This is a genomic window from Rheinheimera sp. SA_1, assembly GCF_001669775.1.
Lineage (GTDB): Bacteria > Pseudomonadota > Gammaproteobacteria > Enterobacterales > Alteromonadaceae > Pararheinheimera.
This window is the reverse complement of sequence record NZ_LXWK01000021.1, coordinates 57,672-115,342: the sequence shown is the minus strand read 5'-3', so window position 1 is coordinate 115,342 and position 57,671 is coordinate 57,672. Positions and strand designations below refer to the sequence as shown.

General features: G+C 50.1%; 56 protein-coding genes (1 of these 56 only partly in view). 23 read left to right on the top strand and 33 right to left on the bottom strand.

Features of this window, described 5'->3' with window-relative positions:
* The first annotated feature begins 144 nt into the window (after positions 1–144).
* A complete protein-coding gene (gene trmA, locus A5320_RS21100; protein ID WP_068069903.1) occupies positions 145–1,239 on the top strand; it encodes a tRNA (uridine(54)-C5)-methyltransferase TrmA in 1,095 nt (364 codons plus the stop codon).
* Here the strand turns inward: trmA and fabR are convergent.
* On the bottom strand, positions 1,229–1,837 hold the full coding sequence (gene fabR, locus A5320_RS21095; RefSeq protein ID WP_068069901.1) for an HTH-type transcriptional repressor FabR: 609 nt from the start codon (positions 1,835–1,837) through the stop codon (positions 1,229–1,231). The genes trmA and fabR overlap by 11 nt on opposite strands.
* 97 nt (positions 1,838–1,934) lie before the next feature.
* On the opposite strand from fabR, the gene A5320_RS21090 reads away from it, so the two are divergent.
* The 3 genes from A5320_RS21090 (at position 1,935) to A5320_RS21080 (ending at position 6,082) form a co-directional block, all read left to right on the top strand.
* Positions 1,935–3,053, top strand: coding sequence for an acyl-CoA desaturase (locus A5320_RS21090; RefSeq protein WP_068069899.1), 1,119 nt, complete (start codon positions 1,935–1,937; stop codon positions 3,051–3,053).
* 122 nt (positions 3,054–3,175) lie between these two features.
* Positions 3,176–4,597, top strand: coding sequence for a Si-specific NAD(P)(+) transhydrogenase (sthA, locus tag A5320_RS21085; RefSeq protein WP_068069897.1), 1,422 nt, complete (start codon positions 3,176–3,178; stop codon positions 4,595–4,597).
* 123 nt (positions 4,598–4,720) lie between these two features.
* Positions 4,721–6,082 (top strand): TonB family protein, encoded by a 1,362-nt coding sequence (locus tag A5320_RS21080; RefSeq protein WP_068069894.1) that lies wholly within the window; start codon positions 4,721–4,723, stop codon positions 6,080–6,082.
* Positions 6,083–6,171: 89 nt separating this feature from the next.
* Here A5320_RS21080 and hemE read toward each other — a convergent pair whose 3' ends face one another.
* Both hemE and nudC read right to left on the bottom strand, forming a co-directional pair.
* Positions 6,172–7,245 carry a uroporphyrinogen decarboxylase gene (hemE, locus tag A5320_RS21075; RefSeq protein ID WP_068069892.1) on the bottom strand — a complete coding sequence of 358 codons (1,074 nt, stop codon included), beginning with the start codon at positions 7,243–7,245 and terminating at the stop codon, positions 6,172–6,174.
* A 264-nt stretch (positions 7,246–7,509) separates the two neighbouring features.
* Positions 7,510–8,316 (bottom strand): NAD(+) diphosphatase, encoded by an 807-nt coding sequence (gene nudC, locus A5320_RS21070; RefSeq protein ID WP_068069890.1) that lies wholly within the window; start codon positions 8,314–8,316, stop codon positions 7,510–7,512.
* 146 nt (positions 8,317–8,462) lie between these two features.
* Here nudC and A5320_RS21065 point away from each other — a divergent pair, with 146 nt between their 5' ends.
* The gene (locus A5320_RS21065) at positions 8,463–8,948 is read left to right on the top strand and encodes an Rsd/AlgQ family anti-sigma factor (protein WP_068069888.1); all 486 of its coding nucleotides are present in this window, start codon (positions 8,463–8,465) and stop codon (positions 8,946–8,948) included.
* Positions 8,949–9,049: 101 nt separating this feature from the next.
* Here A5320_RS21065 and A5320_RS21060 read toward each other — a convergent pair whose 3' ends face one another.
* On the bottom strand, positions 9,050–9,820 hold the full coding sequence (locus tag A5320_RS21060) for an FKBP-type peptidyl-prolyl cis-trans isomerase (RefSeq protein WP_068069887.1): 771 nt from the start codon (positions 9,818–9,820) through the stop codon (positions 9,050–9,052).
* A 98-nt stretch (positions 9,821–9,918) separates the two neighbouring features.
* Here A5320_RS21060 and A5320_RS21055 point away from each other — a divergent pair, with 98 nt between their 5' ends.
* On the top strand, positions 9,919–10,905 hold the full coding sequence (locus A5320_RS21055) for a WD40 repeat domain-containing protein (protein ID WP_197490239.1): 987 nt from the start codon (positions 9,919–9,921) through the stop codon (positions 10,903–10,905).
* Complete coding sequence (locus tag A5320_RS21050) at positions 10,898–11,131, top strand: SlyX family protein (protein WP_068069883.1); 234 nt, start codon at positions 10,898–10,900, stop codon at positions 11,129–11,131. The genes A5320_RS21055 and A5320_RS21050 overlap by 8 nt, the downstream gene beginning before the upstream one ends.
* Positions 11,132–11,239: 108 nt before the next feature.
* On the opposite strand, the gene A5320_RS21045 is transcribed toward A5320_RS21050, so the two are convergent.
* Positions 11,240–11,446 (bottom strand): YheV family putative zinc ribbon protein, encoded by a 207-nt coding sequence (locus A5320_RS21045; RefSeq protein ID WP_068069881.1) that lies wholly within the window; start codon positions 11,444–11,446, stop codon positions 11,240–11,242.
* A 103-nt stretch (positions 11,447–11,549) separates the two neighbouring features.
* Here A5320_RS21045 and A5320_RS21040 point away from each other — a divergent pair, with 103 nt between their 5' ends.
* The 3 genes from A5320_RS21040 (at position 11,550) to A5320_RS21840 (ending at position 14,190) form a co-directional block, all read left to right on the top strand.
* The gene (locus A5320_RS21040; protein WP_068069880.1) at positions 11,550–13,451 is read left to right on the top strand and encodes an ATP-binding cassette domain-containing protein; all 1,902 of its coding nucleotides are present in this window, start codon (positions 11,550–11,552) and stop codon (positions 13,449–13,451) included.
* A complete protein-coding gene (locus tag A5320_RS21035) occupies positions 13,444–13,953 on the top strand; it encodes a TIGR02444 family protein (RefSeq protein WP_068069878.1) in 510 nt (169 codons plus the stop codon). The genes A5320_RS21040 and A5320_RS21035 overlap by 8 nt, the downstream gene beginning before the upstream one ends.
* Positions 13,954–14,055: 102 nt before the next feature.
* Complete coding sequence (locus A5320_RS21840) at positions 14,056–14,190, top strand: DUF3149 domain-containing protein (protein ID WP_082971959.1); 135 nt, start codon at positions 14,056–14,058, stop codon at positions 14,188–14,190.
* 99 nt (positions 14,191–14,289) lie between these two features.
* Here the strand turns inward: A5320_RS21840 and A5320_RS21030 are convergent, their stop codons facing one another.
* A complete protein-coding gene (locus A5320_RS21030; protein WP_068069876.1) occupies positions 14,290–15,930 on the bottom strand; it encodes a GMC family oxidoreductase in 1,641 nt (546 codons plus the stop codon).
* Positions 15,923–16,432, bottom strand: coding sequence for a hypothetical protein (locus tag A5320_RS21025; protein WP_068069874.1), 510 nt, complete (start codon positions 16,430–16,432; stop codon positions 15,923–15,925). The genes A5320_RS21030 and A5320_RS21025 overlap by 8 nt, the downstream gene beginning before the upstream one ends.
* Before the next feature lie 106 nt (positions 16,433–16,538).
* Here A5320_RS21025 and A5320_RS21020 point away from each other — a divergent pair, with 106 nt between their 5' ends.
* The 3 genes from A5320_RS21020 to A5320_RS21010 all read left to right on the top strand — a co-directional run bounded on the left by A5320_RS21020 (position 16,539) and on the right by A5320_RS21010 (position 20,168).
* A complete protein-coding gene (locus A5320_RS21020) occupies positions 16,539–17,600 on the top strand; it encodes a hydrolase (protein WP_068069872.1) in 1,062 nt (353 codons plus the stop codon).
* Complete coding sequence (locus tag A5320_RS21015; RefSeq protein ID WP_068069871.1) at positions 17,548–17,784, top strand: YheU family protein; 237 nt, start codon at positions 17,548–17,550, stop codon at positions 17,782–17,784. Before A5320_RS21020 ends, A5320_RS21015 begins: the two co-directional genes overlap by 53 nt.
* Before the next feature lie 98 nt (positions 17,785–17,882).
* Positions 17,883–20,168: a GGDEF domain-containing phosphodiesterase gene (locus tag A5320_RS21010; protein ID WP_068069869.1), complete on the top strand. Its 2,286-nt coding sequence runs from the start codon at positions 17,883–17,885 to the stop codon at positions 20,166–20,168.
* Positions 20,169–20,177: 9 nt separating this feature from the next.
* On the opposite strand, the gene cysQ is transcribed toward A5320_RS21010, so the two are convergent.
* Positions 20,178–20,999, bottom strand: coding sequence for a 3'(2'),5'-bisphosphate nucleotidase CysQ (cysQ, locus tag A5320_RS21005; RefSeq protein ID WP_068069867.1), 822 nt, complete (start codon positions 20,997–20,999; stop codon positions 20,178–20,180).
* A complete protein-coding gene (gene nudE / locus A5320_RS21000) occupies positions 20,986–21,564 on the bottom strand; it encodes an ADP compounds hydrolase NudE (protein ID WP_068069865.1) in 579 nt (192 codons plus the stop codon). Before nudE ends, cysQ begins: the two co-directional genes overlap by 14 nt.
* Positions 21,565–21,628: 64 nt before the next feature.
* Here nudE and yrfG point away from each other — a divergent pair, with 64 nt between their 5' ends.
* Positions 21,629–22,312 carry a GMP/IMP nucleotidase gene (yrfG, locus tag A5320_RS20995; protein WP_068069863.1) on the top strand — a complete coding sequence of 228 codons (684 nt, stop codon included), beginning with the start codon at positions 21,629–21,631 and terminating at the stop codon, positions 22,310–22,312.
* A 182-nt stretch (positions 22,313–22,494) separates the two neighbouring features.
* On the opposite strand, the gene A5320_RS20990 is transcribed toward yrfG, so the two are convergent.
* From A5320_RS20990 to gspC, 12 genes are all read right to left on the bottom strand, one after another.
* A complete protein-coding gene (locus tag A5320_RS20990; RefSeq protein WP_068069925.1) occupies positions 22,495–23,256 on the bottom strand; it encodes a type II secretion system protein N in 762 nt (253 codons plus the stop codon).
* 137 nt (positions 23,257–23,393) lie between these two features.
* A complete protein-coding gene (gene gspM / locus A5320_RS20985; RefSeq protein WP_068069861.1) occupies positions 23,394–23,858 on the bottom strand; it encodes a type II secretion system protein GspM in 465 nt (154 codons plus the stop codon).
* A complete protein-coding gene (gspL, locus tag A5320_RS20980; RefSeq protein WP_068069859.1) occupies positions 23,855–25,048 on the bottom strand; it encodes a type II secretion system protein GspL in 1,194 nt (397 codons plus the stop codon). Before gspL ends, gspM begins: the two co-directional genes overlap by 4 nt.
* Positions 25,045–26,151, bottom strand: coding sequence for a type II secretion system minor pseudopilin GspK (gene gspK, locus A5320_RS20975; protein ID WP_068069858.1), 1,107 nt, complete (start codon positions 26,149–26,151; stop codon positions 25,045–25,047). The genes gspL and gspK overlap by 4 nt, the downstream gene beginning before the upstream one ends.
* The gene (gspJ, locus tag A5320_RS20970) at positions 26,148–26,753 is read right to left on the bottom strand and encodes a type II secretion system minor pseudopilin GspJ (RefSeq protein WP_068069857.1); all 606 of its coding nucleotides are present in this window, start codon (positions 26,751–26,753) and stop codon (positions 26,148–26,150) included. The genes gspK and gspJ overlap by 4 nt, the downstream gene beginning before the upstream one ends.
* Entirely contained in the window at positions 26,746–27,129 is a 384-nt protein-coding gene (gene gspI, locus A5320_RS20965) for a type II secretion system minor pseudopilin GspI (RefSeq protein ID WP_231916807.1), read from the bottom strand. The genes gspJ and gspI overlap by 8 nt, the downstream gene beginning before the upstream one ends.
* The gene (locus tag A5320_RS20960; RefSeq protein WP_068069853.1) at positions 27,119–27,796 is read right to left on the bottom strand and encodes a pilus assembly FimT family protein; all 678 of its coding nucleotides are present in this window, start codon (positions 27,794–27,796) and stop codon (positions 27,119–27,121) included. Before A5320_RS20960 ends, gspI begins: the two co-directional genes overlap by 11 nt.
* Positions 27,796–28,230 carry a type II secretion system major pseudopilin GspG gene (gene gspG / locus A5320_RS20955; RefSeq protein WP_068069851.1) on the bottom strand — a complete coding sequence of 145 codons (435 nt, stop codon included), beginning with the start codon at positions 28,228–28,230 and terminating at the stop codon, positions 27,796–27,798. The genes A5320_RS20960 and gspG overlap by 1 nt, the downstream gene beginning before the upstream one ends.
* Before the next feature lie 4 nt (positions 28,231–28,234).
* Complete coding sequence (gspF, locus tag A5320_RS20950; protein ID WP_068069849.1) at positions 28,235–29,458, bottom strand: type II secretion system inner membrane protein GspF; 1,224 nt, start codon at positions 29,456–29,458, stop codon at positions 28,235–28,237.
* Positions 29,458–30,930 (bottom strand): type II secretion system ATPase GspE, encoded by a 1,473-nt coding sequence (gspE, locus tag A5320_RS20945; protein ID WP_068069922.1) that lies wholly within the window; start codon positions 30,928–30,930, stop codon positions 29,458–29,460. Before gspE ends, gspF begins: the two co-directional genes overlap by 1 nt.
* An 84-nt stretch (positions 30,931–31,014) precedes the next feature.
* Positions 31,015–33,096, bottom strand: a complete 2,082-nt coding sequence (gene gspD, locus A5320_RS20940; protein WP_068069847.1) for a type II secretion system secretin GspD — start codon at positions 33,094–33,096, stop codon at positions 31,015–31,017.
* 27 nt (positions 33,097–33,123) lie between these two features.
* Complete coding sequence (gene gspC, locus A5320_RS20935; protein WP_068069845.1) at positions 33,124–34,059, bottom strand: type II secretion system protein GspC; 936 nt, start codon at positions 34,057–34,059, stop codon at positions 33,124–33,126.
* Between the two features lie 255 nt (positions 34,060–34,314).
* Here gspC and hslR point away from each other — a divergent pair, with 255 nt between their 5' ends.
* Both hslR and hslO read left to right on the top strand, forming a co-directional pair.
* On the top strand, positions 34,315–34,728 hold the full coding sequence (gene hslR / locus A5320_RS20930; RefSeq protein ID WP_068069921.1) for a ribosome-associated heat shock protein Hsp15: 414 nt from the start codon (positions 34,315–34,317) through the stop codon (positions 34,726–34,728).
* A gap of 17 nt (positions 34,729–34,745) precedes the next feature.
* Positions 34,746–35,597: an Hsp33 family molecular chaperone HslO gene (gene hslO / locus A5320_RS20925; RefSeq protein ID WP_068069843.1), complete on the top strand. Its 852-nt coding sequence runs from the start codon at positions 34,746–34,748 to the stop codon at positions 35,595–35,597.
* Positions 35,598–35,727: 130 nt separating this feature from the next.
* Here the strand turns inward: hslO and A5320_RS20920 are convergent, their stop codons facing one another.
* On the bottom strand, positions 35,728–39,429 hold the full coding sequence (locus tag A5320_RS20920) for a S8 family serine peptidase (protein ID WP_068069841.1): 3,702 nt from the start codon (positions 39,427–39,429) through the stop codon (positions 35,728–35,730).
* A gap of 407 nt (positions 39,430–39,836) precedes the next feature.
* Between A5320_RS20920 and A5320_RS20915 the strand changes: the two genes are divergently transcribed.
* Both A5320_RS20915 and A5320_RS22080 read left to right on the top strand, forming a co-directional pair.
* Entirely contained in the window at positions 39,837–41,375 is a 1,539-nt protein-coding gene (locus A5320_RS20915; RefSeq protein ID WP_068069839.1) for a phosphoenolpyruvate carboxykinase, read from the top strand.
* Between the two features lie 284 nt (positions 41,376–41,659).
* Complete coding sequence (locus A5320_RS22080) at positions 41,660–42,109, top strand: hypothetical protein (RefSeq protein ID WP_157606179.1); 450 nt, start codon at positions 41,660–41,662, stop codon at positions 42,107–42,109.
* A gap of 65 nt (positions 42,110–42,174) precedes the next feature.
* Here A5320_RS22080 and envZ read toward each other — a convergent pair whose 3' ends face one another.
* The 4 genes from envZ to greB form a co-directional block, all read right to left on the bottom strand.
* Positions 42,175–43,497 (bottom strand): two-component system sensor histidine kinase EnvZ, encoded by a 1,323-nt coding sequence (gene envZ / locus A5320_RS20910; RefSeq protein WP_068069837.1) that lies wholly within the window; start codon positions 43,495–43,497, stop codon positions 42,175–42,177.
* Complete coding sequence (ompR, locus tag A5320_RS20905) at positions 43,498–44,223, bottom strand: osmolarity response regulator transcription factor OmpR (protein WP_068069835.1); 726 nt, start codon at positions 44,221–44,223, stop codon at positions 43,498–43,500.
* A 140-nt stretch (positions 44,224–44,363) separates the two neighbouring features.
* Positions 44,364–44,669: a VF_A0006 family four-cysteine protein gene (locus A5320_RS20900; protein WP_068069833.1), complete on the bottom strand. Its 306-nt coding sequence runs from the start codon at positions 44,667–44,669 to the stop codon at positions 44,364–44,366.
* Between the two features lie 101 nt (positions 44,670–44,770).
* The gene (gene greB / locus A5320_RS20895) at positions 44,771–45,280 is read right to left on the bottom strand and encodes a transcription elongation factor GreB (protein ID WP_231916806.1); all 510 of its coding nucleotides are present in this window, start codon (positions 45,278–45,280) and stop codon (positions 44,771–44,773) included.
* 211 nt (positions 45,281–45,491) lie between these two features.
* Between greB and A5320_RS20890 the strand changes: the two genes are divergently transcribed.
* Positions 45,492–47,822, top strand: coding sequence for a Tex family protein (locus A5320_RS20890; RefSeq protein WP_068069831.1), 2,331 nt, complete (start codon positions 45,492–45,494; stop codon positions 47,820–47,822).
* A gap of 167 nt (positions 47,823–47,989) precedes the next feature.
* On the opposite strand, the gene A5320_RS20885 is transcribed toward A5320_RS20890, so the two are convergent.
* The 3 genes from A5320_RS20885 to bioH all read right to left on the bottom strand — a co-directional run bounded on the left by A5320_RS20885 (position 47,990) and on the right by bioH (position 50,215).
* Positions 47,990–48,955: a putative metalloprotease CJM1_0395 family protein gene (locus tag A5320_RS20885; RefSeq protein WP_068069830.1), complete on the bottom strand. Its 966-nt coding sequence runs from the start codon at positions 48,953–48,955 to the stop codon at positions 47,990–47,992.
* Between the two features lie 10 nt (positions 48,956–48,965).
* Positions 48,966–49,274, bottom strand: coding sequence for an excinuclease ATPase subunit (locus A5320_RS20880; RefSeq protein WP_068069828.1), 309 nt, complete (start codon positions 49,272–49,274; stop codon positions 48,966–48,968).
* A 167-nt stretch (positions 49,275–49,441) separates the two neighbouring features.
* Positions 49,442–50,215: a pimeloyl-ACP methyl ester esterase BioH gene (gene bioH, locus A5320_RS20875; protein WP_068069826.1), complete on the bottom strand. Its 774-nt coding sequence runs from the start codon at positions 50,213–50,215 to the stop codon at positions 49,442–49,444.
* 36 nt (positions 50,216–50,251) lie between these two features.
* Between bioH and A5320_RS20870 the strand changes: the two genes are divergently transcribed.
* Entirely contained in the window at positions 50,252–50,998 is a 747-nt protein-coding gene (locus tag A5320_RS20870) for a ComF family protein (RefSeq protein WP_157606176.1), read from the top strand.
* 24 nt (positions 50,999–51,022) lie between these two features.
* Here A5320_RS20870 and A5320_RS20865 read toward each other — a convergent pair whose 3' ends face one another.
* Positions 51,023–53,554 carry a M14 family zinc carboxypeptidase gene (locus A5320_RS20865; protein ID WP_068069822.1) on the bottom strand — a complete coding sequence of 844 codons (2,532 nt, stop codon included), beginning with the start codon at positions 53,552–53,554 and terminating at the stop codon, positions 51,023–51,025.
* Between the two features lie 127 nt (positions 53,555–53,681).
* Between A5320_RS20865 and nfuA the strand changes: the two genes are divergently transcribed.
* The 3 genes from nfuA to A5320_RS20850 are packed head-to-tail and all read left to right on the top strand — an operon-like array spanning position 53,682 to position 55,562.
* Positions 53,682–54,260, top strand: coding sequence for a Fe-S biogenesis protein NfuA (gene nfuA, locus A5320_RS20860; RefSeq protein ID WP_068069820.1), 579 nt, complete (start codon positions 53,682–53,684; stop codon positions 54,258–54,260).
* A gap of 20 nt (positions 54,261–54,280) precedes the next feature.
* Positions 54,281–54,517, top strand: coding sequence for a hypothetical protein (locus A5320_RS20855; protein ID WP_068069818.1), 237 nt, complete (start codon positions 54,281–54,283; stop codon positions 54,515–54,517).
* Position 54,518: 1 nt separating this feature from the next.
* Positions 54,519–55,562: a polysaccharide deacetylase family protein gene (locus A5320_RS20850; protein WP_231916805.1), complete on the top strand. Its 1,044-nt coding sequence runs from the start codon at positions 54,519–54,521 to the stop codon at positions 55,560–55,562.
* 6 nt (positions 55,563–55,568) lie between these two features.
* Here the strand turns inward: A5320_RS20850 and A5320_RS20845 are convergent, their stop codons facing one another.
* The 3 genes from A5320_RS20845 to A5320_RS20835 form a co-directional block, all read right to left on the bottom strand.
* The gene (locus tag A5320_RS20845) at positions 55,569–56,210 is read right to left on the bottom strand and encodes an SCO family protein (protein WP_068069813.1); all 642 of its coding nucleotides are present in this window, start codon (positions 56,208–56,210) and stop codon (positions 55,569–55,571) included.
* Between the two features lie 101 nt (positions 56,211–56,311).
* A complete protein-coding gene (cyoE, locus tag A5320_RS20840; RefSeq protein WP_068069811.1) occupies positions 56,312–57,220 on the bottom strand; it encodes a heme o synthase in 909 nt (302 codons plus the stop codon).
* Positions 57,220–57,671, bottom strand: partial view of a COX15/CtaA family protein gene (locus A5320_RS20835; protein ID WP_068069806.1) — the 3' portion only. Its footprint extends 559 nt past the window's final position; only the last 452 of its 1,011 coding nucleotides appear in the window; its start codon lies beyond the right edge, outside the window; it ends in the stop codon at positions 57,220–57,222. Before A5320_RS20835 ends, cyoE begins: the two co-directional genes overlap by 1 nt.

Sequence of the window (57,671 nt, the reverse complement as noted above, 5' to 3'; positions counted from 1 at the left end):
CTATTGTGCCAGAACCGAAAGCTGCATACAGCAATTCAATGCAGGAACTTCGCTTAGCGCTATCTCTGCTTATATAAAGCAGCGAATTTGGATCTTTGCTGAAAAACTCATAGAATAGCCGCCCTTTTAGAATGAGACTTCAAGATGCAATTAGGTCAGGTTTTTCCCGCACAATATCAGGCGTTACTCGACAGCAAAGTCAGCGAAATGCAGCAGCTGTTTCGCCCCTTTGGTATTGACCAGACCGAAGTGTATCCTTCAAGCCCCGAACATTACCGGCTGCGTGCGGAGTTTCGGATTTGGCACGAAGGAGACGACATGTTTCATATCATGTTTGATCCAGTCACTAAGTCAAAACAGCGCATCGACTATTTCCCAATTGCCTGTAAAACCATCGCCGACTTTATGCCGGTACTGCTTGAAGCTCTGAAAAAGCGGCCTTTGTTACGAAATCGTCTGTATCAAATCGATTATTTAGCCAGTTTAACTGGCGAATTGTTGGTGAGCCTGATCTATAAGAAGCCCATCCCAGCAGAATGGCAAGCTGAAGCCGCCGCGTTAAAAGCGGAACTGTCGTCAATTCAGAACATCGATTTTATTGGCCGGGCGCGTAAACAAAAAATTCTGGTTGATCGCGACCACTTGATAGAGACATTACAGGTCCAAAACCGGCAATTGCAGTATCAGCAAATTGAAAACAGTTTTACCCAGCCAAATGGCGAAGTGAATCAACAGATGTTGAGTTGGGCCTGCGATATCGCGAAGCAACTGCAAGGTGATTTATTGGAGCTGTATTGTGGCAATGGTAATTTTTCATTAGCACTGGCACCTTATTTTAACCAGGTGGTCGCCACTGAGATTGCCCGTTCTTCGATTCGTTGTGCTGAATACAACATCACGCTGAACAACATCAATAATGTGCAAGTTGTACAGATGTCGGCCGAGGATGTCAGTGCGGCACTAGCGCAAGGTCAGACATTAAAAAATATCAATTTAGCCGAGCTGACTTTAAACACCATTCTGGTCGACCCGCCGCGCGCAGGTCTTGACCCTGCGACCGAACAACTGGTCAGCCGTTTTGACGATATTATTTACATTTCCTGCAACCCACAAACACTGGCACTGAATCTGGAAACTTTGTGTAAAACTCATCAGGTGCAACAGTTTGCGTTATTTGACCAGTTCCCGTACACCCATCACATTGAATGCGGTGTCTGGCTCAAAAAAATCACTCTTTAGGACGACGGCCATAACCAGCCGCCCCATGCGCCAGCCATCGCAGCTGTGTAATGGTGCGGTGGGTGATTTGCAGTCGTAACTCCGGACTTGCATCCAACGCGTCAGCGCCGGCATGAAACACTAAGGTCACCATCGCTTCAGCCTGCACCTGGGCGAACTCATCCGGGCAAGCGGTTTCTTTTCGCAGATAATCGGCAAGTTCAGCACAAAAATGTTGGATTTCCCTGGCCACCGCACGCCGGAACGGGGCAGAAGTACCGGAACGTTCCCGCAACAACAATCTGAACACATTGCTGTTTCCCACGACGAACTCCATAAAGGTTTCAATCGAGGTGCGGATCACGCTGCCGTTTTTTTCAATCCGATGCCGGGCTTGGCGTAATAACTGCCTTAGCATCAAACCGGCTTCATCGACCAAAGTTAAACCCAGTTCATCCATATCGGCAAAATGACGGTAAAACGAGGTTGGCGCTATACCTGCTTCGCGCGCGACTTCGCGTAAACTCAGGCTGGAAAAGCCTTTATCCGGACTTAACTGGGCAAAAGCAGCATCGATAATGGCGCGGCGGGTGCGCTCTTTTTGTTGGGCTCTGGTCACGTGAACTTCCTGTGCTGAAGGAATAACATTTTATACCTTGACCTGATGAAATTGCGAAGTAAAATTAGCTTACATCTGTAAGCCAACTGTTCCTAAAATGCCTAAACCACCGATTATCTGGACTAACGTCCTCATCTTTAGCATTACATTTTTGATCGCCGCGATTGCTGTGCCTTATTACGCCATCACCGTTGGCTTTAGCTGGCTGGAAATCATCGCCACTATTATATGCCTTGGCTATTGTGGAATGTCGATCACAGCAGGTTACCACCGGCTATGGGCGCACAAAACTTACGAAGCGCACCCGGTATTGCAGTGGTTTTTTGCCATTGGAGGAGCATTTGCACTACAAAACAGTGCTTTACATTGGTCGTCCGATCATCGGGTTCATCACAAGTTTGTCGACCAGAACGATAAAGATCCATACTCAGCCCAACGTGGGTTTTGGTATAGCCATATTGGTTGGATGTTACGGGAATATCAAAGTCAACGTTATAGCGACTATAGCAATGTTCGCGATTTGCAAAACAACCCCATCGTGATGTGGCAACACAAACATTATCTGGCGCTGACCATTGCCACCAATTTTGGTATTCCGTTATTTCTTGGTTTTTTAACCGACAGCTATATCGGTATGTTACTCAGTGTTGGGGTGCTCAGATTAGTGTTGAGTCACCATTTTACTTTTTTCATCAATTCACTGGCCCACATTTGGGGTAGCCAGCCCTACACCGACCAAAACAGTGCGCGCGATAACGGTGTACTGGCATTTTTAACTTATGGTGAGGGTTACCATAATTTCCATCATATCTTTGAATATGACTACCGCAACGGTATTCGCTGGTGGCAATTTGACCCAACCAAATGGCTGATTAAAAGTTGTTCCTGGTTAGGTCTAACCCGTAATTTGAAAATTTGCCCGGAAGACCGAATCATCAAAGCCAAAGCCTTAATGCAACTAAAACGCGCTCAGGCCAAAGCCATGTTGCTGCCAGACGCTGAGCAATTGTTGCAGCGGATGGAGCACGAATATGCGTTGTTGCTGGAACGGATGCATGCTTATTACGAAGTGCAAAAACAGCTGATGCAGCAGCGAAAAGCGCAGTTGTTACAACAATATAATGATTTTGATATCCGTAAAAATTACGCCGAAATGAAACACAACTGGCAACAGCAACAACAGCAGTGGCAGAATTTCATTCAGCAATACGCCTAACAGCTTCACGCTATTGATTCTTCGACGAAAAGGCAACGCAAGTTGCCTTTTCTGCTTTAGCTTGCAGAAATTATACTGCTATTATCAGTAACTGAACAACACCTCCGGAATAGGGAACTGCTGTGCCTGCAAAATCTACCTCTGCCAAACCACAATACCAATATGATGCCATTATCATTGGCACCGGCCCAGGCGGTGAAGGGGCAGCGATGAACCTTGCGAAAAGTGGCAAGTCCGTTGCTGTGGTTGAGCGTCATGACCAGGTTGGCGGCGGTTGTACCCATTGGGGCACTATCCCTTCCAAAGCACTACGCCATTCGGTCAGCCGTTTTATCGAATACAACGAAAACCCGTTGTTTCAAATGGAAAATCAGTCATCTAATCTGACCTTTCCACAAATACTGAAACATGCCGCCGGGGTGATCCGCAAACAAGTCCGGTTACGCAGCAGCTTTTACGACCGTAACCGGGTTGAAGTGTTTGCCGGTGAAGCGTCATTTGTTGATGCTCATACCATCAAAATCACTCCACCGACGGGGCCAGAGCGCTTAATCACAGCCGAGACCATCGTACTTGCCACAGGTTCGCGGCCTTATCGTCCGAATAGTGTTGATTTTAATCATCCGCATATTTTCGACAGCGATACCATTTTGTCCCTGCAGGACGACCCACGGCATATCATCATATTTGGCGCCGGTGTGATCGGCTGCGAATACGCTTCGATATTCCGTGGCCTTGGAGTCAGAGTGGATTTGGTGAACACCCGGGATCGACTGCTGTCTTTCATGGATGCCGAAATTTCTGACGCCTTGAGCTACCACTTCTGGAATTCTGGCGTCACCATCCGTCACGGCGAAGAATTTGAATCGATTGAAGGTTTGCCTGACGGCGTCATTCTGCATCTGCAATCTGGCAAAAAAATGAAGGCTGACTGTATTTTGTTTGCCAACGGCCGCACCGGCAATACCGATACCTTAAACCTGGCAGCTATTGGGCTCAAAGCTGACAGCCGCGGGCAACTAAAAGTAAACGCTAAATATCAGACGGAAGTCGCAAACATTTACGCCGTCGGCGATGTGATTGGTTATCCAAGTCTGGCCAGCGCCGCTTATGACCAAGGCCGTATCGCCGGACATGCCATTATTCACGGCGATTGCCCCACTCAATTAATCGACGATATTCCGGTGGGCATTTACACCATTCCGGAAATGAGCTCAGTGGGGAAAACCGAACAACAACTGACTGCCGCCAGAATTCCCTATGAAGTCGGTCGCGCGCAATTTAAACATCTGGCCAGAGCGCAAATCGCCAATACCAGTGTTGGTAGTCTGAAATTGTTATTTCATCGGGAAACCAAAGAAATACTGGGTATTCATTGTTTTGGCGAGCGCGCCGCGGAGATTGTCCACATCGGCCAGGCGATTATGATGCAAAAGAATGGTGGCAATAACGTCGAATACTTTGTACATACTACCTTTAACTACCCCACCATGGCGGAGGCCTATCGGGTTGCTGCGATGAACGGACTGAACAGATTGTTTTAGTAAAGTAGCTATCGTTAATCAATTCATTAAAACGGCGCAAAAATGCGCCGTTTTTGTTTTGTTTTGTCGAATAAACCGTTGTACACTCGAAAAAAACACCAAAATAATCACAGGAGTGCAGGCATGTTTCTGAAACGTTGTTGCTGCTTTTTGCTTGCGATAGGTTTAAGCGCTGGCGCTCAAGCAGATTTCGCCGCTGCTTTTAAACATTATCAGAATGAAGATTATCAACAAGCCTTGCCCCAGTTAACAAATTTGGCTCGTCTTGGCCACCCACACGCCCAATTATTGCTGGCTGAAAGCTACCAGTATGGTAAAGGTGTCGACGTTGATATTAATCAGGCATACGCCTGGGCTTTGACCGCCAGAGAGTTTCAACAGCCCGGGGCTGCAGAGAAATATATCGAGCTGCGTAACTTACTGCCATCACGCCGGATTGGCAAACAAGCTTATGTCGAGGTTAGTCAGAACTACGGCGCTCTGGCTTTAAAAGGTAACTTGTACCCCATCGTTCACAATCTGTATCAGCGCCCACAGCAAATTAAACCATTGCGGCAGCCAAAACCCGACTATGAGCAACGTAATGGCACTGTTGCATGGGCTGTGGTCATGTTTGATATCAATGAAAATGGTCAGGTAGAAAATAGTAAAGTAGCCTTATCCTACCCTCCTGCAGTGATCGATGAAGAAGTTATTGCGGCGATTAACAAGTGGACTTACGAGCCACCACGTAATGCTTATGGTGACGCCATCCGGCTTGATCACCAAACACACGTCTTCTCCACCAAAAAATTATCATCGGCAAAACGTAAGGTACAGCTGGAACATCAGACCTATATTGATGCAGTCAAACAAGCGGCCGATGCCGGATTCGCCGAATATCAGTACAAATATGGCCTTATTGTCCAGGCCGGTTTAGTGAAAGGTGAAAAAGTCCTCGATTGGTACCTGAAAGCCGCAATCAATGGCAATCAGCTGGCGCAGTTTAATATCGCACAATGCGTATTAAATGGCAGCCAATGTGATAAAGACGGCAACAAAGCTATTAACTGGCTGACCTTCGCTGCAAAAGACGGTAACAATCCTCAGGCCAGCTATTTATTAGCGCAGCAATTGCTGGACAGTGACAATATCCAGTTTGATCCGGAACGCGCCGCACAGTATCTGGCACAAGCGGCTGAGCAAAATTATGGACCAGCGATAGTCGAATATGCTTCGTTGCTGGCGATGTCGGACAATCCCAAACTGCGCAGCGCCGAAAAAGCAATTCAATTGGCAGAAACTGGGTTAAAGCAAGATTCGGATAACCCTAAATTGTTATCCACTATTGGTATTGCCTTGATCGAACAAGGCATGCAACAACGGGGTGAAGCGATGCTGCAACAAGCGATTGAAGCGGCAGAAGATAGAAACTGGGCCACTGACAACTACCGCGAATTATTAACTGAATACGCTGGCCAGCTACAAACCTCAGAACAACCCTAAGTTTCATGGCCGATTTACCCTTGCACACAAATAAATGAAGGCGCAGTAAGCGCCTTCATTTTATCTGGATAAACAACGAGATAAATCGTTTATAGATCCGTATTGATATGATAAGTACGGCTGAACGATTGCACAGCTTCAATAAAGACGCGGGCACGTTCCGGATCAACATCAGGCGTAATGCCATGCCCCAGATTAAACACATGACCTGAACCCTGGCCATAGCCATCCAGAATGGCCTGCACTTCCAAACGGATCCGCTCTGGTGACCCCAACAGAATCGCCGGATCCATATTGCCTTGCAGCGCAACTTTATCGCCAACTCTGGCCCGGGCCAAACGAATATCCATAGTCCAGTCGATACCAATCGCATCACAACCGGTTTTTGCAATATCTTCTAGCCACAAGCCACCATTTTTGGTGAACAGGGTGACCGGCACCGGACGGCCGTCAGCGTGACGGGTTAGTCCTTCAACAATCTGTTGCATGTAGCTTAATGAATACTCGCGATAAGCGTTTGGTGTTAACACACCACCCCAGGTGTCAAAAATCATTACCGATTGCACGCCAGCAGCAATTTGCGCATTCAGATACAAAATGACACTTTGTGCCAGCTTGTCGAGCAGGATATGCACCACTTCCGGCTCGCTGTACATGAGCTTTTTAATTTTTGAGAAGGTTTTGCTACTGCCACCTTCCAACATATAGGTTGCCAGCGTCCACGGGCTGCCAGAAAAGCCGATTAGAGGCACATCGCCATTTAATTCACGGCGGATGGTGCGCACTGCATCCATCACGTATTTGAGTTCAACTTCAGGATCCGGGATTGGCAGCTGTACCACATCCATAAAATCGGTCAGTTGTTTGGTAAATTTCGGGCCTTCACCTTCACCAAAATAAAGACCCATACCCATGGCATCCGGGATGGTCAGAATATCGCTGAACAAAATAGCGGCATCCAGCGGATAACGACGTAATGGCTGCAAGGTCACTTCACAGGCAAGTTCCGGGTTTTTGCATAACGTCATAAAATCGCCGGCTTTGGCTCTGATCTCACGATACTCAGGTAAATACCGACCCGCCTGACGCATCATCCAGATTGGCGTACGGTCAACCGGTTGTTTTAACAGGGCGCGCAAGTAACGATCGTTTTTTAATTCCATCTTGGCTCTACCATTAGGCTATGTTGAGTTATTTTAACAGCATAGCTGCTATGACACTATGTTTGCTGCTTAATGAATTTTTATCGCTTTTTGTGCGAACTTTGTCTTGCAGCCCGTCAACCCATCTGATATAAAACTGACGCGCTAGTGAAGAAAATCAACAACAAGAGTTCGAAGATACGAACCCGGCAACACCTACTTAAGCCACTTTTGTGGCTTTTTTATTTGCTGCAACATTCTGCAACTCCAAGCCACATCAATTCGTTATCCAGGATACTTTTCCGCAACCAATAACCGCACTTGCTCAATCATAGTCCCGGATAAAGTTTGCACGGGCGGCACCGCTGGCAGCAGCGAAAATTCAAACCAACCAGCTTCTTCAATTTCATCGGGCTGACAAACAATATCACCACTTTGATAGTCGGCGATAAAACCAGCCATCAACGAATGCGGAAAAGGCCAGGGCTGACTGCCGACATACCGCAGATTGGTAATATCAATGCCAACTTCTTCTTTAACCTCGCGAACTGCTGCTTGTTCTAACGTTTCACCAGACTCGACGAAACCTGCCAATATCGAATAAAAACCCGTTTTATGCCGTTTGGAACGCGCCAGCAGAATTTGCTGCTGCCTGACAATCGCTACCAGTACACAAGGTGAAATCCGCGGATAACAGCGAAAACCGCATTTATGACATAACATCGCCAGCTCCCAGTGCACCAGATGCATCCGGCTACCGCACTGACCACAATAGCGGTGAGTTTGTAAAAACAATGCCAGTTGGCAGGCACGCGCCGCTAATTCGAACCAAATGGATTCAGGGTGCGTCAGTAATTCACGGGCTGAAAACCACAACGCTGGGTCGGCCTGGTCATTACAGACCACCAGATAACAGTTTTGTTGTTGCCACTGTCCAATCTGGCAAACCATTTCGGGCTCTTTGATCTGTAACTCTTGCCATCTACCCTGTGGCACCTGTATGGTTTCACCTGTGAGTAACAATTTGCCTTGGTTGACAATAAACCAATAGCCGGTGTCATCAGGTTTTAAGGTTAAGTTGTGCGTCTTCATCAGCAATAAATCTATACAAGGCTGGGCGGATGATTGTTATCATAAAGGCATTCACTGACCCGACCAATGAAAAATTAGTTGATCTTTGTGACAGAATTCATTTAATTAGGCATAACGCTCGTATTTAATCTATCAAGGAAACGGTTATGTATACCCGTCTGCAATCCGCACGGCAACAATGGGGCGGCTCTTCAACCGCAATTGACAACTGGTTAGAAGATCGGCAACAACTAATCGTTTCTTACTGCAAACTGGCGGCATTGCCACCATTTGACAAGCAAAACCAGGACAACCAACTACCGGCACAGGAAGATATCCTTTGCTTTTGTCAGCTGCTGATGGACTACTTGTCAGCTGGCCATTTTGAAGTTTATGACCAAATCGTTTCGCAGTGCGAAATTAATGGCAATGACAGCAAATCACTGGCTGAAGCTTTGTATCCGAAAATTTCTGCCTCCACTGATATTGCGTTGGAATTTAATGATAACTACGCTGAGCCTTCCGCTGAAAACAGTTTTAGCACTTTTGACCATGATTTATCCGCGCTGGGACAGGCCTTAGAAGATAGATTCGGCCTGGAAGATGAATTGATCCAAACCTTGTTTGCTAATCACGTGACCGTGTCGGCCTAATAGCTGCTTAATCTTGGTGTGATCAAGGTATAAAATCGAATTCGTAAAAAAACCGCCAGCAGGCGGTTTTTTTTATTGGGTCTTATAAGGCGTAGCAATAATTACTTTTTTGCAGCGTCGCCAGCAGGTGCAGCGGCTTCTTCACCAACGATACCCATCAGTTCAACTTCAAACAGCAATGTGCTGTTGGCCGGGATTGGACCTACGTCACGATCACCGTAACCCAGTGCTGAAGGGATAGTGAACTTGAACTTAGAACCAACACCCATCAGCTGTACGCCTTCAGTCCAGCCTTTGATTACTTGATTCAGCATAAACTCAACCGGCTCGCCGCCATTTGATTTTTCAGTGCTGTCAAATTCAGTACCGTCAATGAAAGTACCTTTGTACTTCACGCGGACTTTTTCTTCCGCTTTTGGCTTAGGACCATCAGCAGCAGTGATCACTTCATACTGCAGACCAGATGCAGTCACAGTTACGCCAGGTTTTTTAGCGTTTTCTTCTAAGTAGGTTTTGCCTTTGGCAATCGCTTCTTCCGCTTTCACTTTGGCAGCTTCAGCTTGTTTAGCACGGAACTGTTCGTCCAGCGCGGTCATGATTTTTTGCACTTCTTCGTCGGTCAGTGCTGGTTTACCGGCTAAAGTATCCTGCACACCACGCACCATCGTTTCAGAAGCCAATGGCAGACCTAATTTTTTGTGTTCTTCTACAGCGCTGTTCAGGTATTTACCAACGGTAATACCCATAGCATAAGATTGTTTTGCTGCGTCTGTATCCAGTACAGGTGCTACCGGAGCAGCGGCTTCTTTTTGGCAGGCAGACAATGAAATCACGGCGGCTGCAATCAGCGACACCTTGGTCAATACGCGCATTTGTTTCTCCAATAAACTGCAGACTTCGCTGCAAAAGTGTGTTGTTATAGTAATAAAGGACTAACCTTTAACCATGCCTATACTACAGATTTGTGCTGATGACGTTAACACATAGAATGAAATATCTCGGCATTTTTCTCAGCCTTTGGCTGGCTGGCTGCTCAGAAGTTCAAAAATCTCCACTGCAGCACACCGAACACTCTGCCATTGGCACCGTCGCAGCAGCCATCGCCACCGAACCGAAGCTGGCCGCGGTGTCCAGCCTGACCTCAGGTGTGGTGGTCTGGGATTTAACCAATCACAGCGCAAAATTCCGCATCAGCCAGCAACAACCCACCGATAATTTCATCAGTCATCTGGCATTTAGCTACCAAGGTGATTTTTTACTCAGTGCCGACAGTAAGAGCTTTTCGCTGTGGCGGATGAGCGACGGTCAGAATGTCGGATTTTGGTCGTTGCCGGAATCAACAGTACGGGATATTGCCGTGTCGCAAAATGGCAGTCATCTGCTGATTGGTCAGAATGACGGTAAAGTATTACATGTCACCTTAAAGTCGGGCCGGCGGCTGGAGTTCCTTGGACATACCGAAAAAGTCAATTCAGTGGCGATCTCGCCCAACGGACGTTACGCCTTATCCGGCGGCAACGATCTGAAAGCTTATTTGTGGGATACCCAAAGCGGCCAGATTATTCATAGTTTTGTGCATCCAACACGCGTCACTAAAGTCGCGCTTGATACAACCGGTCAACTCGCTTTTACCGCCGACAGCCAGCAACAGGCAACCGTCTGGGATTTAAAAACCGGTCGCGCAAAATTGCAACTGGAGATGGGCCGCGGCCGGGTCTTTACCACCGCGCGTTTTAGCGATGATGGCCGTTATTTGCTGACGGGTGCCGCTTCACGTCGGGCCACCATCTGGGATTTGACCACCGGTCAGATTGCCGAAGATTTTCTGGTTAGCCCATTTCCCCATACCCGCAACACCAGTGCGGTAGTGTATGATATTGCGTTTATCGCACCAAATCGGATCCTGACCGAAAGTTCCAGTGGCCAGGCCGAGGAATGGGAATTTAACCATGAATGACTTCACACCAACGGAAATTCAGTTGCAAAGCCAGCTGTTTGAACTGGAAAGCCGGCTGGCCTTTCAGGATGACGCATTACAACAGCTCAATAATGAACTGCTGGAACATCAGAAACGCATTGAAAAATTGCAGCGTCAGGTGCTGATCCTGGCGGAAAAACTAACACAAGGTGGCGATAGTGGGATTTTACGGCCGCATGAAGAGCCGCCACCACCGCATTATTAATTTGTTTCAGAACATTCACTATTAAGGCTGGTTTTTCATCAGTGGCAGTTGCTACTCGAGCAACTGCAGTTCAGCCAGAAGCCATTCCCGGTACGCAACACAAACTGGCTATTCCGGCTTAAACACCCCAATCACCGTTTCTGCTTCACGCGCCATGCGTTCGACCTGCGATTCCGGTTGCGCCATCTGATAACCACAGCTGACACACTCTACTTTTTCGACATTATGCTCCAGAAACAACATCATAGTGTCGACCGCTTTGCATTTCGGACAGCTGGCTCCGGCAATAAAACGTTTTTTCTTTCTGGTGGTCATAGCTGAAATTACCTTTTGAAGATGCAAAAAACCGCGAAACTCTTGGTTTGTACGGCCTGAAAGATTACATTAGCAGCCCAAATCAGTCCCAGTGGTAGAACAAATGATCCAACTGCAACAAGTCGAACTGCGCCGCGGCATTTTATGTCTGCTGCAACAAGCCAATCTTACCGTATTTCCGGGGCAAAAAGTCGGGATCATCGGCGCCAATGGCTGCGGTAAATCGACTTTATTTGCGCTGCTGCAAGGCAAGCTGCAAGCAGATGCTGGCACCGTCAGCATTCCAAACAGCTGGACCATTGCCACTGTGGCGCAGGAAACTCCGGCCGTCGATGCCAGCGCGATGGATTATGTGCTGCAAGGTGACGAAAAGTTATACCCTTTGCTACAGCAGGTGAAGCTGGCGCACGAAGACACTGACTTGATTTTAGTCCACCAGCAAATTGAAGCACTGGATGGTTACCGTGCTGAAGCCAAAGCGGGTACATTATTAGACGGTTTAGGGTTTACCGGCGCCATGCAGCAACAAGCGGTGAAATCATTTTCAGGTGGTTGGCGGATGCGCTTAAACCTGGCGCGAGCCTTAATGCAACGCGCTGAACTGTTGCTGCTCGATGAACCAACCAACCACTTAGATTTAGACGCCGTATTATGGCTGGAAAAATATCTGGCCAACTTTGAAGGCACCATGCTGCTGATCAGCCACGACCGCGACTTCCTGGACGCCGTGGTCGATAACATCGCTCACATCGACGGCCAGCAATTGACGTTATACCGTGGCAACTACAGCCAGTTTGAACGCCAGCGTGCCGAACAAATGGCGCAGCAACAATCGACCTTCGAAAAACAACAACGCCAGGTCGCGCATCTGCAGAAATTCATCGACCGCTTCCGTGCTCAGGCGACCAAAGCCAAACAAGCACAGAGTAGGATCAAAGCGCTGGAACGGATGACATTGTTAGCCCCTGCCCATGTTGATTCGCCGTTTCAGTTTGAGTTTTTGGACCCCCGTTCATTGCCCAACCCGCTACTGAAGATGGAAAACGTTCGTGCAGGGTATGGCGATCACAGTATTTTACAGCAAATTAATTTCCAGTTATTGCCAGGCAGCCGGATTGGCTTGCTTGGTCGTAACGGTGCTGGTAAATCAACGCTGATTAAAATGCTCTCAGGCAGCCTGCAACCGCAAAGTGGCACTGTCTGGTATGCCAACGGCGTGAGCATTGGTTATTTCGCCCAGCACCAGCTTGAGACGTTGAGGCCGGAAGATTCGCCGCTGCAGCATATGGTGCGCCTCGCACCTACAGTGACCGAGCAAAGCCTGCGCGACTTTTTAGGCGGTTTTGGTTTTCACGGCGATAAAGCGCTGGCCGCCTGCGCGCCGTTCTCCGGCGGTGAAAAAGCCCGCCTGGTACTGGCGCTGCTGGTGTATCAACGTCCAAACCTGTTGTTGCTGGATGAACCAACCAACCACCTTGATTTAGATATGCGCGAAGCCATTGTGATGGCGCTGCAAGGTTTTGAAGGCGCCATTGTGGTCGTCTCGCACGACCGGCATTTGCTCGCCAGCACCACTGACGAGTTTTATCTGGTGGCGCACGGCAAAGTGGCGCCTTTTCCAGGTGACCTGGCCGACTATTATCAGTGGCTGCAAAACGATGCTAAAGCGCAACAACCGGTAGCAGAGCCAGTCAGTAATGGCGCAGCACAACGCAAGGATCAAAAACGACTGGAAGCAGATTTACGCAACCTGACCCGGGTACTGAAGCAAAATATCGAAAAATTGGAAAAACATCAGCATCAGTTGGAAGCGAAACTGCTGGTGTTGGAAGAAAAACTGGCCGACAGCAGTTTATACGAGCAAAGCCGTAAAGCCGAAATGACCAAAGTGCTGGCTGAACAAACAAAATACAAAGCCGAACTTGCGACCATTGAAGAGCAATGGTTTGAAGCGCAGGAGCAACTGGAGCAGCAAACCAACGAGTTTTGGCAAAATAATGCCTGATCTGAGTAAGCAGCAGCTGCCATGGCCGGATCAGCAGCAATTCTGGCACTGGTCGCTGGCGCTTTATCCAAACATCAAACCCCTGGCGCTGCAGTGGCAGGACGAGTTGGGCGTCAACGTCAACCTGCTGTTATTGCTGCTGTATCTGCAGCGCCAACGGCTGCCATTGGCGGCTACGGAAATCGCCTTATTACAGCATGCCTGCAAAGCGCAGCAGCAGTTATTCACCGCACCACTGCGTCAGCTACGTCGCCAGCTCCCGGCACATTTATCCGACAACGCCGCCGTGAACTTAAAACAACAGCTGCTGCAAGCGGAACTGTGTTCCGAGCAACTGGAACAACAGCAGCTGATTGCCTGTTTACACAGTTTGCCACAGCGCGTAGCAGCGCCGGATTGCGCTTTGCCTGCGCTTTATCTACAGCTATTAGCCATCGACCCCACGCCCCTACAGCAACAAATTTTTGATCTGGATCAAGCTGCCGCCACTGTCGACATTTAGCCCGCAAAAAGCTTGATCCAGGTCAGGTTCTAAGCTGCTCCACCCTCCTACACTCTGCTCAGTGATTAAATACAAATCGTGATTTAAGCGGAGGCGACAACCATGAACCTATGGCAAGAATTTACCAATGATCCGGTGATTTTTATTTCTTTTACTGGCCTCGCCATCGTGATTGGCTTGTGCCTGTTTTATGCAGTGTATTTTATCTACAAAATTGACCACGATAGCACCACATAACGACGCATCCTTTTTTAAACAAATTTAAGACACACCGCCAGCTATTCCCTTTGCTGTCATCTTGCCGGGTCGTCCCAACCACCCGGTTTTTTTATTGGTTTAACCCACCAGTCGCGCCACCAGCGCCTGACTGTTACGCCAAATCAGCCCGTAGATGGTTAGCTGTGGATTAGCCCCTAAGCTGGTTGGCAACACCGAACCATCAAACACCGACAAATTCGCCAGCTGATGATGGTTGCCGTAACTATCGACCACCCCTTTCTCGGCACTTGCCGCCATATTGCAGCCGCCCATCACATGCGCAGATGCCAAAGCCGCCCGGTAGTGCGCCAGCGGTAAATTGGCAATTGCAGCTTTAGCCTGCTGCCAGCTGCTGTACAACAAGGCATCCTGGTGTACCGGCATCACCGCCCGCGCACCCGCCGCAAACTGCAGTTCGGCCATCGCCAGATAGGCTTTTTGCACGCCCTGCCAAATGTAATCAGTCAGCGGATAATCAAGTACCGGCTCGCCATCACTGTCGAGCTGCACCTGCCCGCCTTGTGCCTGCGGGTCAAAGCCGTCGCGCAGCAAAGCGATCATCACTTGCAACTGATTAAACTGACGCATCATATCGGCATGAAATTGCGCCATACCGGTGAGCGTGGACGCCATCAGCACCGGATGAATAGGTGGCACCTCCAGCTTAAAACCCATTTCGGCACCAGTCGGCCAGACAAATTGGTCGGAGTAAATAGATTGCGGCGCGCCCAGATGCCCTTGAATTGGCGCATCAAACAAAGCACCGGAAATCACGCTTGGGTGCAAATAGGTATGTTTGCCCAAACGCCCCGATGGGTTTGGAACTTTCGAACGCAGCAGCAGCGCTGGTGAATTAATAGCGCCACCAGCGACGATGTAATGTTTGGCTTTTATTTTAATGGTCAGTCTTGGATCGGGCTGATAAGCACTATCGACCGGCACCGCCAGCAAGCCGGTGACTTTATCGCCTTGCCACAACAATTGCCGCGCCGACACTTTGCTGATGAGGGTGGCGCCAGCCTGTAATGCTGCCGGAATGGTCGTCACCAGCATCGATTGTTTAGCATTAAGCGGACAACCCATGCCGCAATAGCCTAAATTGGCGCAGCCGTGCACATTGCGTTCAATCACCGTATATTGCCAGCCCAGATGCTGGCAGCCGCGGCGCAGCGCTTCATTATTGGCGTTGGGCGGTACCTGCCATTCTGAAATGTGTAAACGACCGGCCGCTTTGGCGAAATAAGGATCGAGGCTTTGCTCAGAAGCGTGTTCACCGCCTTGCCCGGTACTTTGTTCAGCACCCTGCTCTTGACCATGCTCTTGACGAAAGTCCAGCCCAAATTCACTGTGCCAATAATCCAAAGTGGGTTTAGGCGTGCGGATTGAAGTGGTCCAATTCACGGTCGTGGAGCCGCCAACAGTGCGCCCTTGCAAAATGGCAATCGCCTGATCTTTGGTTTTGCGCGCCGCACCATCCTGATACAAATGTGGGTAAGCCCAGCGCTCTTGCTGCCGAAAATCACTGCTGCTGTGCAAGGCGCCATGCTCCAGCATCAGCACCGATAATCCAGCCTGGGTCAGAATTTCCGCCGCCATACCACCACCGGCGCCAGTACCGATAATGACCACGTCGGTTTCAAATTGCTGATCGTCACTAAAAGTCGACGCATCCAGATGCAACCAACCACTGGCCAAACCTTGTTTAATCGGATCATTCATAAGAGCGAAACTCCGGTGGCTGATAGCCTAAAGCTGGCCACTGTTCAGGTTGGCCATAATAAGCACCCAGCAACAGTGCCCGCAGCCCGTTAAAGGCTTGTTGTAACAGCGCGAGATAACTGGTGCGCCAGTCTTCTAACAGCTGCAGTCGTTGTGAAATGGTCAATTCACCAATGGCCAGCAAATGCCCGGTCAACGCCAGCCTGGTTAGCTGTTGCGACAACAATAAAAACAACTGGGAAAGTTCGGCCTGGGTACGTTTGGCTAAAAATGGCAGGAATTCCAGCGCAGCATTCCGGGTTTGCTCAAGCGCAACTTGTTGCTGCTGTGGATCTGCTGGCAGTGCCCCGAGTAGCAAGGCCGGCAGGATGGCATCCAGCACTAAGGCTGCAGCATCGCGACGCTCTTGTTGATCTGCAACCGCCAGCGGATACAAGCTGACGCCGGTGGCTAAAGTCGCACCAGCGGCCAGCCCAAGCATGATAAACTGCCGTCGTTGCATCTGCAGCGCTCCTGATTTTTGATCTGAAATTGGATATGTGGCTGTGGTCGCAAACTCAACTGAAATCAGACCAGTAATACAGCATTGTTAATGAGGAACTTCTAAATTGCAAGCAGGCGAGCGCGTTTCGCAAAATACTGATTTAAGTGCATTTAAGCCGGCCTGGTGGCTGAAAAACTGCCACTTACAAACCATTTTTGCCAAATACCTGGCTCCTAAATTACCTGTAGCGCTGACCGCAGAATTGTTCGATTTACCGGACGGTGATGAACTGATGTTGCACTGGGGTAGCGTGCAACCAAATGCACAGACGCCGCTGGTGCTATTGCTGCATGGATTGGAAGGGAATTTTCGCAGCCATTATGTCCGCGGTATGATGCACAGTCTGCAACGCCAAGGGTTCGCCTGCATGCTGATGCACTTTCGTGGTTGTCACGGTGAGGCCAATAAACTGCCACGTGCTTATCATTCCGGCGATACCGCTGATGTGGGAGTGGTCATCCGCATGCTGCAGCAGCGTTTCCCCAACACGCCGCTGGCAGCCGTTGGTTTTTCGCTGGGTGGCAATGTGCTGATGAAATACTGTGGCGAACAGGCTGAACATTGCCCGCTTCAGGCGGCCGTTGCTGTATCTGCGCCGTTGCAGCTTTCGGCCAGTGCTGACCGGATTAATCAAGGCTTCAGCCGGGTTTATCAGCGCTATTTGCTTGGGCGACTGAAAGCCACGATGCAGCGTAAGCTGAAAAAACATCAGCCTTTCCCGCTGCCACTTTCCACAGCTGATGTTCAGCAACTACGAACCATCCGCCAGTTTGATGACTTACTGACAGCGCCCCTGCATGGTTTTGCTGACGCTGCAGATTACTACAACAAAGCCAGCGCCAAACCTTATCTGGCAAGAATTACCAAACCCTGTTTACTGATCCACGCCAAAGACGATCCGTTTCTGGCGCCAAGCGTGATCCCAAGCCAACCCCAACCACCACTGCAGCTGTTATTATCCAATCACGGCGGCCATGTCGGTTTTATCAGTGGAGGTTCCCCCTGGCGGCCGACTTATTGGCTGGATTTAATCATTCCGGCATTTTTACAACAACATTTAAGGAGCAACACGGATGCTAATTCCATACCAGCAATTGAACCCGGAAACATTACAGGCATTGATTGAAGCTTTTGTGCTACGGGAAGGCACCGACTACGGCGACAGCGATTTGTCGCTGGCTGAAAAAGTGGCGCTGGTGCAGGCGCAGATCCAACGTGGCACCGTAGTCATTTGTTACTCAGAACAGGAAGAATCGGTCGATTTGTTAAATGCTCAGGACTACAAGCGCCAGCAGTCACAGCAACAATAATACATATATATTCACATTTTATGGATAGACAACTACAACTGTCGTTTGTTAGGGTACAAGGTGTCATCGCTCAATCGATAAAGTAGTAAGGATATCCTGTGCTTCGCCGGCTTAAAAGTTATCTGTTGTTGCGTCCGGCTGATTTGGAGAATGCCGATCCGGCGCACTGGCGGCAAAGTGCCTTAAGGATCCTGGTGGTTTCAGGATTGTTACTGGTGCTGGTCATTGCCTTGCATAGCAGCTGGACCGCAATCCAGCTTGGTGCCTATCAGGTGCTTGTTATTCTGGCGGCGTTTTATCTGGGTTTATTTGCGGTGTTGTATTATTCCCGCCGTCATGTCTATCGCAGTGCGGCTGGTTTGTTAATCACGGTGCTGGCTGCTGGCCTTAGTATGTTGTTGTTTATCGACAATTTTGAACTGGCGAAACTCGGCATCATCTTTGTGTATACCCTGCCCACCATCGCGATGATGTTTTTTTCATTTCGATTTAGTCTGTTCTGCATGTTATTAAATGTGGTGCCGTTTTTGTTCTTGCTGCGCAACGTTGCTCCCGGCGATGTCTTTGGCATCAATATCACACTGCCCGCGGCGCACACCTATTTACACGGCCTGCTGTTTTTATTCTTTAATCTTTGTTTACCGTTAGCCACTGCCCGCATTCTCGGCACCTTAAACCGCCACAGCAATAAATTGCAGCAACTGAATCGATCGATATCACAAAGTCATGATTTTTATCAGGAGCTGTTTGAACACAATGGCTCAGCCACCTTGCTGTGTAGCCAGAATGGCCGGATCATTAAGGCCAACAGCTGTGCCAAGCAGTTGCTGGCGCTTAGCGATGAACCTTTTCCCAATATCAACCAGTTGCTGCAGTGCCAGACCCCTGAGCCGCAATTCTGGTTGCATAACGATGCCAGCTGCCACTTACGACAGCAACCGAGCCTGAAACTCCTCCTCAAGCATATGATGTTGACCCGACAACGCCACCATATTCTGCAGCTGCAGGACATCAGTGCCATAGTTCAGCTACAGCAACAGTTATCAGCCTCGCAGCAGCAACAAAATCTCTGGGAGCATTATGACCGGCTCACTTGTCTGCCGAATTTACGCTGCTTTGAACAACTGGCGGCCAGCCGGCTTTGTGCCGCTGAAACGCAACCGTTATCGTTATTACTGATAGTGCGACTTTGTCATGTCAAAACGCTGAATCAGCAGTTTGGTTATGCCTTTGGCAGCCAGGTGTTGCAGCAGTTCGCCGCCAGAGCAAAAGCGGCGATGCCGGCCGATGCGATTTTTGCCCGGGTGCGAGGGGTGAAATTTGCGGTGTTAGTGCCGGCCGGCCTGAATCAGAGTCAACCACTGAAACTGGCGGAAATGCTACATTCGCAATTGCCCGCTGAGCTACTGGTTGAAGGTCGGGCGGTGGTGATGCAATACCAGCTTGGCGCCTGTACCGTCAGCGCGGCCGAATCGTCAGCAGAAGCGCTGCTGCAAAAATGTGAAATCGCGCTGGAGCTTGCTGACAATAACCGGCCGGTGGTGTTATTTGACCCGGAACAAGCGTTAAGTTTGCAACAGGACTACCTGCTGGCAATTGCGTTAAAAGAGGCTATTCGCAGCAAAGAACTACAAGTATTTTTGCAACCCAAGGTGTTCAGTGACGGCAGAATTTGCGCTTTCGAAGCCTTGTGTCGCTGGCAACACCAACAGCAATTTGTGCCACCGGATCAGTTTATTGAATTGGCGCAGCGCCATGGTCTGATTATCGAGTTAAGCCGACTGGTGCTGGATATCACGGTACAAACGCTGGCACACTGGCAGCAACAAGGTTGGTATTACCCGGTGGCAATTAATCTGGCTGGTCCGGAATTACTGGATGACAGTTTTTTTGCCAGTTTGTTGTCGTTAAGCGCTGACCACCCCTGGCTGACGGCCTATCTGCAACTGGAAATCACCGAAACAAATATTGCTGTGCAACAACCATTGTTGCATAAACGGCTGCGCGCACTGAGCCAATACGGTTTTAGTATTGCCATTGATGATTTTGGCACTGGCCACGCTTCGCTAAGCCAACTGGTTGATTTACCAGCAGATACTATAAAAATTGACCGACTGTTCGTCAAAGGCATTCCACACAATAAACTGCAGGTGAAAATTCTGTATACCACCATTCAGCTGGCGAAATCATTGCAACTGACGGTGGTGGCAGAAGGGGTGGAAAACGATATCCAGCAACGTTTTCTGGCCAAATTAGGTTGTCATCAGCAACAAGGGTTCTTTTTTGGCAAGCCAGCCGCGATTAGTTTTTGGCAACAACACATTGCTGGATCGCAGCAGTTGCGGGTGAACGCAGCAACGGCAAAAGGCTTACCTTCGCTTTGACGACATTGGCTATGAACGACAGCCGCTATGCGCCTGAATTAATGATTGCCAGCCAACATTGGATTGCCCCATCACCATAAAGTCCGGATTGGCCAAGCTTTCGCGCTGGTTGTAACTTAACGGCGAAAATTGGCTATCGAGGATTTTGCCACCGGCTTCTTCGACAATAATATGCACAGCACCGGTATCCCATTCACCGGTCGGGCCAAGGCGCAGATAACAGTCAGCGCCGCCTTCGGCTACCAGGCAACTTTTTAAGCTGCAACTGCCCAGCGGAATAAATTCGACTTGTTGGTCGGCGGCAAGCAGGGCGTTGATCCGTTCTAAAGGTTGGCGACGACTGACCGCAATGCGCAATGGTTCACCCTGCAGATGCTGCCGGACTTTGATGTGATTAATTAAATTGCGATGTTGTTTAAAAGCACCGTTGCCGCGGGTGGCGTAATAACAGATTTGTTCTTTCGGCCAGAAAATCACCCCAAGCGCCGGCCAACCGTGTTCCACCAGCGCGATGCTGACGGCAAAATCGCCGCTTCGGGCGACAAATTCCTGGGTGCCATCCATCGGGTCAATCAGCCAATAACGTGGCCAATCCTGACGCTGCGCCAGCGGCACCAGACTGCTTTCTTCGGAGATGATTGGAATATCCGGTGTCAGCTCGGACAACCGGTCGATAATGATTTGATTGGCGGCGTAATCAGCGCTGGTGACCGGGCTGTCGTCAGCTTTCTGGCTGTACTGCACATCCCCACTCTGATACATCTGCCACAAGGTATCACCGGCTTCGCGGGCCGCAGCTTTGACCGGCTCTAACAGTCTACTTAAAAACATCCTGATGGGTATCCAGATACTTTCTCGCCAGAAACAAGGCTGCAATACTACGGGCTTCGGTAAAATCAGCCTGCAGTAACAATTCATCCAGATCCTGCCAGCGCCACCGTACTAATTCCAGTGGTTCAGGTTCATCACCGGGCAAAGTTTCCGGAAATAAACCTGTTGCAAGAACTATTTGCATTGTAGCATTAAAATACCCCGGAGCCAGCGCGACTGCCTTTAACTGCACTAAAGTATGGGCACCAAAACCGGCTTCTTCTTTCAGTTCACGATTGGCAGCGACCAGCGCATCTTCACCGGGATCAATCAGCCCTTTAGGGAAACCCAGCTGATAATCATGGGTCCCGGCGCTGTATTCACGGATCAGATAAAAATGCTCCGGATCCGGACAAGCGACCACCATCACCGCGCCACGACCAGAACCGCGCATCCGTTCAAAGGTACGATGCTCGCCGTTGCTGAATAGCAGCTCAAGCTGTTCGATTTTAAACAGTCGGCTTTGTGCTACCACCTCCTGGTTCAGGATCTGCGGTTTTTGTTTGTCACCCTGACGTTCAGCCATGCCACTGCCTCTGCTACAATGCGTTTTTGTGCGAATACTATAAAGCGAATAGACGGAAAAACCTATGCTGGATTGGGCGGATATCGACACTGTTTTACTGGATATGGACGGCACCCTGCTGGACCTGCATTTTGATAACTACTTCTGGCTGGAACACTTACCTATCCGCTGGAGCGAAATTACCGGTATCAGCGTGGCCGAAGCCAAAGCGCAACTGCAAGCTGAATACGCGGTGCTGCAAGGCAAACTGGAATGGTACTGCCTGGATTATTGGGGCAAACGGTTGCAACTGCCGATCACTGAACTGAAACGTGAAGTGATGCACAAAATTGCTATGCGCGCTGACGTACCGGCCTTTTTACAGGCACTCAAAGACAGCGGCCGCCAAGTGGTGCTGGTCACCAACGCCCATCCGGGTAGCTTGTCGCTGAAAATCGAACGCACGGAACTCAGCAATTATATCGATGTATTGATTTCCACCCACGAGTTTGGTGTGACCAAAGAAAGCCAGGCGCTGTGGCACAAGTTGCAACAACGTTTAGGTTTTGACCCCAAGCGCACCTTGTTTGTCGATGACAGCTTGCCTATCCTGCAAGCCGCCGCTGATTTTGGCATCCGCCATTTGTTAGCCGTCGCCAATCCGGATAGCCAACAACCGGTGCGTGATATCAGAGATTTTGCGTCTATTACTGACTATTCGGTGTTGTTGGATGATATTCGCGCGGCGCGCTTTACCCGTCATCCTTGAAGTTGCAGGGGTGTTGGCCACCTTCATGAACCCCAATCGCATAGACAGCTATGCTCATGGGTCGGGCTGGCGTTCCAGATTCACTCAGTTGCCGCCTACCTGCATCTTCAATGATTTGGGATAAAGGTATTTCCCGCCAGCTTTCAGAATGCTCCAATAACAAAGCGCCCGCAGGCGCTTTGTTATTGGCTACGAATTTGCCCTTGCAGATTCAGCGGAAAACGCCCTTCGCCATCAGGCTGGCCGACAAACTGCATCGCCTGATGCACTTCTTTGGGCATCGAAGCTTCGGGTTTTAAGCTACCGGCAATGCGATAACTTCCCGCCAGAACTTCGGCTTTAACTAGTAAGCCCAGCGGGTTGTCGGCACTGGTTTGCAGGCTGATATTGCCGTCTTCACAATTCAGTGTGGAATGAATGGCAGTTAAATCAATCCAGCCGTTTGGCGCTTTAAATTTAGCTTGTTGCCAGCTGGCGTTACCGGCCAGGGCGCTGCAATACGGCTGACCCAGTGCAAATTGCTGAATATTAAATACCAACGCGCCCGTGGCATCGACTGGCATCGGTAGCTGCAGTTGCGGCATGATACCCGCAACCGGTAACCGCACCGTCGACTGACGCACTGTGACCGAACCAAGGCCAAGCTCTGCCGCAAGTTGCAGATACGGCAGTTCGGTATCACGTAGTTCGCCGCCATTGACCGTCACACCAATTTTACCGCGCCACAGTGGCGCTAACTGTAATTGCCAGCTGAGCTGTGGAAAATATAAAGGCGCACGCTGCACCCCGGCGATATGGCCAGACCATAAAGTACCGGTGACTGCACCCAGCTTAACGTCGGCGGGCAGTGGCAGCAATTTCAGCCACAGACTGGCCGGAGCCAACGTCACAGCGAACAAGACATAGGCGGTCAGGCCGCAGCCCCATAAAATCGATTTTTTCATCTGAAAACCCAAGCGCATCTGAACAGTGATCAAACTACGCTTTTACTCCTTTTTTCAATCAACTTTGACTCAATCAACCGCGATTTAGTTAACCGCAACTTCATTAATCATTCTGCAATCAATCTTTATACAAGCCGCTATTCAATCAGCATCCGGCGAACGCGTACCTGGCCTGGTGCATCACCGGTGGCAATATCCAGTTGTACCAAGCGGATCCCGTGCTGATACTGCAATTCGTGCAACCAGCGTAGCAGCTGGTCAAATGCCAAATCTTCCAGCGCTAACTGCAGTTGTTCATTCTGCGGCTGCATCCGGCTGACCTGCACCTGAAAATTGCGCGACGTCTGCGATACCACTTCGGTCAAACTGGCCGAAGTACGCACTGCGCTGCTTTGTTGCGACAATTTTGGCAGCTGGGTTTGCAACCAAATCAGTTGCGCGCGGGCATTTTCCGCGGCTTGTTGCTGGCTAATGCGGCTTTGATGCAGCGGTTGCCACAACAACCAATAAAACGCGCCAATCACTAATGCCACGCCACCCACACTGACTAAGCGCTGTTCACGTGGCTGTAGTGAAGCCCACCATAATTTCAATTGTTTCATGCTTTGCCCCGCATCGTGATGGTGCCCTGCACTTTGCCATTGATGTTACTCAGCGCGCCTTGTTCCACCTGAAAACCTTGCTGCTGCAGCGCGTTTTTCAGCTGTTCAAAACTTTGGAAACCATCAGCCGTTGCCTGAAACCGCAGTTCAGCTTTTTTGCCATCAAACTTGAGGTTGTCCAACACCAAACCTGGTTGCTGCGCTAACAGCGGCTGCACTTGTGACAATAACCCAACCAGACTTTGGTTTGGATCACCACCGCCACTGGCCGCCAGTTTACGATTGACATTTTGTTTGAGATTAAACACCCGCTCGTTTGGAAATTTACTTTTATACAGGGCCATCGCTGTTGCATTGGCGGCCGTGGCCTGGCGCTTAAATTGCCAGGCTTCCAGCCCAATACTGGCCAGATACACCACCAGACAAACACCTGCCAGCGTGCCGGTTAACCGCCACTGTTGCCACAGTTTGTTTTGCGGCCGTTTTGGCGCGTAATCGCCTTGCAGCAAGTTAAAACTTTGCAGCGGCAGTTGCCGGGCCAATAACGCCAATGGTAATTCTGCGGGTGCCAGCTGATGCGGCTGCATGATATGTTCAGGCCAGGGGCTGTAGCTTAACACCGAAGGCAAGGCTAACAGTCCCAGATAATCCGGCCACCAAGCAGCATCAATACAGCTGACCTGCCATGAGCCCTGACGCAATAACCACTGCTCGCCGCATTCAATCGCCACCGCTTGCTCTGGCATATCCGGTAACAACAAAGCATCCGGGATCATGCGAAGAACACCAAAGCCGGCATTCTGCAACCAGCTTAACCAATTCTCCAGCACGGTGCGGCGCACGACGGCCACTTGCTGTTGGTACTGATTGTTCAGAAGCTGCGATTTACCCTGCACGATCAGCAGTTGTTCGATGTCTTCGGCCTGATCTTCTTCCAGCATAAACGGCAGCGCCTGCAGCAACTGCCGGGTCGGTTTGCCGGGTAACGCAATGGTTTTCAGCACCACATCACAGGCCGGCACCAAGGCTATCACGGGTCTTTGACCAAGCCGCTGCGCCAGGTCCGGTAGTTCTGTTGCTTGCGCTAAGCGGCCGGAAGCGATGACTTCTTCCGTCAGCGGCGACCAGACCAGCCACTGCACCGGCTGCGTCACCAGACTGCCAAGCCTGATAATTAGTTGTTCATTCACCCTTGGCCTCCAAAGCGCCGAGCGACCACCTGTACTTGATTGTCATTAACTTTTAATACCGAGGTCAATTTAAAACTACTGTCCGCTAACTGTACCGTCAGCTCCGCCTGAAAATAACTGGAAGTCACGCTGAATAACGTTTTACTTTCATCGCTCAGCTGCAAACCACTGAGCTGGCTGCTGGCAAAAAACTGATCAAGATTTTCATATCCTTTTTCCGGCCTTGCGGCAATTAATGCCTGGGCATCATCTTCAGATAAACCAGAAATTAACCCGGACAACAATGTTGCCTGTTGCTCAGTGATGGTATTCACATTTAACTGCAACACACTTTGCTGCGGGATCACGCACACTAAAGGCGCGACCAGCGCATAGTCGGCGGCGGTCATATCCAGCAACACCCGAAGTTCCGATTTACTCACCATCAGACTGTTGGCGGTGTAATACGGAAATTCCAGCGCCGCATAATCATTTTCTTCTGCGCCTCCGGCACTTTGCAACGCAGTATCTGCGTCCAGCCAGTCGGTTAACCGCGCCACCAGATATTCAGCCGGCATCGACAACTCGCTGGCCGATTGCTCCAGCAAACGCTGAAAACTTAGTTGTGCCGGCGTTTGTGGTGCTCCCCCTTTGGCATTGGGTTGCGGCGTTTTATCTTTGCTTTCGTTACCGGCCTGCTGGTCTTGCCGCTGATTTTCGCCCTGTTCCTGATCCTGATTTGGATCCTGGTTATTGCCTGGTTGCTGCGGCTCTTGTGCTTTTTGTAACGAATTTAAATTAAAACAACTTTGTAAGTCGGTAATTTTGCCACTGATACTGCCTTGCTCCACCGGGAAAGTCGCACCTTGTGCCGCCCATTCCTGTGACAAATTGACGGTATCTTTGCCAACTGCGGTGCGTTTAAGCAGATTCCTGGAAAACTCTTCTGCGCCAAGAGCCAGCCATAACGCCTGTTGCCGGTCTTGCAAATTTAATTGCCGCTGCAGTTGCAGTTGCAACCGGCCGCTCATACTGACCGCAATCACCACCACCAGCGCGACGACCATCAGCACAGCAATTAACGCCACTCCTTGTTGTTGCTGTTTCCTGGCTGCAAACATCATTTAATCAGCCCCTCTGGCATTGTGAATACCCGCTCCAGCTCACCGGTGCTTTGCTGGCTCAGCTGAATTTTCAGCGCCTTAGGTAAAGCCGCGTTGTTCCAGCTCTCCTGCCAGACCCCCTCAGCATCGAGGAATCGCACTTTCAGACTGTCGATATCTTCGAGTAACACCTGCACCTGCGGCTCAGTGCCGGTCACCGCATCCGGATACAGATAAAACATCCGCTCCAGTTTATTTTCTCTTAACCGGTAACCCACCAACTGCACTTCACTGCGCGGTAAAATCATCCCCGGATTGGTCCAACCGGCGTGACTGAACGATAATCCATCATCATCACTTTCCAGCCAGTTCTGACCACCGGCCAAGGTCGTTTTATTCGGTGCTTCGCCGCTGACCCGAATGTGCCTTGGGGTGATTTGCCATAAATCACGATCCAGGATCATCATCGCCTGCTGCAACCGTTGTAATCGTGCCATCGCCTGTTGCGAGGCGGTATCGCTGCGTGTCACGCTGTCGAGCACTGCCACTGAAGCCAGCCCAATCAACGCAAAAATAGCCGACGCCAGCAGCATTTCAATAAAGGTAAAACCACGGCTATTCATCAGCTTTACCAACAAAAGTTTGTAGGCTGTAGAGCACGCGGGCAGGCTCATCTGCCGGACTGACACTGACTTTTAACTGCCGGAAATTTGGATCCGGCGTTTCAATGCTTTGTTGAACCCAGACCCAATTGCGGTTCGCCATCGTCACTTCGCCCTGCAGCGATTTTTCGGGCGGCCATTTTTTTTCAAGCTTAGCCAGCTGCAATTGATTTTCAGCAATAAAACTGACAATGGTCATTTCTTCCAACTGCGTCACGGCCCGGATATGCTCGGTGGTCGCCCGCATCACCGCTACACCGGCAATCGCAAAAATCGCCATGGCGACCAAAAGCTCAATTAACGTAAAACCTTTAGTTGCGGGTCGGTTACCGTTCACGACTCACCTCAGTGCGCTCCAGCGGAATACTGAACACCGCTTTGAGTTGCTGACTCCAGACCGGGGATTCAGTGTCATCGCGCACCGTCAGTAAAAATGGTGTCACTTCGCCGGACGATAACAAATAAATTTGTGGCAACTTTGGATCATCTTTTTGCCGAGGCGCGATTTCAATACCAGTGCGCAGTTTGGGCGTTTTAGTTTTGCCTTCCTCAGCTTCCTGTTGCAGTTTTTCCGCTTCCCGCTGGTCAAAACTGTTTTCTTCAAACAGGGTTTCTTCTTCTTCCTGCCATTCCAGCTGGCTTAACAAATTGCCTTCGCTCCACTCCAGTCCTTCCAGCTCCAGTTCAATTCTATAACCGGGCGGAAACTGTCGTGGCCTTAATGACTTAGGCTCACGAATGCTGTGCCATTTATCATCCTGAAACAGCATAAACCGATAACCTTCGTTGTCGACAAACAACCCCAACTCCTGCTGTTTTAACATCGCGGTTTCAGAGGCGATATGGATCAGTTGCTGCAATCGCCCGGTATGGGTTTCAAGCTGTTTATCGCGGCTTTCACCGCTGAAATTAATCACCACGGCCGACGCCAACAGCCCAATCAACAGGATCACCAGCATTACTTCGATTAAGGTAAAGCCCGCGATCAGGCGTTGGTGTTTCATTAATTTTGTTGCTCAGCGCCGTCCAGATTCCAGTTACCGATATCATCTTCGGTGCCGGCAGTCTGATCTGGCCCCATCGAAAACACGTCAATCCGACCCATTTCGCCAGGGCTCGCCAGTTGATATTCGCCGCCCCACGGATCTTTTGGCAGACGCTTCACAAAACCACCTTCCGGAAACGAACGTGGGATTGGCTCGCTGGTCGCTTGTGTGACCAGCGCCTGCATTCCTTGTTCAGTGGTTGGATAAAAACCGTTATTCAGTTTGTACAAGTCCAGACCATTTTCCAGCTGCTGAATATCAACCACCACTTTTTGCCGGTCGGCCTGTTCTTTGTTACCCATCAGATTTGGTACCACCATACTGGCAATAATGCCCAGGATCACGATCACCACCATCACTTCTAACAGAGTAAAACCACGTTGTTGTTGCATCTTGCTAACCTCCTCCTACTAAATTATTCAACGCCAGAATTGGCTGTAAAATGGCCAATACAATAAACAACACCATGCCGGCCATTACTGAGACGAGCACAGGTTCAAAGATTTTTAATGAGACCGTCACCAGGGTTTCAAATTCCCGGTCCTGGGTATTGGCAGCACGCTCCAGCATGCCATCGAGCTGGCCACTTTTTTCGCCACTGGCCACCATATGCAACATCATCGGTGGAAACAGTTTGGTTTGATCCAGTGCATTACGCAGCGATGTCCCTTCACGCACCCGCAAGGTAGCTTCGGCAATGGCTTGTCGCATGTAAGTATTGTCCAGTACTTCGGCGCTGATCCGCATCGCTTCAAGTAACGGCACTGCACTGGCATTCAGAATGCTTAAAGTACGGGCAAAACGGGCAGTATTCAGGCCCCGACTGACTTTACCCAGCATGCCGGCTTTGAGTAACAGCCGATCATACTTCAGCCGGTACACGGGCTGGCGTAAAGCACGTTTTAACGCCGCGATTCCAATCACCAGACCTGCCAGCACAAAAATACCGTAAGTGCGTAAAAATTCACTGGCCGCAATTAAGAACAAAGTCGCGCCGGGCAGGTTTTGACCCATATGCTCAAATTGCTCAACAATTTTCGGCACCACCAACACCAGCAACATACTGATCACGGCGATGGCAAAGAAGGTCAAAATGGCGGGGTACAACAGCGCCTGCATGATTTGACTACGCATATGCTGGCGTTGTTCGGTGTAATCGGCGAGCCGGTTTAGTACTGCGTCGAGGTGACCGGATTTTTCACCGGCTGCCACCATCGAGCGAAATAAATGGTCAAACACATATGGATATTCAGCCAGACCTTCGGCCAGACTATAACCTTCCACCACTTTGGAACGTACGCCCATCATCATGCTTTGCAGCCGTGGTTTTTCACATTGCTCGGCCACCGCCTGCAGCGCGTTTTCAATCGGTAACGCAGCTTCAACTAAGGTGGCAATCTGGCGGGTGATCAGTGCTAAATCGCTGGCGCTGATGCCACTTTGAAACCACTTTTTGCCGCTGGCCAGTATTTTTTCCTGCTGCGATGCCAGATCCAGACTCAGCGGCGTCAGTTTTTGGTCGCGTAACAACTGCCGCGCATGACGGGCGTTATCGGCTTCCAGCACGCCTTTGCTTTTGCGGCCTTTATTATCCAGCGCCTGATATTCAAATGCCGCCACTATGCATCCTCACGCGTGACCCGCAGTACTTCTTCCAGCGTGGTGACGCCGGCCAGTACTTTGGAAAAACCATCCTGCCGGATGCTTGGGCTTTGGCTTCTGATGTATTTCTCTATTGCCTGTTCACCTTTGCCGTTGTGGATCAGTTCACGACAATGTTCATCAACCACAATCAGTTCGTGAATACCGGTCCGGCCGCGATAGCCGGTCTGATTACACTGTTCACAACCCACAGCGCGGTAAATCAGCTGACCTTCTTTTTTGGTGATGCCAAGGAAATGACGTTCTTCTTTATCCGGCTCATGTGCTTCTTTGCAGTGCGGGCATAAAGTTCGCACCAATCGCTGTGCCAAAACACCCAGTAAACTGGACGATAATAAAAAGGGTTCCACGCCCATGTCTTCCAGCCGGGTAATAGCGCCGGAAGCAGTGTTGGTGTGCAGGGTGCTGAGCACCAGGTGACCGGTTAAACTGGCTTGCACCGCGATTTGTGCGGTTTCTAAATCACGGATTTCACCGACCATCACCACGTCCGGATCTTGGCGCAAAATTGCCCGCAGACCACGGGCAAAGGTCATATTCACTTTGGTATTGACCTGAGTTTGGCCGACACCTTCGAGCTCGTATTCAATCGGGTCTTCCACGGTCAGAATATTGCGATCTTTGGTGTTGATATCAGTAAGGCCTGCATACAGCGTGGTGGATTTACCAGAGCCAGTGGGCCCGGTCACCAGAATAATGCCGTGCGGTTTCAGAATTTGCCGGGCGAATTGCTCCTGCACCGCCAGGGTCATGCCCAAATCAGCCAGGTTCAGATGTGAATTGTTTTTGTCGAGTAACCGCATCACCACTCGTTCACCATGACTCGATGGCATGGTGGAAACCCTTACGTCGACTGCACGGCCGGCAATCCGCAGGCTGATCCGACCATCTTGGGGCACGCGTTTTTCGGCGATATCCAGCTTCGCCATCACCTTAATCCGCGATACCAGTAAGCTGGAAAGCTTGCGATTTGGCCTTAACATTTCGCGCAAAATGCCGTCGATGCGAAACCGCACCACTAAAGCTTTTTCGAAGGTTTCGACGTGAATATCTGAAGCACCAAGCTTGATGGCCTCACCGAGCATGGCGTTAATCAGCTTGATGATCGGCGCGTCGTCTTCGTTTTCCAGTAAGTCTTCGGTTTCCGGAATTTCATCGGCTAAGGACGCTAAGTTCACCTCGTTGCCAATGTCTTCCATAATTTGTTGTGCTTCGCTGGAATCCCGCTGATAGGCGGCTTCCAGCATGGCTTCGAATTCCACCGCGCTGATTTTCTGCACCGTAAAAGGTTGCGCCAGCACCCGCCGCACTTCTAATAGCGCTGCGGCATTGGTATTGGGGTTGATTAATAGCTGCCAGCCATTGGCAACCTGCTGCAACAACACACCATGACGTTTGGCAAAGCCAAAGGGTAACCGCACTCTGGCCATCACATAAGCCGGCACATCCGCTGGCTCTGCTGTCGAAGCAAACTCAGCAGCCGCCAGTTCGGTTTCCAGTTCCAGGCCAGCCATTTAGTTTTGTTCCTGATCTTGCTTTTTCACCGGTGCCATCTCATCCAGTTTTTTCTGAATTTCTGGCGGTAACTCACGTTCCTGACCCCACACCGGCATCTGCGGTTTGTCGGTGTCCGGCATTAATTTAATGCCATTGTCCTGCTCGGTCAGCTGTTGTGCGCGCATATAGTTGTACTTGCGCTGGCTGACTTCGTTCATCACGCCACCTTCACGCATAATAGTCGGACGGATAAACACCATCAGATTACGTTTGCGTTTGGTGGTGCTGGTCGAACGGAATAACTGCCCTAAAATTGGAATATCACCGAGCAGCGGTACTTTGGATTCACTTTCCTGCACGTCTTCGTCAATCAATCCGCCAAGCACCACAGTGGCTCCATCTTCCGCCATTACGGTGGTTTTAATTTCGCGTTTGCTGATGATCGGATTGCCTTCAATTTCACCGGCACGGCCTGATACTTCCTGCTCGATGGTCAGCTTCACCGCATTGCCTTCGTTGATTTGCGGGGTGACTTTTAACTTAATACCAATTTCCTGCCGATCGAGCGTGGTAAATGGGTTATTGCCACCCTGACCCGGACTGGTGGTGGTTTTAATCGGGATTTCTTCACCGACAATAAAATAGGATTCCTGGTTATCCAACGTGGTTAAGTGCGGTGTGGCCAGAATATTGGAGTTACTGTCGCTGGCAACGGCTTGTAAAATGGCGCCCCAGTCGTTTTTCACGATACCGAGCATGGCGCCGTTTACAGTTCCGAGGGCTTCGGCAATAGTACTGTAATCTGGTTCCTGGTCTGGCGTTGTAACAGTTGTGGTTCCAGTTGGTGTAACAGTGGTTGTTGTAGTCCCTTTTTGCGTCCTGCCAATAGCCGCGGCGCCAGCAGCAACTGTCGAAATTGGCAAACCGCTATTGGTAAACTGCTGCATGCCACCGGTTTCACTAATCCACTGCACCCCAAGGTTAATACCAGCAGTTTCACCCACTTCCACAATAATGGCTTCCACCAGCACCTGAGCGCGTCGCACATCAATCTGGCGGATCACATCTTCTAAGCTTCGAAGCATGTCAGGCTGGGCAGTGACCACCACCGAGTTACTTTCGGTATGGCTTTCGATACTGACATCGCTACGCCCACCGCTGCTGCGACTTTGTGCTGCGCCCTGACCTTGAGCCGGAGCTGCTTGCGCTGCCACCATCGAATTACTGACACCTTGCAGTACTTTCACCAAATCTTCAGCTTTGGCGTACTTCAGGTAATACACCCGGGTGTTACCCTGGTTTTCCTGCTGCGCATCCAAACGTTTGACAATGTCCGCCACCCGCTGTCGCGCCTGCAATTCACCGGAAACTATCACGCTGTTGGTACGCTCATCGGCAACAATTTTCGGAATAAGAAACTCTGGCTGGTCGCCCTGGCCCTGTTTTTTATAGACGTTATCTAAAATCCGTACTACTTCACCCGCCGAAGCAAAGCTCAGCTTGATGATTTCAATATCCTGGTTACCGGCTTTATCAACCCGCTGAATGATATCCACCAACCGGTTCACGACTTCCGCCTGACCGGTCATCATGATGACGTTGGACGGGTCGTAGTTCACGACATGGCCACCACCGGCCTGATCGGTAAATTGCCGCAACAGCGGTGCTAATTCACGCACTGACACGTTTTTCACTTGCACCACGCGGGTGACCATTTCATCACCGATGCCGCCGTTGTTGTCGCCAACCACCGGAATGTTCGACATTTTGGCGTCTTTTTGCCGCACCACTTTCAGTACGCCGCTTTTCATCTCGACCACTGAGAAATCGTAGACTTCCAGCACGTTAAGGAAAAACTGATAATACTGCGCTTCATTCAGCATTTCGTAGCTGCGCACATTAATACGGCCACGCACCTGCGGGTCGACGATGATGGTTTTGTTCAGATTTTTACCAACGATATTAATAAACTCGTTGATTTCAGTGCCTTTGAAGTTCGGTTGATATTCAACTGCAGCGGTGAAAAAACTCAGCAGGGCCAGAGCGCCTGCGCCCAGCCAGGACCAGGCGGCCGGACGACGGATTGTCTTTAAATTCATTGAGTGCGAACCATTATTAGCTGATGATTATTGTGACAGTGTAAATAAAACATCTTTTATCTCACCGTCACGTTCCACTTTGATTGAGGCCTCTTTTGCCTCGCGTAATTCATTGATGATGCCGTAGGCCTGCTGCATATCGTTCAGCCGCACACCATTAATTTCAATTGCCACGTCGTTCGGCATTAACCCCATCCGCGCGAATAATTCAGGATCTTTGCCGGGTAATAAGGCGTAACCGTACATCTGGCCGTTGCGATGGCGCGGCGTGACGCGCACATAATCAAAAAACTTGGCCGGTTCCGCCAGCATTTCCCGACGAACCACATTCAGATCAGCTTGCGCCGGGCTCATTTCCATCGGCTCGGGCGCGCCAGGCACCTCTTGCAAACCTTCGCCAACCGGGGCGTTATCGTTACTCAGTTGCTGATATTCCAAGCCATCGAGCATTAAGGTTTCAAAACGACCACTGACCTGCAACAACACTCGATCTTCCAGCACTTGTTTCAGGCTGGCGTTGGTGCCTTCAATTTGTTCATCTACCGCGTACACTTGCTCGACACCATTGCTTTCAATAACAGCGGTGCCTTGTTCCGGTTGGTTTTTGGTGGCAACGACGCCGGTCAGTTTGACATTCAGATTGGTTTTTGGCGCTTCTGTTACTGCGACTACGGCCACAGGTTCTGACGATTTTTCCTGAAACTTACCGAATAAATGCGCAGCTAATAAAGCGTCGAGTGACGGTGAGCCAGTGACAGCAGAAGTTGAGACCAGCTCCGGCTGAATTTGTGACGATACCGTTGGCGCAGGCCAGAGTAACCAGGTCAGTCGTGCAGCCAGCCAGGCCAACAGCAACACCAAAACCAGGCTGAAAAACCGGTTCAGTTGTTGCGTCGGCACCCGTTTTGAAAAGCGGGTGGCCAGGGTCATCCAGTCAATTTGTTGTAAGGTGGGCAAATTCATTGTTTCTAATTCTATTCTCGACCAAATTCAATCTTACTCAGTTGCACCGGTATCAACAAGGGCAGACGGGGAATTTACTAAAAAATAACAACTTAATACAACAGCGTATCGGCCTTTGACACATTCAAACTACACCAAGCTGTAGCGTGGCGCCGAAACAACACTTGTCTGCTAGCATCGGTAAAACAGCCTGCAGTCATGGAGGCAGACTACGCTTTATGGTATGGTCGCGCCAGCTATTTACGGGGATTATTGATGTCGAACTCAACCGCAAAGCCAAACGATACCACAGCCATATTACGTTTAGATAAATGGTTATGGGCTTGCCGCTTTTATAAAACACGCAGCCTGGCAAAAGACATGATTGATGGGGGAAAAGTTCAGTATAATGGCCAACGTTGTAAAGCCAGCCGCAATGTTGAACTGGGTGCCACTATCAAACTGACCCAGGGCACTGATGAACGCACCGTGCTGGTGAAGGGATTATCTGAACAAAGGCTGGCGGCACCACTGGCGCAACAACTCTATGAAGAAACAGCCGAAAGTATCAAATTACGCGCCGAGCGCGCCGAACTTCGCAAAATGAATGTGTTATTTGCGCCGCATCCGGAAACCAAACCGGATAAAAAAATGCGCCGCCAACTGTTGCAGCTAAAATCGCAACAATAATCGACTAAGAGGGTGTTATGAGTCAGTCTGATCAACTGGTACGATTTTTATTCCGCGAAAAAGATGTCCGTGGCGAAGTGGTCAAAGTGGCGCAAAGCCTCGATTTAATGCTGCAAAACCATCAATACGCCTTGCCGATGAAACAACTGTTGGCTGAATTAGTGGCCGCGACCAGTTTATTAACCGCCACGCTGAAGTTTGAAGGCAATATCGCGGTGCAGGTACAAGGTGATGGTCCGGTAAAGTTTGCCGCGGTCAATGGCAACAATGACCAGCAATTCCGCGGTGTGGTGCGGATGCAAAGTGAAATCAAAGGCGACAGCTTCATCGATTTGATTGGCGAAGGTTTTTTGCTGGTGACAGTCACCCCGGAGCAAGGTGAACGTTATCAAGGCGTGATCCCAATTACCGGCAACAGTTTGGCCGACACGCTGGAAGCATATTTTAATCAGTCAGAACAATTACCTACTCGTATTTACCTGCACACCGATATTCAGGCTGGCCATGCAAAAGCTGCCGGTATGTTATTGCAGGTGTTGCCGGTCGATCAGGATCAAGCCAAAATTGATTTCGCCGACATTGTGACGCTGGCAGACACTATTACCGCCGATGAGTTACTGCAGTTATCAGTGGAAGACATGTTATTCCGGTTGTTCCATCAGGAAGTGGTTGAATTGTTTCCGGCGCAACATGTGGAATTTGTCTGTGGTTGTTCCCGCGAAAAATGTGAAGCGGCCATTATCAGCCTGGGCCAGCAAGCGATTGAAGAGCATATTGCCGAAGGCAAGCTGGAGATTTGCTGTGAATACTGCAATACCACCTATCATTTTGATGCGCCGGCGCTGATCCAACTGGCTAAAAACTTCTGAAAAATTGAGTTGAATGCCGCCAAAACAGCACGACGTGTAGCTGAATACCCGGCGTATACCAGACAAAAAAGCCAGTCCCTCACCAGACTGGCTTTTGCTTAAGCCCACCGCAGTGGGCAAGATGGTTGGATTAACGGCGTAACAATCGACGCATCATCACAAGTGGTAGCAACAGCAAACCGAGCCAGTCAGTGCTGCCACCAGAGCGTTTTTCCGCAACAACAGTTGCAGTCACGCTATCCGAGGTTAAGCCAGCACTGTCAGTTGCACTGACTGACAAGCTATAACTCCCGGCATCGTTTTCACCGATAGAGCGGGTCAGCACAATGTTGCCATTGACGTAAGCAAACAACGACGGCGCTACCGTGTACGACTTCGCAGTTGCACCCGATTCACGAATGGTGGTGGTAACCTTTGCCACCACAGAACCTGCCGGCGCGCCTTGTGCCAGAGTGCTGACAAGGTTACTTAGTTGCACTACAGGTTTTTCATCCGGCAGATTTCGCAGCATCACAGTGACGGTCGTCGGCGCTGAACTTTGGCCAGCTGCATTTGCAGCGACCACTTCCAACTTAATGCTGGTGAGGCCACTGTCATAGTTCAGCCCAGCGCTGTTGCTCACCACAATCCGGCCATCGGCTTCTAGTTTGAAGGCAGTTGAACTACTGGCCGCAAGCGTAAATCCAGTCACCGGACTGACATAATCCACATCCGCCAGTACCTGACCGACCACGGTGCCGTTGGCACTGTTTTCATTGACACTGAAACTTTGACCTGCCGCCACGACCGGAGCTTTGGGTCCGGCGGTTAAATCACCGGCGTACATGGCGTCACCAACATCCGACAGCAACACAAAACCTTTGCCTGTGACTTCCTCCGGTAACGTTATCAGCGCTTCTTCACCCGCAGCCAAACTGTTCACTTCATTGCCGCCGCGACTTAATAACACCGGATCTGCTGGCTTGAGCACCGCTTGCGCCACCACAAAATCATCGACCGGCGAGCCCCAGTTCACCCCAATGGCAAAACCATCATTGATAGTGCGATAGCGTAAGGTGACAGTTTTACCTATGTCCGCAGCGCTCAGTCCAACCCGATCCAAACAAGCGGTTAACGTTACATTTCGCTGACCGGTCGCGTGGTACATATCTGTCAGAAAGCCGTTGAAATTCGCATAAGGAGAAGCAAAGGTCGCCATCAGTCCGACCGGATAAACGACCCCCTGCGCCGGATTGTTAAAACGACTGAGCAGAATGCTATCGAGTTTAAAATCATAACTACCATCATTCTGCACATCGATATCAACACCGACATTGCCCTGTAACAAGTGAGTCAATCCCTGATCCAGCGTCAGCGTCGGCGCAATCAGATAACCTGATGCGCACTCTTCTGTGGGCACCGAAATGACATCGAGCGATGCGCCACGGATATCATGCCGCACCGGATCCTGGCCATCAGTGGCAATTAACTGACTGGTATAAATATCGGCAGTAATAGCGCCGCTATTTTTTACCACGATGGTCGCAGCACCATTTTGCAGTCTATTGCTGACTTTTAAATCGGCGTTGGCTTTAGGCAGCAAATGATAAACCAGATGTAAGTCATAATCGCTGCTGCTGGTCGGGTCATCAAACACCAGTGCGCCGTCATATTCAACATCGGTTAAAGCGGCATCTTTTAAGTTAGCCGCCATGTTGTTTTCCAGTTTCCACTGCGGCAATTTCGACGGATCTACAGTTAAAGTCACCTCAAAGGTGATGGTTTGGTTGGCGGGAACGGTGATCGCAGTCGGCATTGCCCAGCTTAAAGCACCGGACGCCTGATCATTGGCAAAGCGGTTTTTGATCCGTAAGTTGTAGGTCCGGTTGGTTGCACTGTAGTTTTTCACCGTGACCGTTTTCTTAACACTGGCCGGCGCCGCCAGATTCATAAAACCAAACGATAAAGCGGCTTGTTGGGTATTGTACTGCGTGTCGTTAACCCAGGCCGCTACCGGCAAACTGACCGCTTTTTCAACGTCAACCAGACCTGCCCCAATCGCGGAGATTGGCGCCAACACGGCGTTTGGATGTGCTTTTGGCTGGTTGTACACGTCAGGATTAGCGGCATTCATCAGTACAGCTTTAATTTCCGATGCCGTACGTCCGGGCATAATCTGACGTAGCAGACTTACAGCACCGGCAGTGATCGGGCCGGAAAAGGACGTGCCGGAATTCAACGAAGATTGATCGCCAGTCCCCACAGCTGCCATCACAATATTAGTCCCTGGCGCAGTAATTTCCGGTTTGAGCAGACCGTCCATCGACGGCCCTCTTGAAGTAAAGGTTGCAATACCACCGGCGGTCGCCAGCGACACCGATTTAATACTGTAGTTCACGGCACCTTTTTCCAACGCCGCAATCACCGCATCACCATCTTCTTTCGAAATCCCGACGGCCGGAATGGTCACCAGCGGATCTGCACCGCCCGCGCTAACCGGACCCGCACCGGCGGCGTTGTTGGCAATAATGACAAATTTCGCACCGGCCTTTTGCGCATTCAGTACTTTTAAAGTGAAATTACAGGTACCACGGCGCACCAACACCGCTTTACCGGCCAGTTCATTTGCCGCAAATTCATTGCAAGCTAAGGCGTTACCAGCCTGGTAAACCAACGGCGCGCTAGTCTGATCAAAACTAAAGACACTGCTGGTATTAAAACCAGCTGCAATCATGCTAACCGTTTTACCATCAATGCTATTTGATGCAAATGCAGCCGTGGTGCCGGCGGCGTTGGTCATAGCGCCAACCGACAGTGCATTTGGTGTGGTGCTTGGTCCGCCGACAATAAAGGGGTTCGGCCCGTCATTACCGGCAGAAATGACCACATTGACACCCAGTTCCACAGCGCGCTGGATCAGAAATGCCGTACCAGAACTGGTATCGGTGGAGCCGAAGTCACCACCCAAAGACATGTTCACAACATCGACCCGATCACTGATATCGCCATCATCATTGGGATCCATCGCCGCTTCTAATGCGCCAATCTGCGCCTCACCGGGGCAGAACTCGCCGCAAACGCTATAGCCATAAAACTGCACATCAGGCGCAATACCGTTCACCGAGCTGGCCACCTGGGTACCATGACCTTCTTCCAGTGAGTCCAGCGGGTTGGGATCATCGTTAAAAAAATCGTACCCGCCCAATACTTTGCCCTGCGGCCAGCTAGGGGCAACGGTTGGATCTTCAGCATCGTAAGCGGCCTGAGTACCGGCGCCTCCCAGCGCTTTGTGCGTGTAGTCGATGCCGGTATCCATTACCGCCACGGTCACTCCTTTGCCAGTGGAGGTTCCAGCCGTCACCAGACTTTTGGCTTTAATGTAAATAGCGCTGTCCGCGACCATTGGCTTGGAATTGTACAAAGGGCGGATGGTTTCAACTAAAGGGTTATTTGCAAGCGCAGAAAGTGCCTGGTCTGATGCTCGCACCACCAGGCCAGAAGCCAGGTTTTTGGTGGTACGCAGAATTTGCGCATGTTGATCCAGTTGCTGTAAATGCTGACTAATCTGTTGCTGCTGACTAGCCATTTCCAGCCGCATTTGATTAATTTCAGCTCCTGCTCCGGCAGCTGTCCGACTGAGATCCCGCAGACTACGCTGCTTTAACACCACATAAAACGACGTTGGTTGTGGTTGCCCATTCGCAGCGAGCGTTGCGGCTTCCGTCTGCACCGGGATGAGGTCTTTGAGCGCGGTTTTCCCTTGTCGGTATTGCTCTAAGGTTGCGGCCTGTACAGCACCGGCCAACGCCAGACTCACCGCAGTTGCGATTAATGTTTTCCCAGAATATTGCATAAAAACCTCCGTTGGAGCCACGGCAAGATGCACTCCGTCTTTTTGATAAATGTCGGGTATGTGTCAACAAAACTAGTCTATCCCAGACAACTTTGTCGATAAGTCCGGCATTTTTCTGGAATAGATGACAAAAAGTCTTACTGACCTACCGCGAAACATGGAGGGCTGCAGCAACCAATAACTGAAATCATTGTTGTAATAATTATTCTGACTTACCAAATCAAACAGCTTCATTCGCATAAAAATGTGAATTAATATTCAATTATGGCCAATTAAACGCCAACAACTGCCGATTTTAGTCGCATACCATAAACTTTCTGTCGCCGAAACTGTCGAGTTACAGTAGAATGCTGTGAAAACATCTACCACCTACAACACAAACTCTGTACCCAAGGAGTCAGCTGATAATGACCGCTCAAACTATTCGTCACGTCGATTTAACCGTCGCCGATCTGGTGGAACACGCCATTCGTCGTCAGGAAGGTATTTTGGCCGATAACGGCGCATTAGTGGTCAAAACTGGTCATCGTACTGGTCGTTCACCTAAAGACCGTTATATCGTCAAAGAAGCGACCACTGAACAAGATATTCAGTGGGGCAATGTGAACCAACCGGTATCAGCTGAAGTGTTTAATGCACTGTGGGACAAAGCAGCAACTTACCTGTCAGATATTGAACATTTTGTGTCTCATTTAGAAGTCGGCGCCGATCCTGAGCATTACCTGCCAGTCATCGTGCAAACCGAAACTGCCTGGCAACATGTGTTTGCTAAAAACCTGTTTATCACGCCTGCTCAGTGGAATGTTTCTGATAAAGCAGCCTGGCAAATCATCAACGTCCCTGGTTTCACTTGTGTACCAGAGCGTGATGGCACCAACTCAGACGGCACCGTCATGATCAACTTTGCTGATCGCAAAGTGTTGTTAGCTGGCATGCGTTACGCAGGCGAAATGAAAAAAGCCATGTTCTCGGTGCAGAATTTCCTGTTACCAGCCAAAGGCGTGCTGCCAATGCACTGCTCGGCGAACGTTGGTGATGAAGGCGATGTGACGTTATTCTTTGGTCTGTCAGGCACCGGTAAAACGACTTTGTCGGCTGATCCAAAACGCAACCTGATTGGCGATGACGAACACGGCTGGGCACCTAACAGCGTGTTTAACATTGAAGGCGGTTGTTACGCCAAATGTATCGACCTGTCGAAGAAAAACGAACCAGTGATTTGGGATGCCATCCGTTTTGGTACCATTCTGGAAAACGTCGTACTGGATGCTAACCGCACCCCAGATTACAAAGACGCCAGCATGACTCAAAACAGCCGCGCCGCTTACCCATTAGCCCACGTTGAAAAACGTGTATTAGCCAACCGCGCTGGTGAGCCTCGTGCTGTGGTGTTCCTGACTTGTGACGTGTCAGGTGTATTGCCACCGGTTTCAGTGTTATCTGAAGAAGCCGCCGCTTACCACTTCTTAAGTGGTTACACCGCGAAAGTCGGTTCCACTGAAATTGGCTCCACTTCAGCCATTGAGTCTACTTTCTCAACTTGTTTTGGTGCACCGTTCTTCCCACGCCCTGCCGGCGTGTACGCAGAACTGTTAATCAAGCGTGTGCGTGAATTTGGCAGCAAAGTTTATCTGGTGAATACCGGCTGGACTGGCGGCCCGCACAGCGTTGGTAAGCGTTTTGATATTCCGACCACCCGCGCCATTATTGACGCTATCGTGTCTGGTGAACTGGCGAAAGTGGCCACTACCCACCTGCCACAGCTGAATCTGAATATTCCGGTGGCAATTCCAGGCGTTGACAGCAAGCTGTTAAATCCACGGGATACCTGGGCTGACCAAGCGCAATACGACCAATACGCGGCCAAACTGGCAGCGGAATTTGCCAATAACTTCAAGAAATACGATGTTTCTGAAGCTATCCGCAATGCAGGCCCGAAAGCCTGAGTATTAGATCAGTTTCATGACTTAATTCAATAAATAGGCATAGTGCAATCGTAGAGCTGAAACCAATGACGGTTCTCAGCTCTTCTCTCTTCAAGTAAAAGAGATGCATTGTATGTACACTATATACCTCACTAACCTTAATTTCGTTTTGGAGGTTCATCTAAGGTCCCAGAACTTAATAGCCAATAGACACAGTCATTTACGTAACATTTAAACACCAACTGTAGTTTATTTTAAACAAAAGCATGGTATTGTAAAATCTCAATTAAAAAGGAGGTTTAATTATGCCGTTTTTCGTAAAATCAATGATCGCAGTTACCCTGTTTGCAAGTGTTACAACGCATGCAAGTTCTATTGTTTACTCTGCTCACAAGTGTGATTCTCCAACAAAAGCATATCGAACAGATGGCACAGTGGTAAATCCAAGCAGTAGCACAACTTGGACTTATTGGTGTGATGTCCCAAATCATGGCGCACTGTATAATGTGTATCTTAAAGTACAAGATTCGCATCCGACAAAAAGTGTGTCATGCTCTTTGTATACACATGCAGCTGATGGCTCTTCGTCAGTTCTTCAAAATCAGCAGTCAATTGGTGCTGGAACAGGTAAGTACACCTTAACCTATTCAAACATCCAAAATTTTGCAGATGCTAGCTACTCAATCGCGTGTGTTTTACCGGAGACATATGGAGGGCAAGAAAGTAAAATAATAAACTACAAAGTTCAACAGTGACTTAAAAAATTCTTCAAAATCAGCACCAGCAAGCCATAACTGCTGGTGCTGCATCACCCAAAAATTTAAATAACAGCTTTGCCCCGTTGTTTTAATGGCAGATAAACCGTCGCCACTAAACCACCAAAGGCATGATTGTGCAGGGTAATTTCGCCCTGATGCATGTCGACAATTTTCTTGATGATCGCAAGGCCTAAACCAGAGCCGGAACTACCGCGAGCAGTATCACCTTGGGTAAAGGGTTCAAACATTTGCGCCATCTGCGTTTCCGGTATACCAGGGCCATGATCCCGCACCTGTACATAAACCCGCTGACTGCCTTTTTCATAACCGGTACTGACCACAATACTGCCTTCTGAATATTTAAAGGCGTTTTCAATTAAGTTGGTCAGCACCCTTTTCAGCGCAATTCGTCGCAGCGGCACCAGCGGTAAATGATGGGCAAGTTCAGTCACCACCTCACGCTGTTGCAGTCGCTCAGCACTGATTTGCTCGCTGACCAGCACATTAATATCTTCATCGGTCAGCACTTCTTCTTTGTGATGGCGGATGTAATTAATAAACTGGTCGATAATGGCGTTCATATCGTCAATATCGTTGGCGATGCCATCGCGGATCCAGCTATCAGGTTCGCTCATCATTTCACTGGCCAACCGGATGCGGGTAAGTGGCGTACGTAAATCGTGCGACACCCCGGCCATTAATAGTGCCCGGTCTTTTTCCAGCTGTTTGATGCCTTTGGCCATATGATTAAAGGCTCGGGTTACTGCAATGATTTCGCTGGAACCTGCTTCAGGCAACGGCTCCGGGATATCGCCCCGCCCCACCTTCAACGCCGCTTGCTGTAAACCCTGCAACGGTCGATTCAGCTGCCGCGCAAACCACCAGCCGCCGGCGACGCTTAAAAAGCCAATCAGCAGAATGTATATTTGCAGCGGTTTAAAGTCGGTGTCGTTGAGGCCACTCAGTGGAATACGCACCCAATATTGCGGTGCCTGTGGTGGCCGCACCCAGAATACAAAACTCTGGCTTTGTTCGATACGAACTTCGGCAGTGCCGCCAAGTTCACGCGACATATCATCGGAAAAGGACTGATAAAAAATGGCCTGTTGCAAGCCATGTTGTTGCGCTTGGGTTTCGTTGTAAACCTCAATGCCGGTGGCTTGCTGGAATCTTTTGGTTAGCTGCTCCGACAACACCATGTCGTCATAACCAACATCGATAAAAACCACCTTAATCTGCTTGGCAATCAAATGGTTCGTTTGTTGCAAAAATGGCTGGATCACATAAACCGCCACCAGAAAGTACGACACCAACTGGTTAATCAGCAGCAAAAAGCCAATCAGAAAAACGGTTTTGCCAAAGGCACTGCGGGGTAACACGCGCATTTAACTGGCGACACCATCCGGTACAAACACATAACCCAGACCCCACACGGTCTGAATATACCGGGGATTGGCCGGATCATCTTCAATCATCCGCCGCAATCTGGACACCTGCACGTCAATGCTGCGCTCCATTGCCGAATAATCACGACCACGCGCCATGTTCATCAGCTTATCGCGCGACAACGGCTCACGGGCATGGCTAACCAGTACTTTGAGCACCGCAAATTCACCACTGGTCAACGGCATCAGCTGATCGTCTTTTTTCATTTCACGGGTGGCGAGGTTAAAACTGAATGGGCCAAACTTGACCATCGTTTCTTCCTGCGTTGGCGCGCCTGGTAATTCTTTCGATTTGCGCCGCAGTACAGCGCGGATCCGCGCCAGCAATTCACGAGGGTTAAAAGGTTTTGGCAGGTAATCGTCAGCGCCCATTTCCAGGCCGATAATCCGATCCACTTCATCACCTTTGGCAGTCAGCATAATGATCGGAATTTCATTTTCCTGCTGGCGTAACTTGCGGCAAATCGACAAACCGTCTTCGCCAGGCAACATCAGATCCAGCACCAGCAAATGGAAATTTTCGCGCTCCATCAACCGGGTCATTTGTTCGAAATTGGCGACACTGCGAACGATGTACCCTTGTTCAACCAGATAACGTTCTAATAATGAACGTAACCGCATGTCGTCATCTACGACCAGAATCTTGGTGGTTTCCTGAGTTTGCATAAGCTGCGACCTTGTAACAATTTTCCTAACTAATTCCTCACTATAAACCAAAAAGCGCAGCGGGCGACATGTCCGGCGGGCTTTGTGTGTTACAAATCATGTCAGATGGCGACAGCGGCAGTCGCAAATGGTTATTGCAACTAAGAGCGCCGGAAATCGTGTTTGCTAGCACAGGCGCCGAGTATATCCGGCACTGCGCTGTCGGTTTCGACCGGCGGTAAATAACTGAGCACACAACGAAAATATTCTTTTTTACGCGGTAACATCAGATTGTCACGATGTACTTTGTCACAAGCCTGCCGAATTCTGGTGACCACTTGCTCCAATTGCACCTTTGGCTGATGCTCTAATAAACATTGTTGATAGTCTGCTTCTTCGTTAGCAAGTACCGCTGTGCTGCAGAACAGACTAACCATCACGCAGCTGACTAACATAGGTTTTTTCATCGCTTTCCCCGCTTCTGAATTCGTTGCTGAACTTGTCTCAAACGACATTAGCAAGGCGCTGTTAATAGCCGCTGAACATGCTGCCGTTGCAATGCGTGCAGCTAGGGCGTAGCGGGCAGCTTTGGATACTGAATATCCAACACCAACCATTCTTTGGCACCGGTCGGCGTTTGCACGACAAAACTATCATCCACCTGCTTTTTCAATAGCGCCCGCGCCATCGGTGCATCAATCGAGATGTAATCAGTGCGGCCATAAATTTCATCCGGCCCGACAATCCGAAATTTCAGCAGCTGGCCATCATCGTCTTCAATTTCGACCCAGGCACCAAAAAATACTTTGCCTTCTTGCTGCGGCGAGTAATCAACGATTTGCAAGTCTTCCAGCCGCTTGCGCAAATACCTAATCCGGCTGTCTATTTGCCTTAATTGACGTTTGCTGTATTGATAGTCCGCATTTTCGGAACGATCGCCGAGGCTCGCTGCCCAGGTCACTATTTTGGTCACTTCCGGCCGTTTTTTAAACCACAGCTCGTCGTGCTCGGCTTTCAGCGCGTTGTAGCCTTCGCGGGTGATCAGCTTAGTTTTAATGATGACTGGTTTTGGTTTCACTACTTAACCCTGCTCCTGCAAATGGTGAATTCTGCTGCTCTCATGACCTTCCTGCGCCCGGCAGAAGCTGACACAAGGTAACAACATTGGATTTTTTGTCGCTGAAGATAGACAATACCGGCCATCTGCGTAGTTATCCAGTCGGTACTGCACTTCAAATGGCAGGCTGGAATGATCTTCAGCAAGTACCGGCCACAAGGAATATGAAGTTATGTCATTGATTGTTAATCAAATCGCTTTGGAAATTTCGGCACGTGCCGAACAGGTCGCTGCGGCAATCGCCCTGCTGGACGAAGGCTCGACCGTACCATTTATCGCCCGTTACCGCAAAGAAGTCACCGGCGGTCTGGATGATACCCAATTACGGCTGCTTGATCAGCGTCTGACCTACTTACGTGAACTGGAAGATCGCCGCCAGGTGATTTTAAAAACGATTGCCGAACAAGGCAAACTGACGCCAGAGTTACAACGGGAAATTGTCGCCGCCGACAATAAAACCCGCTTAGAAGATTTATACCTGCCATACAAAGCCAAACGCCGCACCAAAGGGCAAATTGCCATTGAAGCCGGTTTATTACCGCTGGCCGATGCGTTGCTGGCTGATCCCAATCTGCCGCCAGAAACCGCAGCAGCCGACTACATCAATACTGAAGCGGGTTTTGCTGATGTCAAAGCAGTACTGGATGGCGCGAAATATATTCTGATGGAACGTTTTGCCGAAGATGCTGAATTACTGGCGAAATTACGCCGTCATTTAGCGCAATATGCCGTGCTGAAAAGCAGCATGGTGGCCGGCAAAGAAACTGAAGGCGCCAAATTCCGTGACTATTTCAGTCATCAGGAAGTCTGGAAAAACGTGCCATCCCACCGCGCTTTAGCGATGTTTCGTGGCCGCAACGAAGGTTGCTTAAACCTGCAGTTACAACCTGATGCCGACGATGAGAACGCCCACGCCAATTGCGAACAAATGATTGCCAGCCACTTTAACCTGCGTCAGCAAAACCGCGCTGGTGATGCTTTTATGCGCACCGTGGTGCAGTGGACCTGGAAAGTAAAACTACATTTGCAGCTGGAAAACGATTTGCTCGGCGAACTGCGCGAAAAAGCTGAAATTGAAGCCATCGCGGTATTTGCCCGCAATATGAAAGACTTGTTGATGGCAGCACCAGCTGGTATGCGCGCGACCTTAGGTCTGGATCCAGGCCTGCGGACCGGCGTTAAAGTCATCGTGGTTGATGAAACCGGTAAACTGGTCGCTAATACCACTATTTTCCCACACGCCCCGCAAAACCTGTGGGACAAATCAGTGAAAACACTGGCCGCTTATTGCAAACAATACAAAGTGGAACTGATTGCCATTGGTAACGGTACCGCATCGCGCGAGACCGACAAACTGGCCGCTGATGTGATAAAAATGGTGCCGGACATGCGTCTGACCAAGGTGATGGTGTCCGAAGCTGGCGCATCGATTTATTCAGCATCAGAACTGGCCTCACTGGAGTTCCCTGATTTAGACGTGTCGCTGCGTGGCGCAGTGTCGATTGGCCGTCGCCTGCAAGACCCATTGGCAGAACTGGTAAAAATTGAACCTAAAGCCATTGGTGTGGGCCAATATCAGCATGACGTCAATCAAAGCTTGTTGACCAAATCATTAGACGCCGTGGTCGAAGACTGCGTAAACGCGGTGGGTGTTGATTTAAATACTGCTTCAGTGCCGTTATTGGCGCGGGTGGCAGGCCTGAATAAAACGCTGGCACAAAATATCGTGATTTATCGCGATAGCAACGGCCGCTTTATGCAGCGCAAAGATTTATTAAAAGTACCAAGACTCGGACCAAAAGCTTACGAACAAGCGGCAGGTTTCTTACGTATTTCCAAAGGCAGCAACCCGCTGGATGCCTCGTCTGTGCATCCGGAAGCTTACCCGCTGGTGGAGAAAATTGGCAGCAAACACCAGAAATCGGTCGAGCAGATTATTGGAAATAGCAGTTTCTTAAAAAGCATTAATCCAGCTGAATTCGCCGACGAGCATTTTGGTGTGCCGACGATCACCGATATCATCAAAGAGCTAGATAAACCTGGCCGCGACCCGCGCCCGGAGTTTAAAACCGCCACTTTTAAAGATGGTGTGGAAAAGTTATCTGATTTAATGCCAGGTATGTTACTGGAAGGTGTGATCACCAATGTCACCAACTTCGGTGCTTTTGTCGATATTGGCGTGCACCAGGACGGTTTGGTGCATATTTCGTCGTTGACCGATAAGTTTGTCAGCGATCCACATCAGGTGGTGAAAGCAGGCGATATCGTCAAAGTAAAAGTGCTGGAAGTGGAAGTAGACCGCAAACGGATTGCCCTTACCATGCGGCTGGACGAACAACCACAAGCTCGTGGTGCTGACTCTGGCAACTCAGGCAAACAACCGGCGAAAAGTGCCGGTTATGCGGCTAAACCGGCGCAACCAAAAGCCAGTAAACCGGTCGACAATGGCAATGCTGCGATGGGCAATGCTTTTGCAGCCGCACTGGCGAAAATGAAAAAGTAATCACTGTTTCGGATCGATCAAACGTCGTCAATTGACGGCGTTTTTTTATGTTTGGCATACCTAAATTACTGCGAACAGTTAGGTCAGATTTCAAGGTTCGTGCTTTGTGCGAAAAAGTTCAAGGCTGGGTATGAGAGGGCTTAAGACTGTATATAAGACGTTGGCGACTACGCCATTTGTAGCAGTGGGCGCTCGGCAGGAACTGTGGAGCGGGCGTAAAAACCGGAGATCACTTCTTTGCGTAATTGCATAACGCTGTCGATTTCTAATGAACGTGATTCAGGTGGTGCATAACGGTTGCGGCTTTGCGGCTGCTCGGTAAACTCATTGTCGGACTGACTGTCGACACCAGCGTCCGGTTGACGACTGCGGATTGGTAATTCGTCGTCTAAATCCAGGCGCCCGGTAAGTTCACTGAATGCAGCCAACGCATCATAATCGCCGTCGGCAGCTGGTGGTTCATTGACCTTGATAAATTCTTTAGCCAGTTCGGCCTGCGCTTCAGTGATCCGTCTGGCGGCTTCTGCTGCAACTTGCCGATCAGCCGACGATGGTTCAGATGGAGCCAATGCAGCAGCTTTGACTTGCTGCATTTTAATGATGGTGGCTTGTGGATCGCCCGGTACCGGCGACAAATCAATTTGTACTTCGCCACCCACAGCATATTGCTGGCCATCAGGTCCCAAGTCAAAACTGTAGCTTGGACCGCTGGCTAACTGACCACCCACAGAGGAATGTGCAGCTTCGTGGGCCTTAACTTCGGCATCACGTTTTTTCAGCTCAGCGAGTTCACGCTGCTCTGCTGCTTCCTGCCTCTGCTGCGCAGCATTTTGTTGCTTGCCATTGCTGTTTTCATTCTGGCCATCGCGGCCTTCGCCATTGTCTTGACGACCACCAACGGCTTGTTTTAATTCAGTGCCACGGGTTCTGGCGTCTTCGCTGAAAGTACCGGTTGCAATATTGCTGTTATTGCGGCTTTTATCTTCCGAAATAACACCTTTTTCGGCGGCGCTACGTTCAGCTTGGGTCACTGGTTCGATAATATCGCGCCGCAGGTTTTCCCGGCGCGCCAAATCCACACCGGGATTACCGATGTAAGGACTGACGTTAGGGTAAACCGAGGTAATGGCCATAATCTGCTGCTTACACCCGGATATCGATCACAGAACCAAGCACTTCATCGGCGGTTTTGATCGATTTCACATTCGCTTCGGCGTAGTTTTGTTCGGTGACTAACTGCACCAGACTTTGTTCGAGCGAGGGGTTTGTCGGCTCGGTCACTGGTGCTTGTCGTTGCTGGTTTGCCTGATCGGCAGCGGCGGTATCCTGTGCATTCCGGACCCGCTGTTCGTTGGTCGTTTCACGATTAATATTAACGGTTGCCTCGGTGATCCCGTTTGATGCACGTTGCAATCCTTGCAAACCAGAAGCGAATGCGGATTGAAGTTCCATGGTAGATCTCCGGCAGTTAGCAAATATGATTAAATACTAATCAATTAACTGCCGTCACTCAAGCGAATATCAACAAAAGCGGCAAATAGTTGCCGATTTGATGGCCATCGTTGTTTACAGCCATGATTTACGGAGTAAAGCGCTGGCTATTTTGCAGATGAATCCGGCTAGTGGCTCCGATGCGCGTTTTGCGCCCAATGCAACAGCCACTGACCAAATTCATCTGGATGCGAAATAAAAGGCGCGTGCGATGCTTTGGGTAAAATCGTTAGTGAAGCCTGCGGTAATAACGTCTGGAGTTTTTCCAGCATCGCCATCGGCACCAGCGAATCAAGCCGGCCAAAACAACCGGTAACCGGCATCCGCAGTTCCGCCAGCCTCGGCCTTAAATCTTCTTCTGCCAGTACAGCTAAGCCGCCAGCTAATGCCGCAGGTTGTGGTAACGGCAAACTCAGCAACGCTTGTTTTAACAGCTTGATTTCCTGCCGGGCCGTAGCACTACCCAGTGCCTGAATAGCCAAAAAACGCTCGATGGTTAGCGCCACATCTTTGGCCAAGGCCGCAGCAAATTGACGGAGCACCAGCGGTGCCATTCCGGGCCAGTTATCACCTGCCACAAAACAGGGGGAGCTCGCCACCCACGCCAGCGCTTTGACCTTCTCCGGAAAATCCAGCGCTATTTGGGTCGCCACCAAACCACCCAGCGACCAGCCCAACACTAAGCTACCCGCTGGAATTTGTTCGGCCACCATGGCAGCAGCATCCGTCAGCAGATAGGGTTGCGGATAACTTTCTGCCAGACCAAAACCCGGTAAATCCGGCGTCAGCACAGTAAATTGCTCAGTCAGCTGCGGCAGTAATTGCTGCCATACCGCATGATTTAAGCCCCAGCCATGTAATAACACCAAAACCGGTTTGTCGTTTGCGACAGGAACTGCCATAGTTACACCAATGTTTATTTTATGTGAAATATGATAATGAAAATGAGCATGGCGGCGCTAAACCTCTGGCTACACCAGCTGCTGCACCTGTTGTTACCGAACAGTTGTTTGTGGTGCCAGCTGCCGGTGCACCAAGCCAAACAACAGCTTTGCGATTATTGTATCGCGGCCTTGCCCGGCTTGTCGCTGGCAAATCATCAGCACAATGCCTTGCTGCTACCTGTGGTGTGGCGTGGATTAGCACCGGTTAAATTTGATTTTTTACACAGCCTGAGCTGGTATCAGTTGCCATGGTCGTATTGGATCAGGCAATGGAAATTTCAGCAGGATTTTGCCTGCGGTGAGTTATTGTGTCAGCAATTGGCGCAGGCTTGCCAACGTTATGCCAGCAGTGGCGGCACCAAACCAGATGCCGTCTGTTTTGTGCCGATCAGCCGTGAACGACGCAAAGAACGTGGGTTTAATCAGGCACAACAACTGGCGGCGGTCATCGCCGACAGTTGGCAAATTCCGCTACTGGATATTTTCCACAGTAAAAGCACTCAGCATCAGGTTGGTTTAACCCGCCAGCAACGACGGGCCAATTTACGCCGCCAATTCAGGTTACAGCATCGCAATAAACTGCCTGAACACCTGCTGCTGGTCGATGATGTGATCACCACCGGCGCCACCATCGATCAGCTGTGTCGGCTACTTCGAAGGCAGCAGGTACTCCGAATTGACGTCTGGACTCTGGCAATTACTCCTGCTGATATGGCGGCGCACCATGCGCTGCCAAATTAGCAGCACTGTGTTGCGAAGAGCATGTTAATGCGCATCGCCTTCGCTGTCTTCCGAACCAACATCAAAGGCTTTACCCAAATACAAAGCGTTCACCAGTAATCGGCTGGAGCCATTAAAATAGCCGCGGAAAACCGGGTTGTCAGTCATCGCAATAATCCGGCCTTTGCCATAGTTATGTGCCACTAAGGCTGCACTTTGACTAATTTGCTCCACCAGCTCAGGTGCAGCAAAACCCGCGAGTTGTTTACCTTTGCGATACCGGGCAACGGTAACAAAAGACTGCTCAGGTACTTGCATCACCATCAAAGCATTTTTAAATACCGGCAGTTCTGCCCTTGGCAAACCAAAACTGAGCGGATGGCTTAAATCGAGTTCCGTCTGGAAAATAGCGCCGGCAATCCTTTGTTGACCCGCCAGTTGTTCTTTGTCGGCGTAACGCGCATCTTCAATCCGGATCAAGGCTTTTAAATCACTAACCGGCTTTAATTTAACCTGCAACAAACCTTTGTCAGCCAGCCAGCTAACCGCCGATTTTTGTGCCCACAACACCCCGCCAGCGTCGACCCAGGCCTTAAGTTTGGCCAGTTCATCATCTTTGAAACTCTGGTAATTACCATCCGGTAGCACCATATGACTGTAATTGTTTAAATCTAGCCGGCCAAACCGTGTTGGCTCTGCCATCGTTGGTGATATGCCCGCCAAACGCTCGAGGTTAAACCACAACTCACCTGCTTCAGTTGAATTGATGCCCTGACCTGCCAGCAACAACACTTTGGGTAAGGTCACCGGCAGCATATTATTACTGCCCAGGTCCTGACCCATCGGCGTTAAGCCTGAGGTGACCGCTTCCAGTCTTAATCCTGTTGTTTGCTGGGCTTGTTGCAGTAACTCAAACCAACCTTCAGTTTGCAGACCTGCCGGGATCAACATAGTGCCAGCGGCAAACAGCTGAACACCATTGCTGGTTTTGGCGCTAAATGCCCGACTGGCTGCCCGCACTTTCAGGCCATGTTGCAGCAGCTTTTGCAACAGCAGCGGTGCTTGTTGATCGGTCCAGCGTAGCGCATAGGCGTAGGCTCCGGCCGTTAACTCAGGTGCGGCTACTGCTTCTGCTTGCCAAGGTTGTTTTGAGAGTCCGGCCGGGATTTTCCGGCTTTCGCTATATTCGATATTATAGGCATGCGGCAAGGTCCAGGCCGACACATCATAAAAGGTGTTGTCGCGAAAGTTGGTGGCAGTGCTAAAGGCAGCTTTGATCAAGCGGTATTGCCGTTGTTGCAGCGGCACAAAAAACTGCTGGGTGGTCGAAGCTTCGTCATGATTAACCGGATACACTTCAATCTGATGTTTGCTCAGCAGCTGCAACAAGGCCGTCAGCCGACTTTGATCGGCGTCTCCTTGTAGCAGATAACCTTGCACTGGATCGTCTTTGGCAAGTTGCTGACTGTCGCGAAAGAACTGCTGCTGCCACTTTTGTAACCGCTGCTTGTTCTCAACTGCACCACGTAACGTCGACAAAGAAGTGGTGAATTGATTGTCGATGGTGCTTAAAAAGCTTAGCGGACCATTGATACTGTCCTGCAAATGGCCACGACTGCTGGCCTGTTCAAACAAGATGCCGACCGCGCCGTGCACATCAGGGTAGGTCGAGCCTTTACCGACGTAAAAATCGTCAAAACTCTCTTCGGTATAATAAAGTTTGCCTTGCTCATCAAAAGCTTTAGCGTGATGCGCCGCCAGCAAAGCGGTCAGTTGATAGTTTTCATCCGGGGTCATCGGGTTATTCCGGCTTGGGATCCCTGGCTGGAAAAAATAGCTGCTGTTGGTGCCCATTTCGTGGAAATCACCCAGTACCTGTGGCATCCAGTGATGGAATTGTTTGATCCGCGCCTGACTTTCCGGATGTTGTAACGGCAGCCAATCGCGGTTTAAGTCAAACCAATAATGGTTCGGCCGGCCATTTGGCCAGGGCTCCACATGCTCGCGATGTTGTGGATCGGCGACCGGCGTTGTGCCCTGGTGCATATTGGCCCAGAGCGCGAAACGGTCGTGGCCATCCGGGTTCAGGCTGGGTTGGATCAAAATAATCGCTTTATCAAGCCAGTTTTTCACTTCGGCGTCTTCACTGCTCAGCAGATAATGCGCCAGTTTGACCGCAGCATTGGCCCCGCTTGGCTCATTGCCATGAATACTGTAACCAAGCCAAATCACCAGCGGTAAATCTCCTTCGGCCTGGGATTTGCCGTTGATGCCAGCCAGATGTTGCTGGCGGATTTGTTCCAGCTTCGCCATATTCGCTACAGAGCTAATGGTCAGTTGCACTAACGGCCGTTGTTCATGGGTGCGGCCAATGACTTCAAACTTGCTCAGCTCTGGCGCCTTGAGCGCCAGTTCACGAAAATACTGTTCAATCTGGTCGTGCCGGACATGCCACTGCCCTAGTTCAAAGCCTAAACTTTGTGCCGGAGTTGGTAAAGCAGCAGCGAACGCTGTTGGTTGCAGGCTCAGGCTACAAAAAGTCGCCAGTGATGCCGCCAGTAAAGTAAGTTTTTTCATGCCAACTCCAGAAGTTTGATACCGCCACCTTAGCAATAAAGATGGCGAATGCTCAAGCGGGGTTGGCAGCGTGGAACTGGAAGAGTATCATAGCCATTAACCTAGTAATTTAGTCAGGTACTCAGACATGATTCATATCTCAGAAGCTGCTCAGGCGCACTTCGTTAAGTTGTTGGAAAAGCAGGCAGCCGGCACCAATATTCGGGTGTTTGTAGTCAATCCCGGCACGGCTCAAGCGGAATGTGGCGTGTCGTACTGTCCAGCGGATGCAGTCGAAGGAACCGACTTAAAAGTACCTTGCAACGGTTTTGATGCGGTGATTGATGCCGACAGCAAACCGTTTTTAGTCGATGCCGAAATCGATTTTGTCACCGATCAAATGGGTTCCCAGCTGACTTTAAAAGCGCCGAATGCCAAAGTTCGCAAGGTGAATGACAACGCGCCGCTGAAAGAGCGGGTGCAATATGTGATTGATGCTGAAATCAATCCGCAACTGGCCAACCACGGTGGCCGGGTGTCAGTGGTCGAACTGACTGAACAAGGGGTGGCGGTGCTACAATTTGGCGGCGGCTGTAACGGTTGTTCGCAGGTAGATTTAACCCTGAAAGAAGGCATCGAAAAAGAACTGCTGAACCGTTTTGCCGGTGAACTGGCTGGCGTTCGTGACATTACCGAGCACCAACGTGGTGAACACTCATACTACTAAAAGGCATTAAAGCTACTTTGATGCGCTTCATACCCAAACTCCCAACGGCTGCTACTTGCGGCCGTTATTTTGTCGGCGGTATGGCGGCTTTCTGGATCATTCTGCTGTTGTTTTTACTGCTGCCAGCCGAGCCACTTTGGCTGCTACAGCTGGTGATTGGTTGTTGGCTCATCAGTTTTGTAGTCACTTTTGGCAGTTACTTGTTGTTAATTTTGCGCCGGATTGGTGTGTTGCCAAACGATGATGAGGGTTCTTAACGTGCAAAAGCTGTGCTCGATGTTCGGTTGGTTGATTGGTTTAACCTGGCTTGGCGCTACTGGTTTTTCTGCCCCGGCAGATGCAGCTATTATTCTGCAATATCACCATGTCAGCAGCACCACGCCGAAAACCACCAGCGTGACCCCGGCAGAATTTCGCCAACAGCTGCAGCACTTAAAAGATCAAAATTTTAAAGTAGTCAGCCTCGAGCGCATCATCAAACAGCTACAACGTGGAGAAGCGACAGTGGACAACGAAGTTGCCATCACCTTTGACGACGGTTTTGCCAATGTGTTCACCACTGCCCGGCCTATTCTGAAAGAGTTCGGCTACCCCTATACCATGTTTTTAGGGCCAGCATTAATTGACCGACGCGAAGGTCCGGTATTGAGCTGGGAGCAAATCCAGACCATGCACCAGGAAGGCGTCATTATTGCCAATCACAGCTCGTACCATCACCGGCTGGCGGTCCCGAATAAAGGCGAAACCTCCAAGCAATGGCGCGCGCGGGTCAAAGCAGACATTTTAACGGCAGAACAACAGCTTGAGCAAAAGTTAGGCGTCAAGCGCAAATGGCTGGCCTACCCTTATGGCGACTTTAGTGCAGAATTAGAAGATTTGGTCACCGAGCTTGGGTTTATTGGCATTGGCCAACAATCTGGCGCTGTTGGTCCTGGTGTGTCGATGACGCGCATTCCACGGTATCCATCGTCTAGCCAATTCGCCGCGCTGCAACATTTTGTGCCAAAGCTGAAAACTCTGGCGTTACCGGTCACTGACTATAGCGGTGCGGATCCGGTCAGCAAACAGAATCCACCTAAGTTAACATTATCCGTAAAAGTGCAGGATTTTAAAGCGGCGCAGCTGAACTGTTTTTTTAACGGGCAACCGATAGAACTGAAGTGGTTAAACGCTCAGACCTTCACCGCGCAAGCTAAGGCGCCGCTGAAACTGGCACACAACAGATATAACTGCACCGCGCCAAGCCTGAAAAAACCGGGTTATTTTTACTGGTTTTCGCAGCCATGGGTCTTTGTGCAATAACGTTGTTTAGTTTAACTGCGCCAGCACTTTTGGAAAATCTGCCAGCAAAATAGCTTTCGTCACCAGCGGTACTTCGCCAACTTTCAGCTCAGGTTTAAACACTGCGGCCAGCTGACCTTGCGGATTGATCAGCACAATAGACGCGCTGTGATCCACCAGATAATCCGGCTCCGTCGTGCTGCTGATGGCATACATCAGGCCGAGATCGCGGACAAATGGGAATAGTTTGTCGTGTCCGGCAGTCAGACCGGTAATCGCCGGTTGTTCAAAATAACCGACATAATTAGCCAGCGCACTGACGGTATCACGTTGTGGATCAGCCGAAATAAACCAAATCCCTAACTTTTGCCCTTCAGGTAGCATCGCCTGCAGCTCGCCATAAGCACCGGTTAGCGTAGCCATCGTCATCGGGCAAATATCCGGACAAAAGGTATAACCGACAAAAGCCAGCGTCCATTGCCCTTGTAACTGCTGACGGGTCAGCGGCTGCCCCTGGTGGCTGGTCAGCGTAAATTCCGTTAAATCTCGGGCTTTTGGATAGACCAGCGCATGTTCAGGCAGCTGATTTTGCTGCACATATTGGAAACTAAACATTCCGGCGGCCAGGGCTGTAATCACCGCGACCGCTCCTACCAACTTGTACTTCATCTGCGCTCTCTATGTTGTGCAACCTATACTGCCCCGCCAGTATTTGCGGCGAGTCATCATGCTGCAGTGTTGTTCTTCTTCAAAGCGTTTCAATTTTTTGCTTAAAACGCCGTCCATTTCAGATAATGATCAACGAGCAGCAGCAAGAATAACAACATCAAGTGTACAATGGAAAACCTGAATGTTTTGATGGCGGTATCGGCTTTGGCATGAAACTTCAGCTGCCAGGCGTAGCCCATAAACCACAAATTTAACAGCACGGTGCCGACCAGGTAAATGGCACCGGTCATTCCGACCAGATACGGCATTAAACAGACCAGAAACAAAATCAGCGTATAGAGAAAAATCGCCGTTTTGGTAAATTCGATACCATGTGTCACCGGCAACATTGGCATATTCACCTTGGCATAATCATCGCGGCGATGGATGGCCAGCGCCCAAAAATGCGGTGGCGTCCAGGCGAAAATAATCATCACCAGCAACAAAGGTTCAGCCGCGATTTGGCCGGTCATCGCTGTCCAGCCAAGCAGCGGTGGCATGGCGCCAGCTAAACCACCGATCACAATATTCTGTGGTGTCGCGCGTTTTAAGTACATGGTGTACACCACGGCATAACCAAACAAGCTGGCTAACGTCAACCAGGCGGTTAACGGATTCACCGCCGCATAGAGCACGACAAAACCGCTTGCAGCCAGCAGCAGCGAAAACACCACTGCACGTTCAGTGCTAATGCGACCACGGGCTACCGGCCGGTGATGCGTACGGGCCATTTGTGCATCAATCCGCTGATCCAGCACATGATTCAAGGCAGCAGCTGCTGACGACAATAAGCCGATACCAATCATCGATACTACCAGTACATCAAGTGCGGGCAGGCCAGGCTGCGCCAACATCATGCCAACCCAGGCAGTCAACAACAGCAAAGCCACCACTTTGGGTTTGGTCAGCTGATAATAATCCCGCCAGACCTGCGACCAGCCTGAAAACACTGCAAGTTTTGTTTGGGCCATCATAACCTCCTTGGTTGTAGCTGTACTTGTTGTTGTAGTTGCACACAAATCAGCGTTAACACCATCAGCAAATTGGCGGCAACAAAGTTGTGCGCGACCGCATTTGCCAGCGGCAATTGCCACCATATATTGATGACGCCGAGACAAAATTGCAGCAGTAATAACGCGCCAGCGACCAGCGGCAATTTTGACATGCCGGTTTGCGTCTTACGCTGCCACAGGAGCCAGGCAAACCAGCCGACAGCCAACAACGTCAACATCGCGCCAAATCGGTGCGCGATGTGGATAGTCTGCCTCGCTTGTTGACTCATCACACCGTATTCGTAATTGTCGTGCCCCAGATGTAAATCAAAGGCCTCGCCAAATTGAAGCTGCTCCAACCAACCGGCCTGACATACCGGTAATTCCACACAAGCCATCGCTGCATAGTTGGCTGAGGTCCAGCCACCCA

Excerpts from the sequence above, each read along its gene's own strand:
- A5320_RS20920 (WP_068069841.1), bottom strand. The coding sequence starts at position 39,429 with ATGCAATATTCTGGGAAAACATTAATCGCAACTGCGGTGAGTCTGGCG.
- A5320_RS21040 (WP_068069880.1), top strand. The coding sequence starts at position 11,550 with ATGATCCAACTGCAACAAGTCGAACTGCGCCGCGGCATTTTATGTCTG.
- cyoE (WP_068069811.1), bottom strand. The coding sequence starts at position 57,220 with ATGGCCCAAACAAAACTTGCAGTGTTTTCAGGCTGGTCGCAGGTCTGG.
- yrfG (WP_068069863.1), top strand. The coding sequence starts at position 21,629 with ATGCTGGATTGGGCGGATATCGACACTGTTTTACTGGATATGGACGGC.
- A5320_RS20870 (WP_157606176.1), top strand. The coding sequence starts at position 50,252 with ATGAAAATGAGCATGGCGGCGCTAAACCTCTGGCTACACCAGCTGCTG.
- A5320_RS21045 (WP_068069881.1), bottom strand. The coding sequence starts at position 11,446 with ATGACCACCAGAAAGAAAAAACGTTTTATTGCCGGAGCCAGCTGTCCG.
- envZ (WP_068069837.1), bottom strand. The coding sequence starts at position 43,497 with ATGCGCGTGTTACCCCGCAGTGCCTTTGGCAAAACCGTTTTTCTGATT.
- gspM (WP_068069861.1), bottom strand. The coding sequence starts at position 23,858 with ATGAAACAATTGAAATTATGGTGGGCTTCACTACAGCCACGTGAACAG.
- A5320_RS21840 (WP_082971959.1), top strand. The coding sequence starts at position 14,056 with ATGAACCTATGGCAAGAATTTACCAATGATCCGGTGATTTTTATTTCT.
- A5320_RS21080 (WP_068069894.1), top strand. The coding sequence starts at position 4,721 with ATGTTTCTGAAACGTTGTTGCTGCTTTTTGCTTGCGATAGGTTTAAGC.
- hslO (WP_068069843.1), top strand. The coding sequence starts at position 34,746 with ATGAGTCAGTCTGATCAACTGGTACGATTTTTATTCCGCGAAAAAGAT.
- gspJ (WP_068069857.1), bottom strand. The coding sequence starts at position 26,753 with ATGAATAGCCGTGGTTTTACCTTTATTGAAATGCTGCTGGCGTCGGCT.
- gspD (WP_068069847.1), bottom strand. The coding sequence starts at position 33,096 with ATGAATTTAAAGACAATCCGTCGTCCGGCCGCCTGGTCCTGGCTGGGC.
- nudE (WP_068069865.1), bottom strand. The coding sequence starts at position 21,564 with ATGGCTGAACGTCAGGGTGACAAACAAAAACCGCAGATCCTGAACCAG.
- A5320_RS20885 (WP_068069830.1), bottom strand. The coding sequence starts at position 48,955 with ATGGCCATTACCTCGGTTTACCCTAACGTCAGTCCTTACATCGGTAAT.
- gspC (WP_068069845.1), bottom strand. The coding sequence starts at position 34,059 with ATGAATTTGCCCACCTTACAACAAATTGACTGGATGACCCTGGCCACC.
- nfuA (WP_068069820.1), top strand. The coding sequence starts at position 53,682 with ATGATTCATATCTCAGAAGCTGCTCAGGCGCACTTCGTTAAGTTGTTG.
- trmA (WP_068069903.1), top strand. The coding sequence starts at position 145 with ATGCAATTAGGTCAGGTTTTTCCCGCACAATATCAGGCGTTACTCGAC.
- A5320_RS21025 (WP_068069874.1), bottom strand. The coding sequence starts at position 16,432 with ATGCAACGACGGCAGTTTATCATGCTTGGGCTGGCCGCTGGTGCGACT.
- A5320_RS20865 (WP_068069822.1), bottom strand. The coding sequence starts at position 53,554 with ATGAAAAAACTTACTTTACTGGCGGCATCACTGGCGACTTTTTGTAGC.
- A5320_RS21065 (WP_068069888.1), top strand. The coding sequence starts at position 8,463 with ATGTATACCCGTCTGCAATCCGCACGGCAACAATGGGGCGGCTCTTCA.
- A5320_RS20855 (WP_068069818.1), top strand. The coding sequence starts at position 54,281 with ATGCGCTTCATACCCAAACTCCCAACGGCTGCTACTTGCGGCCGTTAT.
- A5320_RS21050 (WP_068069883.1), top strand. The coding sequence starts at position 10,898 with ATGAATGACTTCACACCAACGGAAATTCAGTTGCAAAGCCAGCTGTTT.
- nudC (WP_068069890.1), bottom strand. The coding sequence starts at position 8,316 with ATGAAGACGCACAACTTAACCTTAAAACCTGATGACACCGGCTATTGG.
- A5320_RS20880 (WP_068069828.1), bottom strand. The coding sequence starts at position 49,274 with ATGGAACTTCAATCCGCATTCGCTTCTGGTTTGCAAGGATTGCAACGT.
- ompR (WP_068069835.1), bottom strand. The coding sequence starts at position 44,223 with ATGCAAACTCAGGAAACCACCAAGATTCTGGTCGTAGATGACGACATG.
- A5320_RS20900 (WP_068069833.1), bottom strand. The coding sequence starts at position 44,669 with ATGAAAAAACCTATGTTAGTCAGCTGCGTGATGGTTAGTCTGTTCTGC.
- gspK (WP_068069858.1), bottom strand. The coding sequence starts at position 26,151 with ATGATGTTTGCAGCCAGGAAACAGCAACAACAAGGAGTGGCGTTAATT.
- A5320_RS21030 (WP_068069876.1), bottom strand. The coding sequence starts at position 15,930 with ATGAATGATCCGATTAAACAAGGTTTGGCCAGTGGTTGGTTGCATCTG.
- gspG (WP_068069851.1), bottom strand. The coding sequence starts at position 28,230 with ATGCAACAACAACGTGGTTTTACTCTGTTAGAAGTGATGGTGGTGATC.
- A5320_RS21015 (WP_068069871.1), top strand. The coding sequence starts at position 17,548 with ATGCTAATTCCATACCAGCAATTGAACCCGGAAACATTACAGGCATTG.
- A5320_RS21090 (WP_068069899.1), top strand. The coding sequence starts at position 1,935 with ATGCCTAAACCACCGATTATCTGGACTAACGTCCTCATCTTTAGCATT.
- A5320_RS21055 (WP_197490239.1), top strand. The coding sequence starts at position 9,919 with ATGACGTTAACACATAGAATGAAATATCTCGGCATTTTTCTCAGCCTT.
- A5320_RS20845 (WP_068069813.1), bottom strand. The coding sequence starts at position 56,210 with ATGAAGTACAAGTTGGTAGGAGCGGTCGCGGTGATTACAGCCCTGGCC.
- A5320_RS22080 (WP_157606179.1), top strand. The coding sequence starts at position 41,660 with ATGCCGTTTTTCGTAAAATCAATGATCGCAGTTACCCTGTTTGCAAGT.
- A5320_RS21035 (WP_068069878.1), top strand. The coding sequence starts at position 13,444 with ATGCCTGATCTGAGTAAGCAGCAGCTGCCATGGCCGGATCAGCAGCAA.
- A5320_RS20915 (WP_068069839.1), top strand. The coding sequence starts at position 39,837 with ATGACCGCTCAAACTATTCGTCACGTCGATTTAACCGTCGCCGATCTG.
- A5320_RS20890 (WP_068069831.1), top strand. The coding sequence starts at position 45,492 with ATGTCATTGATTGTTAATCAAATCGCTTTGGAAATTTCGGCACGTGCC.
- hemE (WP_068069892.1), bottom strand. The coding sequence starts at position 7,245 with ATGGAATTAAAAAACGATCGTTACTTGCGCGCCCTGTTAAAACAACCG.
- A5320_RS20990 (WP_068069925.1), bottom strand. The coding sequence starts at position 23,256 with ATGAAAAAATCGATTTTATGGGGCTGCGGCCTGACCGCCTATGTCTTG.
- gspE (WP_068069922.1), bottom strand. The coding sequence starts at position 30,930 with ATGGCCAGAGTGCGGTTACCCTTTGGCTTTGCCAAACGTCATGGTGTG.
- A5320_RS20960 (WP_068069853.1), bottom strand. The coding sequence starts at position 27,796 with ATGAAACACCAACGCCTGATCGCGGGCTTTACCTTAATCGAAGTAATG.
- bioH (WP_068069826.1), bottom strand. The coding sequence starts at position 50,215 with ATGGCAGTTCCTGTCGCAAACGACAAACCGGTTTTGGTGTTATTACAT.
- cysQ (WP_068069867.1), bottom strand. The coding sequence starts at position 20,999 with ATGTTTTTAAGTAGACTGTTAGAGCCGGTCAAAGCTGCGGCCCGCGAA.
- hslR (WP_068069921.1), top strand. The coding sequence starts at position 34,315 with ATGTCGAACTCAACCGCAAAGCCAAACGATACCACAGCCATATTACGT.
- A5320_RS21060 (WP_068069887.1), bottom strand. The coding sequence starts at position 9,820 with ATGCGCGTATTGACCAAGGTGTCGCTGATTGCAGCCGCCGTGATTTCA.